Raw genomic sequence first — 56,596 nt, 5'->3', positions numbered from 1 at the left:
CGGAGCCGGTCGTGAAGGTGGTCGTCAGCTGCTTCCAGGAGGTGGAGTCCGGGGTCCAGGTCGACACGTCCGTGGTGCCGGTGCCGGTCGCGCCGAGGTAGGCGTAGCCGCCCTGCACCCACGCGCTCAGCGTGTACGTGGAGTTGGGCTTCACGGCGACCGTCTGGGTGCAGCGCGCGTTGTCCTGCCCGGCCGGTGTCGCCTTCAGCGCGGCCGAGCCGCCGTGCACGGGGGAGGAGACGGTCGTACCGCTGCTCGCGGAACAGGTCCATCCCGACAGGCCGGACTCGAAGCCGGCGTTCTTCGCGTTGTTGATGTCGGCGGCGGAGGCGGGGTGCGCGAACCCCAGGGCGAGGGCCCCCAGGGCGAGGGCCCCCAGGGCGAGCGTCGTGGCGACGGTCGTCGCCCCGCATGCCAGCCGCCGTGTTCTGCTGAGTATGGGCATGACAAGAGAGTTGGTCCAGACCAATCTTCTGTCAAGGAGGGTGACGGCGTTGGATGCGCACCGTGCGTTTCTCCGGCTCACGCACGTGGCAAGTGCGCCCCATCTAGGCAGGAATCGCCCGCTTTTGAACCCGAGGGCTGGCCAGGAAGTCACAGAATCGCTGTTCTCCGGTCACAGAGCCGTGGTTACAGTGCTCAGGTAGTCACGCAGTGAAGTCGACCGGGTGTGCCGGAGTGATCCGTCGGACCCTCGGGCATGGGATACGGGGAGCTGCGCGTGCCAACTGCCATCGCAGTGACCGGAGCCGACATGGCGTTGCCGGCGCAGGACGAGCGGACCCTGCCCGCCGTCGTGCTCGACGGCCTCGACCGGCAGCCGCTGGACCACTCGCTCGCCGCGCTCCAGACACTGATCGACCAGCACGGCCATGTGATCGTCGTGTACTCCCGTGCCGTGCCCCCCGCGGTCGACCAACGGCTGCGAACCGTGCGGTCCCTGCTGGAGAGCGACCGGATCGCCCTGTTCCAGCCGGATCTGCCGCCCCTCGGCATCGCCGTCCTGGCCCGCCAGTTGAGGCAGCTCGCCTCGTGCGACCTCAGCCCCGGCGTCCTCGCCTCGGCGGGCCGGCTGCTCACCCACTACCTCCACGCGGGTGCCCTGCTCGGCTCGGTGGCGAGGCTCGACCGGGTCCCCGTGGGGCTCAAGTCGCACGCCAAGTCATGGGTTCCGGGAAGCCAGTTCGCCGTCCTCGCCCACCCGCAGCCGCAGCTCGTGCGGATCGCCCCGGACGCCACGCTCGCCGGACCGGAGTTCGCCACCTCGATGCTGGTCGCCCGCGGGCAGCTCCAGTCCGACTGGGTCTCCGGGGACCTCGCCACGTCCTGGCGGATCCAGGGGCTGCGGGAGGCCCCGCTGCCCGCCGAGTCCGCCGAGTGGTGGGGCACCTCCAAGCTGATCGAGTTCTGCACCTTCCTGCCCGACCTGTCCGTCCTTTACCAACTGGTCACCTCGGTACGGCAGAACATCTGTCACTGGTGCGGTATCGACGTCATCGGAGACCGCTGCGTCTTCTGCTCGGCCACCGCACCGGTGGCGCCCGTACCCGAACTGCACCAGCAGCGCGCACACCAGCACCAACTGCCCGCCGGGTGAGCCGTACCGGATCGCCCCCGTCCCCGAGTCCGCTCGACCGAGCCCCCCAACGAGGTTGTACGGTTCATGAACTCCCGTCAGCGCCGCGGCGTCATACTCCTGCTCCTGTCGGTCCTGGGCGCCCTCGCGGCCTTCGCCGGCGTGCTGTCCGTCATCAACGACGTGAAGTCCAAGGTCGGCCCCGAGGTCACGGCGTACGAGGTCAAGGACGACATCAAGCCGTACACCCGGCTCACCGCGGCGCAGTTCGAGAAGACGGAGATGCCCAAGCGCTGGCTGTCGCCCAACGCGATCACCGATCTGGCGGGCATCCAGGACAAGATCGCCGTGACGACCCTCAAGGAGGGCTCGCTCCTCCAGAGCGACATGGTCGTCGACCAGCCCGCCCTCCGGCCCGGGCAGCAGGAGGTCGCCATCATGATCGACGCGGCGACCGGCGTCGCCGGCAAGATCACGGCCGACTCCCGGGTCAACGTCTACGCCACCTTCGAGGGCCAGAAGGAGGGCGACCCCGACCAGTCCAAGATCATCGTGACGAACGCCCAGGTCCTCGACGTCGGCCAGATCACCGCGCTCCAGCCGGACGCCGACGAGCGCACCCGCGAGGCGACGAAGGCCGTCCCCATCACCTTCGCGCTCAGCGCGCTCGACGCCCAGCGCCTCACGTACGCCGAGTCCTTCGCCAAGCGCGTCCGGCTCGCGCTGGTCGCCCCCGGGGAGACCGGCACCATCCCGGAGCAGGACCGCACGTACGAACTCACCAAGGACAAGTGAGAGGCCGCCATGCCCACGAGGATCCTCCCGGCAGTCGGCGACACGGACGCGGTCCGCTCCCTCACCACACTGCTCAGCCAACTCCCTGACGCCGAACCGGTCACCCCCGTCACCGACTCCACCCAGCTCATCGACACCCTCGCGCGCCTGGCGTCCGAGTCGATCGACGAGCTGCCCGAAGTGGTCGTCGTCCATGAGCGCATCGGCCCCGTCCCGGCCCTGGAGCTGATCCGCGAGGTCGCCCTGCGCTTCCCGGCCGTCGGCGTCATCCTCGTCACCTCCGACGTCAGCCCCGGCCTCTTCCAGGCCGCCATGGACTACGGCGCCCGCGGCCTCATCGCCCTCCCGCTCGGCTACGAGGAACTCGCCACCCGGGTGCACGCGGTCGCCCAGTGGTCGGTGGGCGTACGACGGCACCTGGGCGCCGCCACCGACGTGTTCACCGGTGTCGGCGGCACCGTCGTCACCGTCAGCGGCGCCAAGGGCGGCGTCGGTGCCACCACCACCGCGATCCAGCTCGCCCTCGCCGCACAGGCCTCCGGGCGCAGCGCCGCCCTGCTCGACCTGGACCTCCAGACCGGCGACATCGCCTCCTACCTGGACGTGCAGTTCCGCCGCTCGGTCGTCGACCTCGCCGCCATCACCGACATCTCCCCGCGCGTCCTCGCCGACGCCGTCTTCCCGCACGACACCGGCCTCGCCCTGCTGCTCGCCCCCGGCGAGGGCGAACGCGGCGAGGAGGTCACCGAGCGCGCCGCCCGCCAGATCGTCTCCGCCCTGCGCTCCCGCTACGAAATCGTCGTCGTCGACTGCGGGGCCCAGCTCAGCGGGGCCGGCGCGGCGGTCGTCGAGATGGCCGACACGGCCCTGCTGGTCACCACCCCGGACGTGGTCGCCGTGCGCGGCGCCAAGCGGGCCGTACGGATGTGGGACCGGCTCCAGGTCCGCAAGGCCGAGGAGACCACCGTCGTCGTCAACCGGCACAGCCGCGGAACGGAGATCCAGCCCCCGCTCATCCAGAAGATCACCGGAACGGGCGTGGCGGCGACCGTGATCCCCGCGAACTTCAAGGAACTCCAGGGCGCGGTGGACGCGGGCCGGGTCCACGAACTCGACGCCAAGGGCACGGTCAAGCAGGCCCTGTGGACCCTCGCCGGCGAACTGGGCCTGGTCAAGGGCACGGAGTCGAACTCCCACCGCAACGGCGGCCGCGACCGCGGCTCCCTGACCTTCCGGCGACGCAAGGAGCTGGGGAGATGAGGGCCCCGGCGCTCCAGCCGTGCCGCCGGAGTGCCCCGGCGCTCCAGCGGTTCCGCCGCGACGAGGGGCAGGTGACGATCGAGTTCCTCGGGATGACCCCGCTGATCCTCGTCACGCTGGTGCTGCTGTGGCAGTTCGTGCTGCTGGGGTACACCTTCACGCTCGCGGGGAATGCCGCGGACAAGGCGGTACGGGCCGCCACGGCGGCGGCGCCGGGGGAGCGGGAGGCCGCGTGCGAACAGGCCGGACGGGACGACCTGCCCGGCGCCTGGAGCGGACAGGTGAGCTGTAGCACCGGCGGCGGCTATGTCACCGCCGATGTCCACCTGAGGGTCCCCGTCCTGTTCCCGGGTGCCCTCGCCTTCCCCTTCCAGGTCGACGGCCACGCGGGCGCGGTGGAGGAGGACCGGGACTGAGATGTCTGAGATGTCGTACTCCCGACGGAGCCCAGGGCGCCGCGACCGCGGTCAGGTGGCCATCGAATACCTCGGCTTCATCCCGATCCTGATCCTCGTCGCCATGGCCGTCGTCCAGCTGGGGCTCATCGCGTACACCGCCCAGCAGGCCGGCACCGCCGCCAGGGCCGGGGCGCGGGCCGCCTCGCTGGACCTGAGCGCGCAGGACGGCTGTGCCAACGCGATCAGCGACTGGCTGTCCGTCAACTGCATCGAGGGCGGCGGCGACGGCTCGGTCACCGTCACCGCCACCGTCCAGATCCCGTCGATCGTCCCCGGATGGAGCTTCGACCCCGCCGTCAAGACCGCCACCATGCCGCTCGACCACTGAACGAGGTACCCCCATGAGCCTGCGGTCCCGCATCAACACCCCCGAGGAGAACGGCAGCCGGGGCGAGGACGGCCACCTGGTCGCCTCCTACCGCGCCAAGCTCCTCGAGGAGATCGACCTCGCGGAGATGAGCTCGCTGGCGGCGGCCGAACGCCGGGCCCGTCTGGAGCGGGTGCTCGGACACATCATCAGCCGCGAGGGCCCGGTCCTGTCGACGGTCGAACGCTCCCAGCTGATCCGGCGGGTGGTCGACGAGGCCCTCGGCCTCGGCATCCTGGAGCCACTCCTCGAAGACGCCTCCATCACCGAGATCATGGTCAACGGACCGGACTCGATCTTCGTCGAACGCGGCGGCCGGGTCGAGCAGTTGCCGCTGCGCTTCCCCTCCCACGACCAGCTGATGCAGACCATCGAGCGCATCGTCTCGACGGTCAACCGGCGCGTGGACGAGACCAACCCGATGGTCGACGCGCGCCTGCCGTCCGGAGAGCGGGTCAACGTCATCATCCCGCCGCTCTCCCTGACCGGCGCGATCCTCACCATCCGCCGCTTCCCCCGCTCGTACACCCTCCAGGAACTGGCCGGCTTCGGCTCCCTCGACGAGCACATGCTGTACCTGCTGGCCGGTCTGGTGCAGGCCCGCTTCAACGTCATCGTGTCGGGCGCGACGGGCACCGGGAAGACCACCCTGCTGAACGCGCTCTCCGGGCTGATCCCCGAGGGCGACCGGATCATCACCATCGAGGACTCGGCCGAACTCCAGCTCCAGCAACGGCACGTGGTCCGCCTGGAGTCCCGCCCGCCCAACGTGGAGGGCCAGGGCCGGGTCACCATCCGCGACCTGGTCCGCAACTCCCTGCGCATGCGCCCCGACCGGATCGTCGTCGGTGAGGTCCGCGGCGGCGAGTCCCTCGACATGCTCCAGGCGATGTCCACCGGCCACGACGGCTCGCTGGCCACCGTGCACGCCAACAGCGCCGAGGACGCGCTGATGCGGCTCAAGACCCTGGCGTCCATGTCGGAGGTGGAGATCCCCTTCGAGGCGCTGCACGACCAGATCAACAGCGCCGTCGACGTGATCATCCAGCTCACCCGGTTCGCCGACGGCGCCCGCCGTATCACCGAGATCGCCCTGCTCGACAGCCACGGCAGCGAGCCGTACCGCCTGGTGACCGTGGCCCGGTTCAACGCCCAGCCGATGGCGGCGGACGGCCGGATCTACGGCCGTTTCGAGTACTTCCCGCTGCCCCGCCGTACCGTCGACCGCCTCTACATGGCGAGTCAGCCCACGCCCCAGGCCTTCGGCGTGGCCGAGTCCGCAAGCCAGTTGGCCATCCGAGAAGCCAGGTAGGACAGGTAGGAACCACCCCATGGACCTCGCGACCCTAGTCGATCTCACCACCGGCATAGCCCTGCTGAGCTGCGTGCTCGCCGTCGTCGGTGTCCACGTCCACGCCAAGGGCCGGGCCCAGCGGGCCGCCCTGGTCGACCGGCTGACGGCGGCCGGGCAGGTGCCGTACACCGGCCGCCGCCGGCACTTCCGCGACCTGGACCGCCGGCTGCGCCGCACCCGGCTCGGCCGACAGCTGGAACTCCGGCTCGCGGCCACGGGGCTGGACGTGACGCCGGGGGAGTTCTTCGCCGCGATGCTCGCCGTGGTGGCGGGACTGTGGCTGATCGGCCAGGAGACGCTGGCCCCCTTCTTCGGCCCGATCCTCGGCCTTCTCGGCATCGGGGCGGCGGTGCAGTTCCTCAACTGGCAGCGCCAGAAACGCATCGAGAAGTTCATCAACCAACTCCCCGAACTGGCCCGCATCCTGGCCAACGCCACCCACGCCGGCCTCGCCCTGCGCACCGCCATCGGCATGGCGGCGGAGGAGCTGGAGGCCCCGGCCGGGGAGGAACTGGGCAAGGTCGCCAACGAGTTGGCCCTCGGGGTGTCGATGGAGGACGCGCTGGACGAGATGGCGAAACGGCTTCCGTCCCGGGAACTGGTGGTCCTGGTGACGACCCTGGTCCTGTCGAACCGGGCCGGCGGCCAGGTGGTCAGCGCCCTGCGCAACCTCACCGAGACGCTGGAGGAGCGCAAGGAGACCCGGCGCGAGGTCCGCACCCAGCTCTCCCAGGTGAACATGACGTCGTACGCCGTCCCCGTCCTCGGCATCGGCTCGCTGTTCCTGATGAACGGCGTCAGGGACGGCGCGCTGGACCGTATGACGGGCTCACCGCTGGGGCAGGCCGCGGTGCTCATCGCGTTCGGCCTGTACGCGGTGGGCTTCATCCTCATCCGCCGCCTGTCCCGCGTCGACGTCTGAGAGGGTGGCCGTGATCGCATTCGGACTGGCCCTGCTGATGGCCCTGAGCGTGTGGGGCGTCTTCGCCGGCATCCGCATGTTCCGCGCGGAGGCGAAACTGCCCGCCGACCTGGTGCTCGCGCTGGAGGTGGGTTCGACCCGCACCGGCGCGGTGGACTCCCTGGTCGACCGCATGGGCATGCGGTACGCCCCCGCGGTCCTGCGCCTGATGGGCCCCAAGCAGGTCGCCAAGTACCGCCGCAAGATCGACCTCGCGGGCAACCCCGGCGGCCTGACCATCAACCGCTACGCGGCCCGCAGGGCGGTCTACGGCTTTCTCGGCGGCCTGGGCTTCCTGGTCTTCCTGCTCCGCGGCCAGATCCTGGTCGCCCTGCTGCTCCTGGCCTTCGGGGCGTTCTGGACGGAGGTCGGCATCTGGTCGGCGATCCGGGTCCGCAAGGACGTCATCGAGCGCACCCTGCCCGACTTCCTGGACGTCCTGGCGGTCGTGGTGAGCGCGGGCCTGGGCTTCCGCCAGGCACTGGACCGGGTGGCCTCCAAGTACGAGGGCCCCTGGGCCGACGAACTGCGCATCACGCTCCGTCAGATGGACCTGGGCGTGAGCCGCCGCCAGGCCTTCGCGGAACTCCGCAGGCGCAACGACTCGGAACAGGTCGCGATGTTCGTGACGGCACTCCAGCAGGGCGAGGAGCTGGGCGCGCCCATCGTGGACACCCTGGTCGCCCTGGCCAAGGACATGCGCCGCACCGACGCGCAGAACGCCCGCCGCAAGGCCGCTCGCGCGGTCCCCAAGGCCACGATGATGATCACCACGTTCATGGTCCCGGCCACGATGCTGCTGCTGGCCGCGGGACTGCTCCTGGGCTCGGGCACGGACTTCGGGTCGATCACGGGGGATTAGGGGGAGTGAGGGAGCAGGGGAGTGGGAGAGCCGGGACGGGAGAGGCGGAGGCGGGGAGGTGACGATGACGCAGGCACGCAGGCCGCACAGGGCCCTGTGGCGCGGGCGCACGGCCGCCGACGGCGCTGAGCCCCCACAGGGGCCACCCGCACCCGACGACGAAAACGGCACGGGCGGTGCGGGTTCGAACAACGCACCCGCACTCGCCCTCCAGGTCAACGCCCTCCAGGCCATGTGCCGCCAGGTCTTCGGCTTCCGCCTGGCGATGATCGCCCTGGCCGCCCCCGCCGCCCTCCTGAACGCCAACCCCGGCCTGGGCGTCCGCCTCGTCGGCGCCGCGGTCGTCGTCACCTTCATGGTCTCGTACGCCCTCTTCCGGGACTGGGAACGCTTCGGCCCCCTCCTCCTGCGCCACCCCACCCTGCTCGCCGCCGACACCCTCTTCGGCAGCCTCCTGCTGATCTCCGCCGGCCCGGACACCACCCTCGCGTACGTCAGCGTCTGCACCCCCCTCCTTGCCGGCATCGCCTACAGCTGGCGCGGCGCCGCGGTCTTCGCCTCCCTCCAGTCCCTGATCCTGCTCCTGGTCCAGACGGCGCTCCCGCACACGCACCGCACCCCCGTGGAGACCCTGCTGCTCCCCGGCTTCTGTGTGATCACCGGAGCGGTCGGCTCCACCCTCCGCGGCCTCCTGCTCCGCTTCGGCACGGCGACCCGGGCACTCACCGCGGTGCGGGCCCGCCTGGCGGTGACGGAGGCGATCAGCGAGGAACGGGCGCGGCTGGCCAGGGAGATGCACGACTCGGTGGCGAAGACCCTGCACGGCGTGGCCCTGGCCGCGGAGGGCCTCGCGATCTCGGCGGCCGCCCCCGCCCCCGACCCGGCCCTGCTCAGGCAGCAGGCACAACTCGTGGCCAGGGCGGCCCGCAGAGCCGCGACGGAATCCCGCGAACTCCTCACCGACCTGCGCCGGGACCAGGACCACGGCATCGACGTACTCGATGAACTGGCATCCCGGGCGGCGGACTTCAGCACCCGCACCGGACTCCCCCTGACCTACCGCCCCCCGGTCGCCCCGCACCCCGAAGTCCCGGTCCCGGCCGCCGCGGCCCGTCAGCTCCTCTCCATCACCGAGGAGGCGATGGAGAACGCCCACCGCCACGCCGAGGCCACCCGCGTGGAGGTGAGCGCGGAGGTCGAGGACGGCCTGCTCCGGATCAGCGTCCGGGACGACGGCCGCGGCCTGCCCGCCGGCACGACTCTCGAAGAGCTGCGCAGGACGGGCCACTTCGGCCTCGTCGGCATGGTGGAACGCGCCGCGTCCGCGGGTGCCCGCCTCCACCTGGGCGACGGCCCGAACGACCGGGGCACCGACGTACTCCTGGAACTCCCCCTGCCCTCCGCGGAGGCGGACCGATGACCCCCCACCCCAGCACGAGAGGAGGCCGCGCCATGCAGAACGACCCCCAGCACGCCGTCACCCCGTTCGCGCTGTTCCCGACGGCCCCGCCGACCCCCGTCGTCCGGATCGTCGTGGCCGACGACAACCCCGTGGTCCGGGCGGGCCTCACCGCCCTCCTCTCGGGCCACGAGGGCATCACCGTCGTGGCCGAGGCGGCGGACGGCAGGGAGGTGTACGAGGCCGCGAGCCGGCACCGCCCCGACGTGATCCTCCTGGACGTCAGGATGCCGGGCGTGGACGGCCTCTCGGTGCTGCCGTACCTCGTGCCGATCGCGCCGGTGCTGATGCTGACGTACAGCGGAGAGCCGGAGACCGTCCGCGAGGCGCTCCGCGGGGGAGCCGACGGCTACCTGGTCCACGGCGAGTTCACGGCGGACCAGCTCGCCACGGCCGTACGGGACACGGCGCAGGGCGTCACCCATCTGACCCCGACGGCGGCGAGCGCCGTGCTGCAAGAACTCCGCGATGCGAATGCACACGCAAAACGGCCCACGCTTCCCCCTTTCTCTCTGACTTCCTCCAAAGTGCTTTCGCAACTGCAACCATCTGTGGGACAGTCGTCCTCGGACCGGTCGCGTTTCCAACTCAGCGCGAGGGAGGCGGAGATCATGAACCTCATCGCATCCGGCATGACCAACCAGCAGATCGCCGCCGCCTGCTTCATCAGCGAGAAGACCGTCAAGAACCACATCAACCGCATCTTCGCCAAGCTCCACAGCACCAGTCGCGCGGAGGCGGCGGCGAAGTGGCTCGGCACCGCCCCGAGTTCGGGCCGAGGGGTGGGATGACCCGTGCCGAACCGAGGTTGGGCCCGGATTTGGGCCCAGGGGCCCTGCGCCGACGAGGATCAGCGGGTCTACGTTCCGGTTGTCGATGGCGGCGACACCGAAGGGTCACACGATGAACAACCGGTTCAAGCGCGACGAGGGTCAGACCGCGGTGGAGTACCTCGGCATCATCGCGGTGGTGGTGGCGATCGTGCTGGCGATCACGGGGACGGACATCGGCCAGGCCATCTACGACGCGATCGTGAACAAGATCGACGAAGTGATCGGCGCCTGAGGCACGTTCGACGGCTCGACGACGCAGGGCAGGCTTTCCCCATCTACATCACGGTGGTGGCGGGTCTGCTCTTTCTCGCGTTCGCCTTCCTGGCGGTCGGTCAGGCCGGAGCCAACCGCAACGGCGCCCAGACCGCGGCCGACGCGGCGGCTCTGGCGGCGGCTCTGGACACCAGGGACCAGCTCACCAAGGAATGGGTGCAGAACGTCCGGGACCCGACCAAGTGGAATGACATCTTCCAGGGCCTCGGGGTGCCGTTCGACGGTTGCGCCCGCGCGGACCAGCTGGCCGCGCAGAACGATGCCACGGTCACCTGTGAACCGCTGCCGGGGCTGCCGCCGGGCTACAAGGTGGAGGCCCTCACCAACAAGACGGTCGGCGATTCCATCGTTCCCGGCACGGAGAACAAGAGGTCCAGGGCGCCGGCCACGGCGGTCATCGAGCGGGCCTGCGTGTTCGAACTCCCCGGGGAGGGGACCGACGGGGACCCGCTGCCCACGCTCACGTGCGACGACGGCACATGGACCCCGGATCCGGCGAAACCCGACGACCTACCAAAGCCTGAGGATCTCTTCGACGTCCATCTGGCCGACTGACAGACGAACGACTAGTGGTGAGGGAAGCGCAGGGATGAACATTCGGTTCACGGCGAAGGCCCGCAGGGGGATGGTCGCGCTGACGATCGCGGCCGGTCTGGCCGTCGGCGTGGCCGGTTGCGGCGGTGGGGGCGGCGACGACAAGAAGCCGGAGGCGTCCGCGTCCGCTTCCAAGAGCGGCGGCTCCGGCGCGAGCACACAAGAGGGCACCGACGAGCCGATCGCCGAACTCAAGGGGGAGAACGGACTGACCCTTGAGATCGACTCCGCGCAACGGGACTCCGGTGGGTTTCTCACGGTGAGCGGCGAGATGAAGAACGACGGTGACAAGCCGGCCCGGGTCTCGGTGCGCACAGCGGGAGACGAGACCGAGATCATCCGGCACGGCTCGTCACTGGGCGGAGCGACCCTCGTCGATTCCAAGTCCAAGAAGCGTTACTACGTCCTGCGCGACACCGACGGTCGCCCCTTGACGACGACGGGAATGCCGAGGATCGACGCGGGTGCCTCCATCCCGGTGTTCATGCAGTTCCCGGCCCCCCCGACCAGCACCACCGACGTCGACTTCCAACTCCCCACATTCGCCTCGGCCACCATCCAGATCTCAGGGTGAGGCCCCCATGACCACCACCCCCCGCCTCCCCCTCGCCGTGACCGCCGCCGCGCTCCTCACGGTCGTGTTCCTCCCCGCCGCGCACGCCGACGGCGGCGGCGGCCCCAGCGTGCCGCCCGGCACCGAACCCTCCGCCACGGCCCCCGTGGAGGTCGACCCCAACGACCCCGACCTCAAGCTGCCGGAAGGCGCCACCCTCGCCGAACCGAAGGTCCTGGACATCAAGCAGGTCGTCGAGGACCAGAGCGGAGACGAACGCCGCGAGGACACCAACGCGGACGTGAAGTTCGCCCTCCAGGCCGAGGTCCTGTTCGGCAAGGACAGCGCGAAGCTGAACGGCGAGGCGAGAGCCCGGATCTCCGCCATCGCCGCGGAGATCAAGAACCAGCACGCCACCCGGATCAGAGTCTTCGGCTTCACCGACAACCTCGGCAGCTACGCCCACGGCCTGACCCTCTCCCGCCAACGGGCCAACGCCGTACAGGACGTCCTCGACCAGGAACTCAACGACTCGTCCGTCACCTACGAGGTCCGCGGCTACTCGGAGGACTACCCGATCGCCTCCAACACCACGGAGGCAGGCCGCAAGAAGAACCGCCGGGTGGAGGTGTCGTTCCCGCGGGGACAGAACTGACGCGGGGCGGCTCCCGGATCAACCACATGTCATTCCGCGACAACCTCCACCCGCACCCCCACCCGCATCCCCCACCCCTCCATCACCCCGGCCCCCGCCTCCACCACATGCCGTGAGCGCAGGCGGGGGAGGCCCAAGCGGCCCGGCCTCATCGTGTGGACGGCGATGACCCGGAGCCGGCGGTCGAGGTAGGCGACGTCGATGGGGAAGCGCATGCGGAAGGTGTGGACGCTGCTCGCGGGGGAGAGGAGCAGCGCTCCCTCCACGGCGTCCCGGCCGAGCAGTCCCTTCGTGCGGGCCCGGTAGGACGTGGCGATCTCCAGGGGGACACGCACCTCGCCGACGACCAGTTCTCCGTGTCCGTCCCGCCAGCGTCCCATGCCGCAGCCACCCCTCTCGGTACCGTGTGGGGCCATCCTCCATCCCAGTTCCGGGGCAGGTGACCGATGCGGAAGATCGTCCTGATGATGTCCGTTTCCCTCGACGGGTACTTCGAGGGTCCCGACCACGACATCAGCTGGCACCTGGTCGACGAAGAACTCCACCAGCACATGAACGACCTCACCAGACGGATGAGCGGTGACCTGTGCGGGCGGGTCACTTTCGAGCTCATGGACGGCTACTGGCCCACGGCCGACACCGCCCCGGACGTCACCCCCGTGGAGGCGGAGTTCGCCCAGCTCTGGCGGGACCTGCCGAAGTACGTGTTCTCGCGCACCCTCGAACACGTCGACGACCCGAACGCCACGATCGTCCGGGAGGTCGTGCCCGAGGAGATCAGGAAGCTGAAGGAGCAGCCGGGCGGCGATCTGGTCGTCGGCGGGGCCGTGCTCGCGACCGAGTTCATGCGCCACGGGCTTGTCGATGAACTCCGTATCTACGTCCATCCCGTCCTCGTCGGGCGGGGCCGGCGCCTCTTCCCGTCCGCCGACACCCTCACCTCGCTCGACCTGGTGGAGACCCACACCTTCCGCAACGGCGTCGTGCTGCTCCGGTACGAGGTGGCGGCGGGCGGCCGTACGAATCCTTAGGAGCCCGTAAAGAAGTTGTCCCCCACCCCCGGCGTGGGTAGGAAGGGGCTCATGACCCGACTCGGCGCCGTGTTCCGTCCCCAGCTTCCCCCCGAGCGGCTGCGGGCCCTCGCCCGGCTCGCGGACGAGGCCGGGCTCGAGGAGCTCTGGCTCTGGGAGGACTGTTTCCTGGAGGGCGGGATCTCCACCGCCGCGGCCGCGCTCGCGTGGACCGAACGGCTCCGTGTCGGTGTCGGGCTGCTTCCCGTTCCGCTGCGCAACGTCGCCATCACCGCGATGGAAGCGGCCTCCCTGCACCGGATGTTCCCGGGGCGGCCGATCCTCGCCGTCGGGCACGGCGTGCAGGACTGGATGGGCCAGGTCGGCGCCCGGGCCGAATCGCCGCTCACCCTGCTCCGTGAGCATCTCGACGCGCTGCGGGCCCTGTTGGGCGGGGAGCGCGTCACCACTCGGGGCCGGTACGTCTCCCTGGACGGCGTCGCCCTCGACTGGCCGCCGGACGGGCCCGTCGACGTCCTCACCGGGGCCACCGGACCGCGCACCCTGCGACTCGCCGGCCGGTCGGCCGACGGCACCGTCCTCACCGCCGGCACCCCGCCCGAGGGTGTCCGCCGGGCCCGCCGGCTCATCGACGAGGGGCGCCAGGAGGCGGGCCGCACCGGACAGCCGCACCAGGTCGTCGTCTACCTCCTCACCGCCACCGGACCCGACGCGGCCGCCCGCCTCCACGCCGAACTCGCGCACGAGGGCCACGCCGACGTTCCCGACCTCGGTGTCGCCGGGGACGCGGGCGCCGTCGCGAAGGCCGTCGAGCGACTCGTCGAGGCGGGCGCCGACACGGTCGTCCTCCAGCCCACGGCCGACGAGCCCGACCCAGAGGGCTTCATCCGCTTCACCGCCCAGGAAGTCCGCCCCCTGGTTCCTTGACCGCCGGTCCACCCAACCCCGACCCCCACCCCGCCCCAGAAATTGGACAGCGCCCGCCCCCGCCCAGCTGCCACGATCGACACCATGACCACCCAGGACACTCACACCTTCGAAGACCTCGTAGCCGAGGGAGCCGCCGTCCCCACCGACGGGTGGGACTTCTCGTGGTTCGAGGGGCGGGCCACCGAGGCGCGGCCGTCGTGGGGATACGCCCGTTCCCTGGCTGTACGGCTCACCCGGGCCACCGCCTCGCTCGACCTCCAGACCGGCGGCGGCGAGGTCCTGGCCTTCGCCCTCGATCAGGGAACCTCAGCCCCCGATCAACAACCCCCCTCTCCCCAGGCCCACGCAAGGCCGCCCCAGACCCCCCTTCTCGCCGCAGCCACCGAAGGCTGGCCCCCCAACCTCGCCAGAGCCACCGCCCTGCTCCGCCCCCACGGCATCGTGGTCGTCGCCACCCCCGAGGACGCCCCGCTCCCCTTCGCCGACGCCACCTTCGATCTGGTCAGCAGCCGGCACCCGGTCAACCCCCAGTGGGCGGAGATCGCCCGGGTGCTCCAGCCCGGCGGCACCTACTTCGGCCAGCACGTCGGCCCGCGCAGCGTGTTCGAACTCGTCGAGCACTTCCTCGGACCGCAGCCGCCGGAACAGAGCTCCGACCGGCATCCAGAGCGCGAACGCGCGGCCGCCGAAGCGGCCGGACTGGAGATCGTGGACCTGCGTGCCGAGCGGTTGCGGATGGAGTTCCACGACATCGCCGCCGTCGTCCACTTCCTGCGCAAAGTGGTGTGGATGGTCCCGGGCTTCACCGTGGAGCAGTACGAGCCCCAACTTCGGTCCCTGCACGAGCGGATGGAGTCCGAGGGCCCCTTCGTCGCGCACAGCAGCCGACACCTCGTCGAGGCGCGCAAGCCGAAGAAGCTCAGCTAACCGCAAAAGTGAAGAAAGGGTGCATATGGCTGCGTAACGTAGCGCACCCCGCCCATCTACCCCAGATTTCCATGGTCTTCACGGGGTTTCCACATCGTTATCCCAGGCAGCTCGCATCTCGGTCACTTCTGACGTAAATTCAACACGAGGCAATTCGCGCCAGCAAAGCTGCGCGGTGGCACCGCGCAGAGGAGGGGGCTGCGCGGTGCCGCGCCCACTTGCCGGCGTCAAAGAAACGTTCCGACCCGGATTCACCCACGCGGGCGATGCCGTACGCCCCCATGATTCCGCCGCGTTTCGGCCACGAAACCCCCATGAACTGGGCTTCGACCCCCCACCATGCCGTCGCCGAGTGACTGCGGAGAGTAGTTGTGGCACGCCGATGCACGCAGCATCACTTACGAAGGGTTATGGTGGAAACCCCCCCTCGGGCCGGTCCGTCTCCCCCCCACGGACCGGCCCGTTTTTTGTGCGCCCAGAACACATCCAGGGCACATCCAGGGCACATCCAGGGCACATCCAACGCGCACCCGGGGCGCGACCGGGACGCATCCGGAACCCGTCAGCGCGCATCCGGACCGCGTCCGGAACCCGTCAGTACGCCTCCGGACCGCATCCGGCACGCATGAGGACAGCCCCCCGGGACACCCGCCAAGAGACCCGACGACCCCGCACCCGCCCAAGCACCCACCGCGCCCCGCACCTTGGGCGCCCGGTACCCTCAGTCCGCGGGGACCGCATCCGCACGGAGGGGCGACAATCACGTGAACCTGCGCGACAAGCTGCGCGGCCTGCTCGTCAGGCTCTACGCACGCCGGGTGGAGGGCCACCTGGACCACGCCCAGGTGCCCAAGCACATCGGTGTCATCGTGGACGGCAGCCGGCGCTGGGCGAAGGCCGCCGGTTCCAGCCCCGTCGACGGCCACCGCGCCGGTGCCGAGAAGATCGAGGAGTTCCTCGGCTGGTGCTCAGAGACGGACGTCGAGGTCGTCACCCTCTGGCTGCTGTCGACGGACAACTTCAACCGCCCGCCGGAGGAGCTCGGCCCCCTCCTCGGCATCATCGAGGACGTCGTCCGCACCCTCGCCGGCGACGGCCGCTGGCGCGTCCACCACGTCGGCACCCCCGACCTGCTGCCCTCCCCGATGCAGACGGCGCTGAAGGAGGCGGAGGAGTCCACCGCCCACATCGACGGAATACTCGTCAACGTCGCCATCGGCTACGGCGGCCGCCAGGAGATCGCCGACGCCGTACGGGCGATGCTGCTGGACGCGCAGGACAAGGGCACCTCGATGGAGGAGCTCGCGGAGGCCGTCGACATCGACATGATCGGCCGCCACCTCTACACCGGCGACCAGCCCGACCCCGACCTGGTGATCCGGACCAGCGGCGAACAGCGCCTGTCCGGATTCATGCTGTGGCAGACGGCCCACTCGGAGTACTACTTCTGTGAGGTCTTCTGGCCGGCCTTCCGCAAGGTCGACTTCCTGCGCGCCCTGCGCGACTACGCCGCCCGCCACCGGCGTTACGGCGGATGACCGGGCGCTCACAGGCAGCGCCCGTATACCCCGTCTGAGGCGGAAGTAACGAGGAGTTCACCAGCGCGCCGTCATGCGCACTGGCATGGTGGCGCATGTTCGAGGGCATAAGCCAAGCAGGTCGATGCCCGAACCACGGGTGTCGGATCTCAGCGGGCGGCACGGGGCCGTCCGCCCGGGAGGCCCTTTGCACCAGCCTTACCGTGCGGTTACGGCACGGAAGAAGCAGTGGAGGGCCGGTTCCCGGCCCGTGCAAACGGGCCGTCGACCGGTCCAGCTCCACTCCGTCGCTCCCCGACCTCATCCGAGGGGGTACGTCCTTCCGTGGTGACCAGCACAAAGCGCCGTCTTCCTGACCGGCGCACTTATGTTCTCGACACCAGCGTCCTGCTGGCCGACCCGAACGCCCTGAGCCGCTTCGACGAGCACGAAGTAGTGCTCCCCATCGTCGTGGTCACGGAGCTGGAGGCGAAGAGGCACCATCCCGAACTCGGCTACTTCGCCCGGCAGGCCCTGCGCCTGCTCGACGAGTTCCGGGTGAGGTTCGGCCGTCTCGACGCCCCCATCCCGATCGGGGAGCTGGGCGGGACCGTCCGTGTCGAGCTCAATCACTCGGACCCCAGTGTGCTGCCCAGCGGCTACCGCCTGGGGGACAACGACTCCCGCATCCTCGCGGTCGCCCGCAATCTGCAGGCCGAGGGGTTCGACGTCACCGTGGTGTCGAAGGACCTCCCGCTCCGGATCAAGGCGTCCTCGGTCGGACTCCTGGCCGAGGAGTACCGCGCCGAGCTCGCCATCACGGGCTCCTCCGGCTGGACCGGGATGTCCGAACTGACGCTGCCCGGCGAGCAGGTGGACATCCTCTTCGAGGAGGGGCACGTCTATGTGCCCGAGGCATCGGAGCTGCCGGTGCACACCGGCCTGACGATCCACTCGGAGCGCGGCAAGGCGCTGGGGCGGGTCTCGCCGGACGGCAACGTCCGCCTGGTGCGCGGCGACCGGGAGGCCTTCGGCATCAAGGGCCGCAGCGCGGAGCAGCGGATCGCGCTGGACATCCTCCTCGACCCGGACATCGGGATCGTGTCGATGGGCGGCCGGGCCGGCACCGGAAAGTCGGCGCTCGCGCTGTGCGCGGGCCTGGAGGCGGTCCTGGAGCGCCGCCAGCACCAGAAGGTCATGGTCTTCCGTCCGCTGTACGCGGTCGGCGGCCAGGAACTGGGCTATCTGCCGGGCTCCGAGTCGGAGAAGATGAGCCCTTGGGCGCAGGCGGTCTTCGACACGCTGTCCGCGGTCGCCGGCCGTGAGGTCATCGAGGAGGTCACCGCGCGCGGGATGCTCGAGGTCCTGCCCCTCACTCACATCCGCGGTCGTTCGCTGCACGACGCGTTCGTGATCGTGGACGAGGCGCAGTCGCTGGAGCGGAACGTCCTGCTGACCGTTCTGTCCCGAATCGGCGCCAATTCGCGGGTCGTTCTGACCCATGACGTGGCACAGAGGGACAATCTTCGCGTCGGTCGCTACGACGGTGTCGTCGCCGTGGTGGAGAAGCTGAAGGGGCACCCGCTCTTCGCGCATGTGACGCTGACGAGGTCCGAGAGGTCCCAGATCGCGGCCCTTGTGACCGAAATGCTCGAGGACGGCCAAGTCTGAGGTAGAACCAGCCCGTTGGCGCCGTTCGGAAGGGCCAAGAGCCTAGCCGGGCGGCGCCTTCGTGTGTCGGCGTTTCATGAAATCCCTGGGGTCAAACGGGATGTGAGCTTTCACACGCAACTCAGAATTGCCACCCGGCGTCCGGTTACGGCAGAGTCTCGGTTCTGTCAGGCCCCGCATACGGCACACCTGTACCCCCAGCGGTACGGCACCACAACAGCACCACGCTCAACTCCATATCGTCCGCCGTATGCCGCCCGCGCACCACGCGGCGCTCCCCGCAAGGGAGTTGCCCACCGGGCCCGTGCCTCCCGTGACCCCGTTAGTTGGGAGGCCAGTGTCCAGGGGCACGATTGCGTCCGCCAGGGTCACCGAAGCGGGCGATGCTGGAAGGAAACCGTGTGAGCCCGATTTCGGTCCGGGGATTCGCAGTGGCCTCCGCCACCGCGGTCACCGCTGTAGGTAGCGTTGTCGGAGTCGCCTCCGGCAGTGTCGCGCAGCCGAACGACGCCGAGGCGACGGCAGCCGACACGACGACGCTCCTGGCGGACATCCCCGCGGGTGAGCAGGCTCAGGTGCAGACCGCGTCCCTCACGCAGCAGGCCGACTACCAGGCCATCGCCGCGGACGCCGGCGCCAAGAAGATCGCCGAGGAGTCGGCCCGCAAGGCCGCCGCCAAGTCCGCGATCGAGAAGAAGGAAGCCGCCGAGCAGGCGGCCAAGGAAGCCAAGGAGCGCGCCGAGGCCAAGGAGAAGGCCAGCCGCAGCGCCTCCAGCTTCCCGGTGCAGAGCTCGTACACCGTCGCGCAGATCCAGTCGATGGCTGCCTCGATGGTGCCGAGCGGCCAGTTCCAGTGCTTCAGCAACATCGTGGACCACGAGTCCAGCTGGAACTACCGGGCCGTCAACGCCTCCTCCGGCGCCTACGGTCTCTTCCAGGCCCTGCCGGGCTCCAAGATGTCGTCGGTCGGTGCCGACTGGCAGACCAACCCGGCCACCCAGATCAAGTGGGGCCTCAACTACATGGACAGCCGGTACGGCAGCCCCTGCGAGGCCTGGTCGTTCTGGCAGGCCAACCACTGGTACTAGGCCCCAGCCGTGAGCCGGAACTCCGCGCGTGGATTCGCCGTGGTCTCGGCCACGGCGGTCACCACTGTCGGTGCCGTCATGGGCGTCGCCCAGGCCGGCACCGCACACCCCACCGACGACGCGCAGGCGTTGGCCGGTGACGCGACCCTGCTCGCGGACATACCCGTAGGCGAACAGGCCCCGGTCCAGGCGGCCCCGCTGGCCCGGCAGGCCGAGACCCAGGCCGTCGCCGCGGACGCCGTCGCCAGGAAGTCGGCGGAGGAGTCCGCCCGCGAGCAGGCGGCGAAGGACGCTCGGGCCAAGCGCGTGGCCGCCGAGGAGAAGGCGAAGAAGGAGCGGGAAGCCAAGGGCATCTTCCCCCAGCAGTCCTCGTACACCGTCGCCGAGGTCCAGGCCATAGCCCGCCAGATCGTGCCCAGCGGGCAGTTCCAGTGCTTCAGCAACATCGTGAACCACGAGTCCACCTGGAACTACCTGGCCGTCAACGCCGCCTCCGGGGCCTACGGCCTCGTCCAGTCCCTGCCCGGCAACAAGATGGCCTCCGCCGGCGCCGACTGGCGGACCAACCCGGCCACCCAGATCAAGTGGGGCCTCGGCTACATGAACGGCCGGTACGGCAGCCCCTGCGGCGCCTGGTCGTACTGGCAGGCCCACGGCAACTACTGATCGCGGGCCTCGCCCGCCGCTCAACCCCGTGCAGCCCCTCCCCGTCCTAGGGGGAGGGGCTGCCGCCCTGTACGGTCGGACCGGAGGACTCCTGGGGGGAGTGGTGGGGAGAGACGGGGGAAGAGGACGGATCATGTCGCGAGTGCCAGGGTGGATCGGCCGGCTCGGTGCCCGGTTGACCGATGTGGGTGAGCGGTTGGACGAGCGCCGCGCCGAGGTCGCCCGGGAGGAGGCCGAGGACGGCTCGGCCGTGCCGCCCGTGCGCAAGCCGAAGCGGCCCGTGGGTGCCGCGTCCCGCGAGCCCGTCGTGCTGGTCCCGCGCCCCGATCCCGCGCAGGCCGTGCCGTGGGGTGTCCGGGTCGCCGCGGAGGCCGGCTGGCGGCTCCTGATCCTCGCGGGCACCGTGTGGGTGCTGATGCGGATCATCAGCTCCGTCCAGCTCGTCGTGTTCGCCTTCGTGGTGGCCCTGCTCATCACCGCGCTGCTCCAGCCGACGGTGGCCCGGCTCAGGCGCCACGGCGTACCGCGCGGCCCGGCCACCGCGCTCACCGCGATCCTCGGGTTCGTCGTCATAGGGCTTTTGGGCTGGTTCGTGACCTGGCAGGTCATGGAGAACATCGACAACCTCTCCGAGCAGATCCAGAGCGGCATCGACGACCTGCGCAACTGGCTGCTGAAGAGCCCCTTCCACGTCACCGACAAGCAGATCAACCAGATCGCCAAGAACCTGCGGGATGCGGTCGGCGCCAACACCGACCAGATCACCTCCGCGGGCCTCGAAGGCGTCCAGGTCGTCGTCGAGGCGCTCACCGGCATCCTGCTGACCTTCTTCTCCACCCTCTTCCTGCTCTACGACGGGCGCCGCATCTGGGAGTGGACGCTGAAGCTGGTCCCCGCGGCCGCCCGTCCCGCCGTGGCCGGCGCCGGTCCGCGCGCCTGGCGCACGCTGACCGCCTACGTCCGCGGCACGGTCCTGGTGGCGCTCATCGACGCCGTCTTCATCGGCATCGGCATCTACTTCCTCAAGGTGCCCATGGCGGTGCCGCTGGCCGTCTTCATCTTCCTGTTCTCCTTCATCCCGCTGGTCGGCGCGGTCGCCTCCGGCGCGCTGGCGGTGCTCGTCGCGCTGGTCACCCAGGGCGTGTTCACCGCGGTGATGACGCTCGCGGTGGTCCTCGCCGTCCAGCAGATCGAGGGCCACATCCTCCAGCCGTTCATCCTCGGCCGCGCGGTCCGCGTGCACCCCCTCGCGGTCGTCCTCACGGTCGCGACGGGCGGCATGGTGGCCGGCATCGGCGGCGCGGTGGTGGCCGTACCGCTGGTGGCGGTGACGAACACGGTGGTGAGCTACCTCAAGGCGTACGCCGAGGACCAGTCGCTGCCGCCGGACGACCCGGACGACCCGGACTCCCCGGACGCCGAGGACGAGGACGGTCGGGCGATCGGGCACGAGGACAAGGGCGGGCGCCGTGACGACGGCGAGCCCGCTGCCGTAGCAGACGGGGAGGGGCCGGTGGACCCGCCTCCGGGTCCCGAAAAACCTCCTTCGGATTCGGTCAAATGAGCGCCGAACGTGCTGCTTTGAACACCCCGCCGAACTCAACTTCCGTCAACTAAAGGCAGCTCGGAAAACTCGCGTCCGGAATATGCGCCCGGACTGATACACATTCCCTCCTCAGCGCTACGCGTCAGGCGTATGTGCGAGGCGGCGGGGGGTGTGATGTCGGGCCACGAACACCTGGCTCAGGCCCTGGCCGAGTGCGGCCGCGACGGCTACACCGGAGAGCTGCGGGTCCACGGCACACCCGGCGGCACCTTCCACTTCGGGGATGGCCGCGTGGTCGCCGTGGAGACCCCCGGCGCCCCGGGCCCCGAGGCACTGCTGCTGCGCTCCGGCCGGGTCAGCGGCGAGCAGTGGGCCGAACTGGTGCGGGAGTCGGGGGGCTCACGCTGGCCGGCGACCGCGCTCATCGCGCACGGCTATGCCGGCGCCGCACAGCTCAGGGTGGTGTGCGCGCTGGCGCTGCACGACGCCGCCTTCGCGATGGCCGCGGGCCGGGTGGACAGCTGCGAACGCGTCGCCTCCGCCGAGCTGTTCGCGCAGGTCCCGCTGGGTGAGCCACCCCTGCGACTGCTCCAGGACGCGACCCGCAGGCTCAGCGCCCTGGCCGGTCTGCCGCACCCCGTGCACCCCGACCGGGAACGGCCCGTGCCCTCGGGCACCGGGCCCGGGTCCACCGGGCTCCAGCGCGAGCTGCTCACCCACGCCGACGGCCGCTGCACGGCCCGCGATCTCGCCTTCCGGGTCGGGCGCGGGGTCTACACCGTCACGGTCGAGGTCGCCCGGATGCTCGACGAAGGGCTCCTGGTGTGCACCGCGGCACCTGTGCCCCTTCCGGTCCGCACGCTGCCCGACGGCCATGCGCTTCAGCCCCGCAAGCCCTCGCAGGCAGAGCCGCCCCCGCCACCGGCGTACGGCGATCTGCCCCGCCGTAAACCAGGAAGCTTTTTCCGACTCCGGAATGGAACAGCGAAATGAAACTGCCGATCAGATGTGAACAGAATCAGGGGAGCTGAGTCAATGGATCACCAAGCCCTGGCGCTCGAAATGCGCGGTCTGCGCGAACAGGTCACCGGGATCACCGACACCGCGGTCGCCGCCGCGGACGGGCTGCTCATCGCCGCCGACACCGCCGACTCGATCGACCCGGAGGGCCTCGCCGCACTCGCCGCGGCCGGGCTCGGCCTCGCCCGGCGCACCGCCGGGGCGACCGACCGCGGCGCGCTGCGCCGGACGGTGACCTACGGCAGCCACGGCTGTGCCGCCTTCTACGCCGTCGGCGACACCGCCCTGATGGTCGTGCTCGGCGACGAGGGGATGGACCTGGAGCAGCTGCACCGGGCGACCCAGCCGACCCTCCACCGGATCGGCTCGATCCTCACCGGCACGGCGAGCGACAAAGCATCAGAAGGAGTCTGAAGGGATGGGGACGAAGCGTATGACCTCAGGTTTCTCCGACCAGGTGATGGGCCTGGTCAAGTCCCTGCGCACGGACGCCCCCGATTGCGTCGCGTCCGGCGTGGTCGACATGTCCACCGGCATGCTGCTGTCGTACGAGACCGTCGAGAACCACCCGCCGGAGGTCCTCGACCTCCTGGCGGGGGCGACTCTCGACCTGTTCCAGGGCCGTACGGTCGTGATGATCGAGGACGTCTTCAAGGAGCGTCGGGGGATCAGCAGCGACAACCACTTCTTCCAGGAGATCCTGGTCAACAGCGAGAACCTCACGCACCTGTTCGTGCGGCTGGTCGAACAGCAGGACGTCGTGGCCGTCGTGGTGTGCCGCAAGTCGGTCAACGTCGGCATGCTGTTCGCCCAGGTCCGGCGGGTGGTGAAGGAGTACAGCCTCTGACCGGGACACCCGGCTGCGGGCGGTTACTCCGTCCGCAGCCCGTCCGGCCGCATCAGCCTGAGCAGCGGCGGCAGGCTCAGCAGGGTCACCACGACGACCACCGCGGCCCCCGCGCCGGTCATCGCCAGCACGCTCGGCCAGTCCACCCGCACCGCGGTGCTCGTCATCTTCAGCAGGACCACGCCCAGCGTCAGCCCCACCGCAGAGGCCAGCAGCAGACCGAGCCCGACCGGGATGGCCGTCTGCCACAGCACCGACAGGCTCAGGGTGCGCCGCTTGGTGCCGAAGGCGATCAGCGCCGACAGCAGCTTCTTGCGCTCGCGCAGCTGCTCCAGCTGGGAGACCAGCAGGCTGGCCCCGATCAGTGCGAGGACACAGACGGCGCCCACGAACAGGCCGGTGCGGATGGAGGCGTACTCGTTGTTGCGCTTGGCGGACACCCAGGTCATGGGCTCCTCGTGCGGGTCGATCCGGGCGGCCGTGTTGCGGACGTACTCGCGCGCGTCCGGCATCGAGTCGTCCAGCCGCAGGTAGATCTCTCCGCGCACACCGGCCGCGGCCGTCGCCGGGAAGGCGGACGGGGTGACCAGGATGCCGCCGCGCCGGTAGCCCGTCGGGTCGTCGATGGCCTCCGCCTGCTTGACGCCCTTCGGAACCTTCCAGGTCACCGAGGTGGGGTTCTCATCGTCCTCGGACGTGTCGAACCAGAGCTTCCGGCCGGGCCGGGCCGCCACGGTCGACTCGTCGTCGGCGTTCTCGCTCGCGGAGGCGCTGTCGCCCCGCCTCGGGGCGACATGGGAGGCGAAGACGTCGCCGTCGCGGCAGGAGGGCAGCTTGGCCACCTGACGCAGGGACGCGCAGTCGGCCACGGTCACCCGGGCCCAGTTCGCGTTCTCGCCCGGTCCGTCGTTGGCGAAGCCCTCGTTGAACGCGTACGCGTGCCGGACTCCCTTGGTCTCGGCCAGTTCCTTCGCGGTCGCCGCGAGCGACTTCCCCTTCGGGACGCTCACCTGCATCTGCGCCCGCGAGAGGTCGTACGCGGTGTCCTTGGTGTAGTCGCTCGACGTGCCCGCGAAGAGCATCTGGAGCGCGATCGCCCCGGCCACCGCCACCGCGATGCCGTTGACCATCCGGGCCGCCGTGCCGCTGCTCAACTGGAGCCTGCGCACGGCCAGTTGCCAGGACACCGCGCCCGCGCCCAGCCGGGCCACGACCGCCTCGACGATCCACGGCAGCAGCGCGGTCACGCCCACCAGGAGCGAGATCACCCCGCCGGTGACGAGGTACTGGTTGAAGTCGCCGCCGTCGCGGCCCTGTCCGACCATCGGGTAGAGCATCCCGAGCCCGGCCAGCGGCAGCAGCAGCCGCCACCACAGCCGGCGCCGCGCGGGCTTCGCCGTACGCACCACACCGAGCGGCTCGATCACCACGCCCCGCAGGGCGAGCAGCGTCACCAGCACGGCCGCAGCGGGCACCGCGAACGCGACCAGCAGGGCCAGCAGCGGCGAGGGGTTGAGGTAGCTCGGGAACACGCTCTGCCCGAACACCTCGATGGATCCGGCCACTTCACGGCCGATCAGGAAGAACACCGTGCCGAGGACCAGGCCGAGCACCGCGCCCGCCAGCGCCTCGCCGGCGGCGATCCGCCGGGTCGAACGGCCGTCGGCGCCCACCAGACGCAGGGCCGCGAGCCGTCGGTCGCGCCGTTCGCCGCCGAAGCGGACGGCCGCGGTGATGAACACGGCGACCGGCGTCAGCAGCACCACGAAGACGACCAGGACCAGCAGCACCAGCACCGGGTCGGAGCCCGAGTCGCTCGGGTACGGGGTGCCGTACCGGTCGATCCGGGTGATTCCGGCGTTGGTGAGGCCGTGCGCTCCGATCCCCTCGGCCCCGCGGTAGAAGGCGAGTTCGTGGGAACCGATCAGCCCGCTCTCGGCGATCGTCCCGGCGATCGGGTTCGGCAGCCGCTCCCGCAGGAGCTTGCCGTCGGGGGACTCCAGCAGCTTCTTCAGCGCGGGGGAGACGACCATCTCGCCGACCGCGGGGAACTTGTCGACCCCCGGCGGCAGGGGCGCCTTCGGTCCCTCGGGCTCCAGGTCCCGGCCGCGGACGTCGGTGTCCCGGAAGGTGGTCGACGCGTTCGCCGACAGCAGGGTGTTGTCGGCCTTCTTCAGCTCCTTCTGCCCGTAGTTGGTGTCCGCGCGGGCGTCGCCCCGCTCGTGCCGGACCGTCAGGGCGTTCGGCAGTGCGGTGGTCAGCAGCAGCAGCGCCACCCCCAGTCCGACGCCGACCGCGGTCAGCAGCGCCCGGACCCATCCCTCGCGTCCGCCGGCGAAGGCGAACCGAACCCCCATGGCGAGGTCTCGCCACCACTGCCCGAGATTCATACGACCCGCTCCATGTCCCGGGACTTCCCGTCCCGTACGACGATCTCGCGGTCGGAGTAGGCGGCGACCCGTGCCTCGTGCGTGACGAGGACGACGGCCGCGTTGGTGGACCGCGCGGCCTCGGTGAGCAGCTCCATGACCCGCTCTCCGTTGAGGGAGTCCAGCGCGCCGGTCGGCTCGTCCGCGAACAGCACCCGCGGGTTGGTCACCAGGGACCGGGCCACGGCGACCCGCTGCCCCTGACCGCCGGACACCTCACCGGGTCGCTTCTTGCGGAGGCCGTCGACCTCCAGGCGCTCCATCCAGCCGAGCGCGGCCTTCTCGGCGTCCTTGCGGGAGATGCCGTTCAGCCGCAGCGGCAGCGCCACGTTCTCCACACAGGTCAGTTCGGGCACCAGCTGCCCGAACTGGAAGACGAAGCCGAACTCGGAGCGCCGGAGCGCACTGCGCTCGGCGTCGTTCATGGTGGCCATCTCGCGGCCGTTGTAGAGGATCGAGCCCGAGTCGGGGGTGACGATCCCGGCCAGACAGTGCAGCAGGGTCGACTTGCCGGACCCGGAGGGGCCCATGACGGCGACGACCTCGCCGGGGTGGATGGAGAACTCGGCGCCGTCGAGCGCGACGGTCGGGCCGTACGCCTTGTGCAGTGCGTCGGCGACGAGCAGGGAACCGGCCGGGGTCACTTGACCACCACCTCCGCGAGCTTCTCGAGACGCGCGGCGGTCAGCTCCAGCCAGCGCAGGTCGGCTTCCAGATGGAACAGGGCGTGGTCGCAGATCAGCTGGTCCGCGAGGTCGCCCCTGCGCTTGCGGTCCGTGAGGATGCGCATCATCCGCAGATGCTCGGCGCGCTGGCTGTCGAGGATGTCGGCCGCGTCGCGATGGGTGAGCAGCGCAAGGACGATCTTGGTGTACAGCGTGGACTGGAGGTACGGCTCCGGCTTCTCGGGCGTCGCCAGCCACGTCTGTACGTCGGTGATCCCGGCGTCCGTGATGGCGTAACGCTTGCGCTCGGGGCCGCCGCCGGGCTCGATGCCGTCGACTTCGACGAGCCCGTTCTTCAGCAGGCGGGACATCGTCGAGTAGACCTGGCCGTAGTGCAGCGGCCGGTCGTGACCGAACTTCTCGTCGAAGGCCCGCTTGAGGTCGTAACCGTGGCGGGGGCCCGACTCCAGGAGCCCTAGAAGGGTGTGACCGATGGACATGGGGAGGACTGTACATGCGGTGTATACCCCGCATGTATACGCGGAGTGTGTAGAGGGGTTTCAGGGGGTGAGCAGCCGCAGGTGGGGGCCGATTGTCACGGTTCTGCTACGCGCCTCTAGCTGTCCCGGGCGTCCCTGGGGTCCTGAGCGGTCCCGGTGTTCCCGGCGCCCTTGGGGTCCTGAGCGGTATCGCTGTTCCCGGCGTCCTTGGGTGGCCGTCCCCGGCGCGGCAGCGGTCCGGTGTCACCGGGCAGCCGGCCGGCCTCCTTCAGGGCCCTGCGCAACAGGAACTCGATCTGCGCGTTCGCCGACCGCAGCTCGTCCCCGGCCCACCGCGCCAGTGCCTCGTACACCAGCGGGTCCAGCCTCAGCAGCACCTGCTTGCGCTGCTGAGGCCGCCGCTCGGGGGAGCCCCCCTCGGAAGGTGCCGTCACTGGTAGAGCGTCCCGGTGTTGAGGACGGGCTGCGGGGCCCGGTCGCCGCACAGCACCACCATCAGGTTGGACACCATCGCCGCCTTGCGCTCCTCGTCCAGCTCGACGATGTCCCGCTCGGTGATCCGGGCGAGCGCTTCCTCGACCATGCCGACCGCGCCCTCCACGATCTGGCGCCGGGCCGCGACGACCGCCCCGGCCTGCTGCCGCTGGAGCATCGCCGAGGCGATCTCGGGCGCGTAGGCGAGGTGTGTGAAGCGGGACTCGATGATCTGGACGCCCGCCGTCTCCACGCGCGCGTGCAGCTCGGTGGCGAGTTTCTGGGTGATCTCGTCGGCGTTGCCGCGCAGCGAGAGCCCTTCCTCGTCGTGGGCGTCGTAGGGGTACTCGATCGCGATGTGCCGTACGGCTGTCTCGGTCTGGGTGGCGACGAACTTCACGAAGTTGTCCACCTCGAAGGTGGCCTGCGCGGTGTCCTCGACCTTCCACACCACGACGGCGGCCAGCTCGATCGGGTTGCCGTAGGCGTCGTTGACCTTGAGGACGGCGGTCTCGTGGTTGCGGACCCGGGTGGAGACCTTGGTGCGGGAGGTGAAGGGGTTCACCCAGCGCAGACCGTCCTGGCGGATCGTGCCCTTGTACCGGCCGAAGAGCTGGACGACCCGGGCCTCACCCGGCGCGACCGTGTTCAGCCCGCGCAGCGAGATCAGCGCGGCGACCAGGACGAGCGCCCCGCCGACCGCGAAGCCGGGGCTCTCCCCGCTCGCGGCGAACAGGAAGACGGCGATCAGCAGCCCGAGCAGACCCAGCAGCAGCGCGAGCGCGCCGCCGATGCTGTGCGCGGCGACCTCCCGCACGCGCGGGGCGGGCATCTCGGGTGCGTCCGCGGCGGGCGCGGAATCGTGTGCGGACATGGATGGTCCCCCGTTTCGTGGACTAGCTCACTGCTTACTAAGTGATATCACATTACCCCTTCCCGGCAACCTTGAAGCCCCTTCGGAGGTCTGGTTCCGAGGGGGCGGGTGCTGATTCTCACGCCCCTCCGAGACCGGATCGAATGCGCTGTGTCATATAGACCGGTGTTAGCTTTCTGAGCTGACCTGAGCCACGAACCTGTGTGGCCGCCGATGAGGAAGCGGAGCGAGTCGACCCATGGGACGAGCGGAAGAGAGAAGAGCACGTCAGCGCGGTGGCCGCCGCGCGGCGCCGCCCACGCGCTCGTCCGGGACGCCGAGCGAGGGCATCGCGACCGGCGGCAGGGCCGCGGCCCGCAAGGCGGCCGCCCGCGGTAAGAAGGGCGCTAAGAACGGTAAGAGCGGCATACGCAGGCTCTTCACCTGGAAGAAGATGCTCGGCGCGTTCTTCGCCGTCTGTCTGCTCGGCATCGGCGCCTTCGTCGTGATGTACCTCATGATCGACATTCCCAAGGGCAACCCGAAGGCCCTGGAGCAGAGCAACATCTACAAGTACAGCAACGGCGCGGTCATGGCCCGCGAGGGCGACACCAACCGGGAGAACGTGGACCTCTCCGAGGTGCCCAAGCCGGTCCAGCACACCTTCGTGGCGGCCGAGAACAAGACCTTCTACACGGACGCGGGAGTCGACTTCAAGGGCATCGCCCGCGGGTTGTTCAACACCCTCTCCGGCAAGGGCAAGCAGGGTGGCTCCACGATCACCCAGCAGTACGTCAAGAACTACTACCTCGACCAGGACCAGACCGTCACGCGCAAGCTGAAGGAACTGGTCATCTCGCTGAAGGTGGACCGCGAGACGCCCAAGGACGACATCCTCGCGGGCTACATCAACACCAGCTACTACGGTCGCGGCGCCTACGGCATCCAGGCCGCCGCCCAGGACTACTACCGCGTCGACGCCAGCAAGCTCAACGTCGCGCAGGGCGCGTACCTCGCCGCGCTGCTCCAGGCTCCGAGCCAGTACGACTGGGCGGTCGCCACTCCCACCGGCAAGAAGCTCGTGCAGGCACGCTGGAACTACGTGCTGAACAACATGGTCGGACAGGGCTGGCTGAGCCAGAGCGAGCGCGCGAAGATGACGTTCCCGGTGCCCAAGGAGCCCAAGGCCGATCCCGGTCTCGAAGGGCAGAAGGGCTACTTCGTCAAGCTCGCCAAGCAGCAGCTCGAGAAGCAGCTGATGGCGAAGGAGAACATCACCCAGGACGAGGCGGAGGCCCGCGTCGAGAACGCCGGGTGGACCTTCACCCTGAACATCGACAAGAAGAAGCAGGCCCAGCTGGAGAAGGCGGTCAAGGACCAGCTGACCAAGCAACTGGACCCGAAGAAGCGCAAGGTCGACCTGAACGTCCAGGCAGGTGCGGCCTCCGTCGACCCGAAGACGGGGAAGATCGTCGCCCTGTACGGCGGCACCGACTACACCAAGCACTTCTACAACAACGCCAACCGCACCGACTACCAGCCCGCCTCGACCTTCAAGCCGGTGATCCTCGCCGCCGCCCTGGAGAACAACTCCCAGACGCAGAGCGGCAAGACCATCGGCGCCAACACGGTCTACGACGGCACCAGCAAGCGCCAGGTCGTGGACGGCAACGGCGACAAGGTCGGATTCGCCCCCGAGAACGAGGACGACCACGACTACGGCAAGCAGGTCACCGTCCAGACGGCGATGAACCAGTCCATCAACTCCGTCTTCGCGCAGATGGGCGTCGACGTCGGCATGGACAAGGTGCTGGAGACGGCCACCAAGCTCGGCATGGACACCGGCAAGCTCAAGCCGCTGCCCGCCTACACCCTGGGCACCATGGGCGCGAGCCCGATCCAGATGGCCGGCGTCTACGCCACCCTCGACAACCACGGCAAGCAGGTCACGCCGACCATCATCAAGTCGGCCGAGCAGGGCGGCACCGAGTTCCAGATGCCCGACCCGATCGGCGAGCAGGTCATCAGCCGGGAGGCCGCCGACACGGTCACCTCGGTGCTGACCGGCGTGGTCAACGACGGTACGGCTCAGCAGTCCGTGCAGCAGAACCCGGCCCGCGACGGCCGCAAGGTCGCCGGCAAGACCGGAACCTCCGACGACAACAAGTCGGCCTGGTTCACCGGCTACACCCCGGACCTCGTCACCTCGGTCGGCCTGTTCGGCGAGGACTACAAGACCAGGGCACAGGCCAAGATGTACGGCGTGGGTGGCAAGGCACGCGTCAACGGCGGTGGTTTCCCGGCCGAGATCTGGGCCGATTACACCTTCGGCGTCGCCGGCAAGAACACCAAGTTCGACCTGGACACCGACCAGGGCGCCGCCGTCCAGCCCACCTGGACGCCGAGTCCGTCGGCCACCCCGTCCAGCACCCCGTCGTCGACGCCGACCACGCAGAAGCCGTCTCAGACCCCGTCTCAGACGCCGACGACGACCCCGCCGACCACTCCGCAGGCCACCCCGCCGACGACCCCGCCGGTCTCGGTACCGCCGTCGACACCGCAGAACAGCACCACGCCACCGGCGAACCCGTTCGACCCGAACGCCGGCCAGTAGCGACCGACACGAAGAGGGGGCGCCCGGCACAGGCCGGGCGCCCCCTCTTGTCGTTTCCGTTCCCGGGGCTAGCCCCGGTTGAGCTCGAACCAGACCACCTTGCCGGTGCTCAGCCGGGTGGCGCCCCAGCGCCGGGCGAGCCGGTTCACCAGGTAGAGACCCCGGCCGCCCTCGTCCGTCGCCCGGGCCTGCCGCAGCCGGGGCAGCTGGGGCACGTCGTCGCCGACCTCGCAGCGCAGCACGTCGGTCCGCAGCAGCCGGAGCGTCACCGGACGGGTCGCGTACCGCACCGCGTTGGTGACGACCTCACTCACCAGCAGTTCCACGGAGTCGGTGAGGTCCTCCATGCCCCAGCGGGACAGCGCCCGCCGCGCGAGCCGCCGGGCCCGACCGGGAGCCGCGTCCTCCGGCTCCAGGAACCAGTACGCCACATCGCTCGGCGCGATCCCGTCGAAGCGGGCCGCGAGCAGCGCGATGTCGTCGTCCCGGTCGCCGGGACCGAGCATGTCCAGCACCTCGTCGCACAGCGCCTCCAGCGGCGGCGGATGGTCCGGCCCGGTCAGCTGCGCGGTCGCGGCCAGCTTCTCCCGCAGCTGCTCTATGCCGGTCCACACGTCCCGCAGGCGCGACTCCACGAGCCCGTCGGTGTACAGCAGCAGCGTGGCCCCGGCGGGCGCGTCCAGCTCCACGGCCTCGAAGTCGACGCCCCCGACACCGATCGGCGCGCCCGGCGGCACCCGGAGCACCTCCGCGCGGCCGCCCAGATGCAGCAGCACCGGCGGCGGATGACCGGCGTTGGCGATGGTGATCCGGTGCGAGACCGGGTCGTAGACGGCGTAGAGGCAGGTCGCCATGCGGTCCGTACCGAGCCGCTGGGCCTGTTCGTCGAGGTGGTGCAGCACCTCCTGCGGGGGCAGGTCGAGCCCGGCCAGCGTCTGCGCGGTGGTCCGCAGCTGGCCCATGATCGCCGCCGACGTCATGGAGTGCCCCATGACGTCCCCCACGACCAGCGCGACCCGGCTGCCCGGCAGCGGGATCGCGTCGTACCAGTCGCCGCCCACCCGGGCCGTCTCGGCGGCCGGCAGATAACGCGAGGCCAGCCGCACGCCCGTCGGGCGCGGGAGCGTCTCCGGGAGCATGGTGCGCTGGAGCTCGTCGGCGATGTACGCCTCACGGCCGTACAGCACCGCCTTGTCGATGCCCAGCGCACTGTGCGTGGCGAGCTGGGCGGCGACCAGGAGGTCGTCCGGGTCGAAGGGGATGCGGTCCGGACGGCGCAGGAACATCGCGGCACCGATGACCCGGCGCCGGCCGCGCAGCGGCGCGAGGATCGCGCGGCGGCCCGACGGCACGGCGAACTCGCAGCCCTCGCCGAGCAGTTCCGGCAGCGCGGCATGGGCCGCCGGGGTGTCCGTGAAGACCGGACGCACCCCGCGCAGCACCTCGGCGAGCGCGCTGCCCGGCTGGACCTCGCACAGCTCGGTGCCGAGCGCGTCCAGTTCGGACGGGTTCTCCGGCACCGGCACCGGGAGGATGCCGTCCTCCAGGTCCCGCTCCTGCTGCGGGATCCGGTCGCTGCGCCGCAGCCGGAGCACGAGAGGACCCGTGGGCCGCTCGTCGCCCACCGGCAGCGGATCGCGCAGATAGACGAGGATCGCGTCCGAGAAGGTCGGCACGGTCGCCCGGCACAGCCCCATCACGATCTCGTCCAGGTCGATGCCCCGGGCGATCCGGCGCGTGGCCGCGCCCACGAAGCGCAGCCGGTCGCCGTCCCGCCGCATCGGAGTGGGCCGGCCCGGGGGCAGCCCCTGTCCGGTACGGCGTTCGTCGCCGCTGAGCGTCCGGTCGTCCTCGCCGCCCGGCTGGACCGGGACGGACTCGGAGACGGGCCGCGGGCGGTGCGTGTCCTGCTCGGCGGTGGCCGGCTGGGAGTGCTCGGGGCCGGTACCGGCCGGGTTCATGCCCTTGTCCTTGTGGTTGCCGGTCGTGCCGGTCCTGCTGTTGCTGCCCTGGAGGACGGGGGCCGCGTCCGGGGCGGGGTCACCGGAGCGGGCCTGGACGGGTAAAGCGGGCGGGGCCTCGACGCCCGGGGCGGGAGAGGACACCGGGGAACGCAGCAGCGCCCCACCGGGGTCCGTGGGGTCGACGCCCGGCTGGGGGCGTTCGAAGGAGGTCGGGTGGTCCGTCACGCGTGTCGAATCCGTCCGTCCGGGGCTGCGCGCCGTACACGCAGTGGGTCCCGCCGAAATCCGGATACCCGGAATACCTGTCCCGGGAACGGGATTTCCGCGTGGTCAGGAGCTGTTCCCGCCGTGGCGGCGAACCGTCGGCCTGTACCGGTGTTGCCCTCGTACCCCACGCTCACGTCCTGCCGCCCCTCGGTGACGATCGGTCAAGCCCAGTGCCCGCCCCGGTAGTTGCCGCCGTGCTTTCTTGCGGAGGACGATCCTACGTTTGCGGCCCGGGGGCGCATCAAGGGTCTCATGAGGACAAGTGCGCGGGCGTACGGTCCCAGTCTTCCGGAAGGAGCGGGACACTCCAGGAGGGATCGGGCCGCCAGTCGGGCCAGCCACCGGAGAACGGCGGGCCCCAGGCGCGGATCACCTCCACCGCGGAACGCCCCGCGTCCCGCACCCGTTCGGCCAGCTCAGGGGCCATCAGACCGTCCTGCTGGGCCTGCGCGAACTCGTCCTCGTCCCGCCACTGCCAACTGCCGTCAGGATCCACGGTGATGTCCAGGAAGTGGTCCTCGGAGTCCACACCCCCGGACCAACGGACCAGCGGCTCCTCGAGGTTCACGTACCAGTTCTTGAACCGCCAGCCCGGCTCCCAGAACAGCCACACCGACCACGGCAGCCCGGGGCGGGCCAGCTTCAGCACCCCGGTGCCGAACCAGCGGTCCCGCTGCACGGTCCGCGGCTTGGTGTAACGGGACTCCAGCGGCTCGGCGTGCACGGAGGTGCCGTCGGCCAGCACCGGCTTCACGCACTCGGTGCCCGGTGCCAGCCACACGGCGAGCAGCTCCGCGTCGTCGCGTACGACGGTGACGGGACGGGCGATGTGGAAGTGCGCGCCCGCGTTCTCCCGGTAGCGCCACAGGATCTGACTCCCGGGCTCCCAGAAGTGCGCCGACGTACCCGCTTCCACCGCTCTCACCGCTCCACCGTCTGCCATGAACAGATATTAGGTGCCATAGGCATACGACGCTGCGGTACGCGTCACGGTTCACGCCGGGGTGGGGAAAGGTTACGGACGTGTCATCCGCAGGACATCCAGCGCCTCGTCGAGCTGCTGCTCCGTCAGGTCGCCGCGCTCCACGTACCCGCTCTCCAGCACGACCTGCCGGATCGTCTTCCGTTCCGCCAGGGCCTTCTTGGCGACCTTCGCGGCCTCCTCGTACCCGATGTACTTGTTGAGCGGGGTGACCACGGAGGGCGAGGACTCGGCGTACTCCCGGGCGCGTTCGCGGTGGGCGACGATGCCGTCGACCGTGCGGTCGGCGAGCAGGCGGGAGACGTTGGCGAGCAGCCGGACCGACTCCAGGACGTTCTTCGCGATGACCGGAAGCATCACGTTGAGCTCGAAGTTGCCGGCCGCGCCCGCGGTCGCGACGGTCGCGTCGTTGCCGATCACCTGGGCCGCGACCATGAGCACGGCCTCCGGGATCACCGGGTTGACCTTGCCGGGCATGATCGAGGAACCGGGCTGGAGGTCGGGGAGCGAGATCTCGGCGAGCCCCGTCCTGGGCCCGGAGGACATCCACCGCAGGTCGTTCGCGATCTTCGTCAGACCGACCGCAATGGTCCTGAGCTGCCCGCTGGTCTCGACGATCCCGTCCCGGGCGCCCTGCGCCTCGAAGTGGTCCCGCGCCTCGGTGAGGGGCAGCCCGGTGGTGCGGGCGACCTCCTCGATGACGGCGGCGGAGAAACCGGGCGGGGTGTTGATGCCGGTGCCGACGGCGGTGCCGCCCAGGGGGAGTTCGGCGAGCCGGGGGAGGGAGGCGGTGAGGCGCTCGACGCCGTACCTGATCTGGGCGGCGTAGCCCCCGAACTCCTGGCCGAGCGTCACCGGGGTGGCGTCCATCAGATGGGTCCGCCCCGACTTCACGACGTCGGCGAACTCCTCGGACTTGCGGGTCAGGGCCGCGGCGAGGTGCTCGAGCGCCGGGATCAGGTCCTGGGTGACGGCGGCGGTGGTGGCGATGTGGATGGAGGACGGGAAGACGTCGTTGGACGACTGGGAGGCGTTCACGTGGTCGTTGGGATGCACGCTCCGGCCCTCGCCGAGCCGCTCGGTCGCCAGGGTCGCGATGACCTCGTTGGTGTTCATGTTCGACGAGGTGCCGGAGCCGGTCTGGAAGACGTCGATCGGGAAGTGCTCGTCCCACTTGCCCTCGGCGACCTCCTCGGCGGCCTCCTGGATGGCCTCCGCGATGTCCTTGTCGAGCACCCCAAGCCGTGCGTTCACCTTCGCGGCGGCGCCCTTGATCCGGGCGAGCGCCTCGATGTGCGCCCGCTCGATCCGCTGCCCGGAGATCGGGAAGTTCTCCACGGCCCGCTGCGTCTGGGCCCGCCACTTGGCGTCCACGGGAACCTGGACCTCGCCCATGGAGTCGTGCTCGATGCGGTATTCGCTCATACCGGGTACAGCGAACGGGACGGGCGGGTTGTTCCGAGCCGTGGGCTGCTCGGGTGCATTCGGGCCCTGTGAGCCGCGACGCCCGCCCCTGCCGTAGTCAAGGGCAGGCGTCTGTCGGAGGGTCAGCCGAGTCCCGGGCCCCGCACCGGAATGGACGTGAACGTCGGTGCCGGCGCCGGGTCCTGGAAGAAGTCGTTGCCCTTGTCGTCGACGACGATGAACGCGGGGAAGTCCTCGACCTCGATCTTCCAGACGGCCTCCATGCCGAGCTCCTCGTACTCGACGACCTCGACCTTCTTGATGCAGTCCTGGGCGAGCCGGGCGGCCGGGCCGCCGATGGAGCCGAGGTAGAAGCCGCCGTGGGTGTCGCAGGCCTTGGTGACCTGGGCGGACCGGTTGCCCTTCGCCAGCATCACCTTGGAGCCGCCCGCCGCCTGGAACTGCTCGACGTAGGAGTCCATGCGGCCGGCCGTGGTCGGACCGAAGGAACCGGACGCGTAGCCCTCGGGGGTCTTCGCCGGGCCCGCGTAGTACACCGGGTGGTCCTTCAGGTACTGCGGCATCTCCTCGCCCGCGTCAAGGCGTTCCTTGATCTTGGCGTGCGCGATGTCCCGGGCCACGACCAGCGGGCCGGTGAGCGACAGCCGCGTCTTCACCGGGTACTTGGTGAGCTCGGCGAGGATCGACTCCATCGGCTGGTTCAGGTCGATCCGCACGACGTCGGACTCGTCCAGGTGCTCGTCCGTCGTCTCCGGCAGGAACCGCGCCGGGTCCGTCTCCAGCTGCTCCAGGAAGACGCCCTCGGCCGTGATCTTCGCGACCGCCTGACGGTCGGCGGAGCAGGAGACGGCGATGGCGACCGGGCAGGACGCGCCGTGCCGGGGGAGGCGGACCACCCGCACGTCGTGGCAGAAGTACTTGCCGCCGAACTGCGCTCCGATCCCGATCTTCTGCGTCAGCTCGAAGACCTTCTCCTCCAGCTCCTTGTCCCGGAAGCCGTGCCCGAGCTCCGAGCCCTCGGCCGGGATCTCGTCCAGGTAGTGCGCGGAGGCGTACTTGGCGGTCTTCAGCGCGTACTCGGCGCTGGTGCCGCCCACGACGATCGCCAGGTGGTACGGCGGACAGGCGGCCGTACCGAGCGAACGGATCTTCTCCTCCAGGAACTTCATCATGGAGGCCTCGTTCAGGACGGCCTTCGTCTCCTGGTAGAGGAACGACTTGTTGGCCGAGCCGCCGCCCTTCGCCATGAACAGGAACTTGTACGCGCCGCCGTCGGTGGCGTACAGCTCGATCTGCGCGGGGAGGTTGGAGCCGGTGTTCTTCTCGTCCCACATGGTCAGCGGGGCCATCTGGGAGTAGCGCAGGTTGAGGTTCAGGTACGCGTCGTAGATGCCCTTAGACAGCGCGGCCTCGTCACCGCCCTCGGTCAGCACGTTCTGTCCGCGCTTGCCCATGACGATCGCCGTACCGGTGTCCTGGCACATCGGGAGCACGCCGGCGGCCGCGATGTTCGCGTTCTTCAGCAGGTCCAGCGCCACGAACTTGTCGTTGGCCGACGCCTCGGGGTCGTCGATGATCCGCCGCAACTGGGCGAGGTGGGCCGGGCGCAGGTAGTGCTGGATGTCGTGGATGGCCTCCTCGGCGAGCTTGCGCAGCGCCTCCGGCTCCACCTTGAGGAAGGTCCGCCCGTCGGCCTCGAAGGTGGAGACACCCTCGGAGGTCACCAGCCGGTAGGGGGTGGTGTCCTCTCCCATGGGGAGCAGATCGGTGTACGCGAACTCAGGCATCTCAGCCCATTCCTCACTCGAAAGACGGCGGCCGGCCTCCGTTGGCAGGCGCACCCAGCCTAGAACCTGTCCAAGCACGGGAGCTTGTGAGGTAAGGCTCAGTTGCTTCCCCAAGACTTGTCCACAGGCCTAGTCGCGATCTATCGCGTTTGGGTACGCTGCTGCCGTGGACCTTCAGAAGCCCGACCTTCAGAAGCACGCGGGCCCCGCACCGGCGGTGGCCGACCTGCGCGCCTCGGACGCCGACCGTGACCGCATCGCCGACATCCTCCGCGAGGCCCTCGCCGAGGGCCGGCTGACCTCCGACGAGCACGCCGAGCGGGTCGAGGGGGTGCTGAGCGCCAAGACGGTCGGTGAGCTGGAGATCTTCATCCGGGATCTGCCCGCCGCCCATGAGCGCCGGGCCGCCCCGGCCTGGACCCCGGCCGCCAACCGCCCCACCGACGCGATCCCGCACGACCCGGACGACAACGTGGTGGCGGTCTTCAGCTCCGCCGTCCGCAAGGGCCGCTGGCGCGCGGGCCGCCGCATCCACGCCTATGCGATCTTCGGCAGCGTCGAGATAGACCTGAGCGAGGCGGTCTTCGAGTACCGCCAGGTCGTCATCAAGGCGTTCTCGGTCTTCGGGAACGTCGAGGTGCGCGTCCCGGAGAACGTCTCGCTGCGCGGCACCGGCGGTGGCGTCCTCGGCAACTTCGAGGTGGACACCCTGGACTCGCCCGACGCCGACGCCCCGGTGGTCTACATCGACGGCTGGGCGATCCTCGGCAACATCGAGGGGCGGCCCAAGCGCGGCAGGCTCGTGGCGGACATCCTCGACCGGGTCCACCACAAGGTCGACAGGAGTTTGCGCAAGCATCTGGGCCATTAACGGCTGTGAACGCGCCGGGTTTCGGAGCGAATCGGTCCCGCCTCGACCGAGTCCCCGAAGGGCGTACGAGCACGCGGAATCCGGCGGTCGGGAACTCAGTGCATAGGCGCGCGCACAGCGGGTAGGGCTTGCTGCATCGTCTCTCGCTCGCGAAGCCGTCGTCAGGAGTAGACCGTGCTGCAACCGCCGCATTCGTCCCTGCAGGTAGCTCCCGTGCCGGCCCAGCGGGGGCCAGTGCGGGACAGGGACCAAGACGCTCCATGGCACACCGAGGCGGTGTGCCGGCGCGACGAGGCCGGCCTGTTCTTCGCCCCGTCCAAGGAACCCACCGCCGCGAGGCTCTCCCGCGAGGAGGCCGCGAAGCGCGTCTGTGCCCGCTGCCCGGTCATGGTCGAGTGCCGCGAACACGCCCTGCTCCAACCCGAGCCCTACGGCGTCTGGGGCGGCCTGACCGCGGCGGAACGCCGAGTGGTCCTGGCCCGCCGCAGGCGCCGCGACCTGGAACTCACCAAGGCGGCGAGGGCGGCCCGCATAGCCCAGGCGGGCTGACCGCAAGGCCGAAGAAGGGCGCCCCCTCCGCACCGGGGGCGCCCACCTGCCCAGGGGCGCGGGGAACTGCGCGAGAAGCCCCACACAGCCGCACCCGCCAACGCTCCAGAACCCCCGAGCTGTCAGGCGCTACTTGGCCCGGTCGAAATCGATCGCACTGTAGGCCCGCAGCTTGCTGAGCCGATGCTCCGAGTCGATCCGCCGCACCGTCCCCGACTTCGACCGCATCACGATCGAGTCGGTCGTAGCCGTCTCCGACCGGTACCGCACACCCCGCAGCAGCTCCCCGTCGGTGATCCCGGTCGCCACGAAGAACACGTTCTCCCCGGACACCAGGTCGTCGGTGGTCAGCACCCGGTCCAGATCGTGCCCGGCGTCGATCGCCCGCGCCCGCTCCTCGTCGTCCTTCGGCCACAGCTTGCCCTGGATCGTGCCCCCGAGGCACTTCACGGCGCAGGCGGAGATGATCCCCTCCGGCGTACCGCCGATGCCCAGCAGCATGTCGACGCCGGTGCCCTCGCGCAGCGCGTAGATCGAGCCCGCCACGTCGCCGTCGGAGATCAGCTTGATCCGCGCGCCCGCCTCCCGGATCTCCTTGATGATCCCTTCGTGCCGGGGCCGGTCGAGGATGACCACGGTCACGTCCTCCGGGGTGACCCGCTTCGCCTTGGCGACCCGCCGGATGTTCACCGACACCGGCGCGTCGATGTCGACGAAGTCCGCGGCCTCGGGCCCGGTGACCAGCTTGTCCATGTAGAACACGGCGGACGGGTCGAACATGGACCCGCGGTCCGCGGCGGCCAGCACCGCGATCGCGTTCGGCATGCCCTTGGCGTTGAGCGTGGTCCCGTCGATCGGGTCAACGGCGATGTCGCACTCGGGTCCGGTGCCGTCGCCGACGCGCTCGCCGTTGAAGAGCATCGGCGCCTCGTCCTTCTCGCCCTCGCCGATGACGACCACGCCGTTCATCGACACGGTGGAGACAAGGGTCCGCATGGCGCGCACCGCGGCACCGTCGGCGCCGTTCTTGTCGCCCCGACCGACCCAGCGGCCCGCGGCCATCGCGGCGGCTTCGGTCACCCGGACGAGTTCCAGGGCGAGGTTGCGGTCGGGGGCCTCGGAGGGGACCTCGAGTTCGGACGGCAGATGATGATGCTCGGTCATCGGAGCGCACCTTTCTGATACGACGACGGCCGGATGAGGGTTCGACCGTCGACTCTATCGTCAGTCCGACAAAATGAGCAGGGGGCCCCACGGATGAGCGGACCGGGCACCTGCGACGATAGGGGGCGTGGCAGGTTCGAACGGCAAGCAGAAGACGGTCCGGGACATGATTCTCTCCCTGGGCCTGATCGGGATCGCGGCAGCGGTCATCTACGTGTTCATCCCGCACGACGACTCCGCTCCGGACATCAAGACGGTCGACTACCGCGTCGAGCTGCTGACGGCCCGCCGCGCGGCCTCCTACCCGGTGGCTGCTCCCGAGGGGCTGCCGGCGGGCTGGAAGGCGACCTCGGTGCGCTTCCAGGCCGACGAGTCCGACGCCTGGCACCTGGGCTTCCAGGCCCCCGGTGGTGAGTACGTGCAGATCGAGCAGTCCGCTCAGAAGCCGTCGGAGTTCATCGACGAGGCGAGCCAGGGCGGCGAGGCGACCCAGCAGACCGAGGAGATCGCGGGCCGCACCTGGACCCGGTACACCGGCGGCCGCTACGACGCCCTCGTGTACCAGGGCGACGGGGCGACGACGGTGGTCGCGGGCACGGGTTCGCGGGCCCAGCTGACGGAGATGGCGAAGTCGCTGAAGATGGCGTGACCAGCGAGAACCCGACGGCATGAGGAAGGGCCCCCGCGGCAGCGCGGGGGCCCTTCCTCATGGCTGATGCCTCAGACGGTGGTGACGACCTCGTCGTAGGCCAGTCGCGGGGAGCGCGGGAACCAGGCGTCGTCGCCCGGCTTGCCGATGTTGACGACCATCAGCGGGGTGTGGTCGTCGTCCAGGAACTCCTTGCGGACACCCTCGAAGTCCAGGCCGGTCATCGGGCCGGCGGCCAGACCCGCGGCGCGCACGCCGATGATGAAGTACGCGGCCTGGAGGGCAGCGTTCAGACCGGCGGCACCCTCACGGGCGGGGCGCTCGGCGAAGAAGAGGTCCTTGGCCTGGGGGAAGTGCGGGAAGAGCTGCGGCAGCTCCTCGTGGAACTCGTTGTCCGCGGAGAGGATCGCGACCAGCGGAGCGGTGGCGGTCTTCGGCTGGTTGCCCTCGGCCATGTGCTGGACCAGGCGCTCGCGGGCCTCGGCGGAGCGGACCAGGGTGATGCGCAGCGGGCTCTGGTTGAAGGCGGTGGGGCCGTACTTGACCAGGTCGTAGATCGCCTGGACCTGCTCGTCGGTCACCGGCTCGTCGGTGAAGGTGTTCGCGGTGCGGGCCTCGCGGAACAGCAGGTCCTGGGCGGCGGGGTCAAGAACGAGAGACATGAGGGGAACCTTCTCGAGCGGTGCGTGGATGTGCGGGGCACCCGGAAACGGACCGGGGACCGTTTGACGTTCTCGACCGTACGCGATTGAAGTTCAATGTTCAACGAAAGGCGGGGCGTGGTGATCCGCTTCACAGGTCTCCCGGCCTGGCGCCCGGCCTTTCCCGCTACTCCGAGTCGTCCCCGGCCCCGGTCTCGTCCTCCTCGGCCAGCGCCGCGTCCAGCCGCGCCCGCGCACCGTCCAGCCAGCGCCGGCACACCTTGGCCAGCTCCTCGCCCCGCTCCCAGAGCGCGAGGGACTCCTCCAGAGTCGTGCCGCCCGCCTCCAGGCGCCGTACGACCTCGATCAGCTCGTCCCGCGCCTGCTCGTACCCGAGCGCCTCTTCCGCCACCTTGCTGGTCATCCGCCCACCCTATGCATCGACTCGGACAACGAACTCCCCCTCGGCGACCCGCGCCCGCAGGGTCTCCTCGGCCGCCACCTCGTCCGGCGCCCGCACCACGTGCCCGTCCGCCTTCTGGAGCACGGCGTACCCGCGCTGGAGGGTCGCTGCGGGGGAGAGGGCCACCACGCGCGCGTGCGTGTGCGTCAGCTCGGAGTCGGCGCGGTCGAGGAGATGACCGAGCGTGCGACGGGCGCGGTCGGCCAGAGAGGCCACATGGTCGGCGCGCTCGTCGATCATCCGGTGCGGGTCCTCTATCGACGGCCGCGCCAATGCGTGCGCGAGCCCCCGCTCCTCCCGCTGGAGGAACGACTCGACACACCGCCGCGCGCGGTCCCTGAGCGCCCGCACCCGCTCGTACTCCTCGCCCACGTCCGGGACGACCTTCTTCGCCGCGTCCGTCGGCGTCGAGGCCCGCAGGTCGGCGACGTAGTCCAGCAGCGGGGTGTCCGGCTCGTGCCCGATCGCGGAGACGACCGGGGTCCGGCAGGCCCCCACCGCCCGCACCAACTGCTCGTCGGAGAACGGCAGCAGATCCTCCACGCTGCCGCCGCCGCGCGCCACGATGATCACGTCCACGTCGTCGAGCGCGTCCAGTTCCTTGACCGCCTGCACGACCTGCGGGACCGCGTGCACGCCCTGCACCGGGACATTGCGCACCTCGAAGCGGACCGCGGGCCAGCGGTGCCGGGCGTTCTCCAGGACGTCCCGCTCGGCCGCCGACGCGCGCCCGCACACCAGCCCGATCAGCTGCGGCAGGAACGGCAGCGGCCTCTTGCGCTCCGCCGCGAACAGCCCCTCGGCGGCCAGGGATTTCTTCAACTGCTCCAGCCGCGCGAGCAGCTCACCGACCCCGACCGGCCTTATCTCGGTGGCCCGCAGCGACAGCTGGCCCCGCGGCGCATACCACTCCGGCTTCGCCAGGACGACGACCCGGGCGCCCTCGCTGACGACCTCGGCGACGTCGTCGTAGACCTGGCGGAAGCAGGTCACGCTCACCGAGATGTCGTACGACGGATCGCGCAGCGTGAGGAACACCACACCAGCGCCCGGGCGCCGGGACAGTTGGGTGATCTGCCCCTCGACCCACACGGCGCCGAGACGGTCGATCCACCCGCCGATGAGCCGCGACACCTCACCGACGGGCAAGGGCGTTTCGGGAGTCGAGTTCACAGCCATGCCGCGAGCGTAACGGCCGACTCCGACAACGGGCCGTCAGCGAGGGGGTCCTGTCGGCCGGGCTGTCCGAAGAGCATGCCGCGCCGGCGAACAGGGGGCCGAGACCGGGCACGAGCACATCCCGCCCACCGCCACCCTGGTTGACCGCTTGCCCTCCTTCCCGGTCAGGTCAGCGGCGCGTCGCCTCGTCGGTGGGGGAACGCCGGGCGCGTTGAACCGCCAGTGCCGCGAGGCCCGCCACGAGCCAGAGCGCGCCGACCACCTGCGCGGCCCTCGACGCCTCCACGATCACCGCCACCGTGATCGCCGCCCCGGCCACCGGTGCCAGCACGTGCCGCCACCAGATCACCGGGCCGCCGCGCCGCCTGACCGCGAACCAGCCGACCACGCTCGCGTGCAGCAGCGTGAACGCGGTCAGGGCACCGATGTCGACCACGGAGACCAGGTGGTCCATGCCGTCGTCCCGGCGGGCCGCCCACACCGCGGCGACCAGGGTGATGCCGGCCGCGCACAGCAGGGCCACGCGCGGGACGCCGGAATCCGTCCGGGCAAGCACTCGCGGCAGGCGCCGGTCGCGGCCCATCGCGAACAGCAGCCGCCCGGCCGCCGCCTGCCCGGCCAGCGCCGCGAAGGCCGCGCCGATCGCCTTGCTCACGGCCACCAGATCGTGCAGCCAGGTACCGGCCGCGGAGTCGACCGCGTCGTAGAAGGCCGAACCCTGCCGGCCCGGGTCCTGCGCGTACTGCGCCGACGTCGTCGGGTCCAGAAGCGCCACCAGGTACGTCTGCGCCACGAACAGCACGCCCGCCAGCGCCAGGCAGAACAGCACCGCGCGCGCGACCTTCGCCGAGCCGCCGGTGACCTCCTCCGCGAAGGAGGCGATCGCGTCGAAGCCCAGGTACGACAGGACCGCGACCGAGACCGCGCCGATCACCGCCGACAGCGCGAACGCCCCCTGGGTGCCGTCCCCGGACAGCGGCGACAGCCAGCCCCGTTCGGCACCGTCCCGCGCGAGGACCACGACCGCCGAGACCGCGAAGACCAGCAGGACCACGATCTCCATCGCCAGCACGAGAAAGCCCACCCGGGCCGCCGTCCGCACGCCCCACAGGTTCAGCAGGGTCGTCACGACCACCGCGAGCACCGTCCACACCCAGCGGGAGACCTCCGGGACCAGGGAGTTCATGGCGATACCGGAGAACAGGTACGCCACCGCGGGGATGAGGAGATAGTCCAGCATCGCCATCCAGCCCGCGACGAACCCGGCCTCCTTGCCGAGCCCCGCGCGCGCGTAGGCGAACACCGACCCCGCCTGGGGGACGACCCGCACCATCTGCGCGTAACTGAACGCGGTGAACGCCATCGCCACCGTGGCGATGGCATAGACGAGGGCGACCGCCCCGTGCGACTTCGCGTCCAGGGCGCCGTAGACGCCGACGGGCGCCATCGGAGCGATGAACAGCAGCCCGTAGACCACGAGGTCCCGGAAGCCCAGGCTGCGGCGCAGGTCGCCGTGTTCCTCCTCGGCCGTACGAGCCGCCGTACCGGTACCGGACATCGTGCCTCCGCCTGGTGCTGGTCCGCCCCGCTCCTCACTCTCCCGGTCAGTTTCCCCGGGAAGGTCGAGGGCACGCGATCTTTGACCGGCCGAACGCGGCCTTACGATGGGACGCATGACCGCTTCGCCTGGCCGCCGTGTCCTGCTCGCCGCCCCCCGTGGCTACTGCGCGGGGGTGGACCGCGCCGTGATCGCCGTGGAGAAAGCCCTGGAGCAGTACGGCGCTCCGGTGTACGTCCGGCACGAGATCGTCCACAACAAGTACGTCGTGCAGACCCTGGAGAAGAAGGGCGCCATCTTCGTCGAGCGGACGGAAGAGGTCCCGCCGGGCAACATCGTCATGTTCTCGGCGCACGGCGTCGCCCCCGTCGTCCACGAGGAGGCCGCCCGCGGCAGGCTCGCCACCATCGACGCGACCTGCCCGCTGGTCACCAAGGTCCACAAGGAAGCCGTCCGGTTCGCCAACGAGGACTACGACATCCTCCTGATCGGGCACGAGGGCCACGAGGAGGTCATCGGCACCTCCGGCGAGGCGCCCGACCACATCCAGCTCGTCGACGGTCCGGCCGATGTCGCCAAGGTCGAGGTCCGGGACCCGTCGAAGATCGTCTGGCTCTCCCAGACCACCCTCAGCGTGGACGAGACCATGGAGACCGTCGACGCCCTCAAGGAGAAGTTCCCGCAGCTCATCTCCCCGCCCAGCGACGACATCTGCTACGCCACGCAGAACCGTCAGCTCGCGGTGAAGCAGATGGGCGCCGAGGCCGAACTGGTCATCGTGGTCGGCTCCCGCAACTCCTCCAACTCCAAGCGGCTCGTCGAGGTCGCCAAGCTGGCCGGCTCCCGCGAGGCCTACCTCGTGGACTTCGCGAGCGAGATCGACGAGGCCTGGCTGGAGGGCGTGACGACGGTGGGTGTCACCTCCGGCGCCTCCGTCCCCGAGGTCCTCGTCGAGGAGGTCCTGGAGTGGCTGGCCGAGCGCGGCTACGGCGACGTGGAGCTGGTGAAGGCGGCCGAGGAGTCCATCACCTTCTCGCTGCCCAAGGAGCTTCGCCGCGATCTGCGCGAGGAGGCGGCCGCGCTGGTCGCCGAGCGCAAGGGCGCTGCCGGGGCCACGGGCAGCACCGGCGCTACGGGGACCTCCGGGGCGTGACTGTCCGTCCTCCGTCGTAACGTAGGGCCATGCAGATCTTCGGCTTGGACATCGGTGGATCCGGGATCAAGGGCGCCCCGGTGGACCTGGACAAGGGCGACCTCGCCCAGGAGCGCCACAAAGTGCTCACCCCGCAGCCGGCGACGCCCGACGGCGTCGCCGACGGGGTGAAGCAGGTCGTGGACCACTTCGGCTGGACCGGCCCGGTCGGACTGACCTTCCCGGGCGTGGTCACCGGCGGCTCCCACATCCGTACGGCGGCCAATGTCGACAAGAGCTGGATCGACACCGACGCGCGCGCCCTGTTCGGCGAGCGGCTCGGCGGGCTCCCGGTGACCGTGGTCAACGACGCGGACGCGGCCGGCGTCGCCGAGATGAACTTCGGCGCGGGCAAGGACCGCAAGGGCACCGTCATCCTGCTCACCTTCGGCACCGGTATCGGCAGCGCGGTCTTCGTCGACGGCGTCCTCGTCCCCAACACCGAGCTGGGCCACCTGGAACTGCACGGCCACGACGCGGAGAAGAAGGCGTCCAGCAAGGCCCGGGAGGACGAGGAGCTCAGCTGGGAGCACTGGGCCCGCCGCGTGCAGAAGTACCTCGCCCATGTCGAGATGCTCTTCTCGCCCGAGCTGTTCATCATCGGCGGTGGCGTCAGCCGCAAGTCCGAGAAGTTCCTGCCGCACATCGAGGGCATCAAGGCGGAGATCGTCCCGGCGCAGTTGCAGAACAACGCGGGGATCGTGGGAGCGGCGATGCACGCGGCCCACGAGTAGGCCCCGGGCCGACGAGCCCGGGGTGTCTGAGGAGCCCTGTTCCGGCCCTCGCCTCGGGGCGTCAGCGTGAGCGGCTTCGTACCAGCAGGATCCTGCGGATCAGGGCGACCAGGCCGGCGGCCAGGGTGCCGGCGTAGAGCCAGCCGGCCTGCGTCGCCAGCGCGGTGAACAGGCCCATCAGCCGGCCCGAGGCACCGCCGCCGCTGTCGGCGACGGCGACGAGGCCGGTGGCGAAGGCGATCGGCGCGATGATCGGGGCGGTCAGCAGATCGCCCCGGCGCAGCCAGACCGCCGTCAGCACGCACACCGGCAGGAACAGCACGCCGTACGCCGTCAGCGACGAGCCGAACAGCAGCGCGTCGAGACAGCCGAGCAGGAACATCAGCGCCATGCAGAACAGGCCGCCGCCCAGCCCGGTGAGCCGGGGGTTCGGCAGCCGCCGCAGCGTCCGGACCACCGGTGGCGGCGGGCGGCGGGCCACCGGCGGCCGGCGCTCGCCGCGCGCCTGCGCGGGCAGCGGCGCTCCCGGAGTCGCGCGTCGCGTTCCGTTGTGCGGGGGGCGGGTCCTGTAGTGCTCCACTGGACCAACCTAGGTCTGCTTATGTGCCCAATCGCCCTTCAGACACGCCGAGGGAAAGACCTTGGCCATGCGTTCGAGAGGCCCGCCGGGGCGGCGTGCGGCACGCCGTAGACTGGTGGATCGGCCCCCTGGCCGCCCAGTCTCCTCACGTCTCCTCTCACGTACGGGAAGTCGCAACGTGTCGCTCACGATCGGAATCGTCGGCCTGCCGAATGTCGGCAAGTCGACCCTGTTCAACGCCCTGACCAAGAACGACGTGCTGGCGGCCAACTACCCGTTCGCCACGATCGAGCCCAATGTCGGCGTGGTCGGCGTCCCGGACCCGCGACTGACGAAACTGGCCGAGATCTTCTCCTCCCAGAAGATCCTCCCGGCGACCGTCGACTTCGTGGACATCGCGGGCATCGTGAAGGGCGCCTCCGAGGGCGAGGGCCTGGGCAACAAGTTCCTCGCGAACATCCGTGAGTCGGACGCGATCTGCCAGGTCATCCGCGCCTTCAAGGACGAGAACGTCGTGCACGTCGACGGCAAGGTCTCGCCGAAGGACGACATCGAGACGATCAACACCGAGCTGATCCTGGCCGACCTCCAGACCATCGAGAAGGTCCTGCCCCGCCTCCAGAAGGAGTCGCGGATCAAGAAGGACGTCGCGCCGAAGGTCGCGGCCGTCGAGGCGGCGAAGGAGATCCTGGAGAGGGGCGACACGCTGTTCTCGGCGGGCATCGTCCAGGGCTCCGGCAACGAGGAACTCCTGCACGACCTGCACCTGCTCACCACCAAGCCCTTCCTCTACGTCTTCAACGTCGACGAGGACGAACTGGTCGACGACGACTTCAAGAACGAGCAGCGCGCCCTGGTCGCCCCGGCCGAGGCGATCTTCCTGAACGCCAAGCTGGAGGCGGACCTCGCCGAGCTCGACGAGGAGGACGCCCTGGAGCTCCTGGAGTCGGTCGGCGCGGAAGAGCCGGGCCTGACGACGCTGGCGAGGGTCGGCTTCAACACCCTCGGCCTCCAGACCTACCTCACGGCGGGCCCCAAGGAGTCCCGCGCCTGGACGATCAAGAAGGGCGCCACGGCTCCCGAGGCGGCCGGCGTGATCCACACGGACTTCCAGAAGGGCTTCATCAAGGCGGAGGTCATCTCCTTCGACGACCTGGTGGAGACCGGTTCGGTCGCCGAAGCCCGCGCGAAGGGGAAGGCGCGGATGGAGGGCAAGGAGTACGTCATGCAGGACGGGGACGTGGTGGAGTTCCGCTTCAATGTGTAGCGGCTGACATATCGCCACGTCACCGATCTGGCAAACGTGCAGGTCAGAAGGGGTCCGACTCTCCGGGGTCGGGCCCTTGGTCTGCCGTTCGGTGGATCGCTGATTTCGGTGACCGGCGATCCACCGCAAAGGGGCGGGCCAAGGCTCAGGAGGAGCTGCCTTGTTGGCCGAGGGCCTTATGGGCCACCCGTTCGGAGGCCGGTCAGTTGCTGAAAGCGAGGTCGCTGACGTCGACGGCTCCCCGGGCCCCGTCGAACACCAGGCTGACCGAGCGGACATCCTGGAGGCCGATGTCGAAAGCCGAGAGCGGGACACGTATCTGCTTCAGCAACAGCCTTCGCACCGGGAGATCGTGACCTGCGCCGCCGTTGGCGACAGTCAGCAGGTCGGGAGACGTCAACTGCCGGCCATGGTCCGACACGCTCACCGACGCCTTCTGGCCTTCGCCGTCGGTCAGCACCACATGCATGGGCACGTCGGCCGTGTCGGCGTCGTGTGCGTCGGAGAAGTCGAGCACGGCGCGGAAGGTGATCTCCCGGTAGGAGCCGATACGCCGTGCCGGCCCTGGCAGTTCGTTGTTGAGCGAGGCGCCGGCACGGCTCCATCGAAGCTGCACCATGCCTAGTCCCGGCGTCGTGCTGCTGCCGAATGTGGTGTAGCCGTGCGGCTCCAGTTTCTTTCCGGCGAAGACTCCGCTGAGGCATGCCTCCGTCTGCCCGCTGCCGCCGCAGAGTCCGGACGGTTCGAAGCCGGCGAGCTCGACCCCGCCGCCGAGCGCGTTCTTGGTCAGGTCACCGCCGGCGGCCAGGTGATTCAGGTCCAGCCGCTCGCCCGGCAGTGCGGGAGCGAGGTAGGACGTGGAGACCTTGGCGAAGGAGGCCGACGGCGGCGGGGCCAGGCTGCCCCGCCACAGCCCGGAGAACTGGCGCTCGCCGCCGAGTTCCATCCGGAAGAAGCTGGTGATGTAGGCCGACCCGACCGCCTGCTGCTGTTCCTCGGTGAGGCGTTGCCCACTGTCCGGAGCGCATGCCCCGCCCGTCCCACCGGCCCGGGTGATCTTGTCCCAGTCGTCCATCGCGCCGGGCAGACCGCTGCTCGGAGACCAGACCGTGTTGTAGAAGTAATGGTTCGCCCCGGCCACCACCACCTGGTACTTGGGGTGAGGGTCGGTCCGGCCGGCCGACAGGGAGTCGTCGTAGTAATGGGCTCCTTCCAGATCGAACTGGTCACCGTCGCAGGCGGACAGCAGTGTCGCGGATGCCACACCCGTGGGGATCTGGCGAAGGAAGTCGGTCGGTGCGATGCCGAGGATCGCCTTGATGCCGTAGTGCCGTCCCGAAGCAGCGTTGATCTTCAGTTCGCTGACGATGCCTTCCCCGCCGCGGGAGTGGCCCACCAGCCCGATCCGGCTGAAGTCGATCGCTCCCTTGAACTCATCGCCGAAGGGCCCGTCGCCTGTGCTCGACCACTCCTTCCACAGATCCAGGTGTTTCTGGATGAGTTCACCACGGGCCGTCTGGCCGTAGGTGGCGTCGGAATTGTCAGCCGCGCTGATGCCGTTGGCGGATATCGAGACCACGACATATCCGTGACTGGCCAGGAGTCTGCCCACGGCGTCGTAGCCGCGATAACTCGGGATCGGGGTAAAGGGGGACTGGCACGGCCAATGCGAGTCCACCGCCCCGTCGGGGGCGCCACAGACCTGGTGCCTGCCGTGCAGGAAGACCACGAGTGGAAGCTTCTTGCCCCGGGAGTTGCGGGGAGCATGCACCACACCGGCCAGCTCCACCTTGCCGGGAAAGCCCGCCGGTTGGAAGGCCGTGTCACCCAGGTCGTACGTCTGGGAGCGCACGGCATAGGGACCGGGGCGCGAGGTCTCCGGCGCGCCGACGAGGTACGCCGGGGCGGCTGTGGCCGTACCGGGAATCGCCAGTACCGCCCATACCAGTGTCATCGCGAAGAAGAGGCCTGCATGCCACCAAGTTCTACGGGAATTGAACATGACGCGTCCGACTTCATTTCTCTAAGTGAATTGCTCTCAGGGCGCTGCGCCAGCTCTGCAACCTTGTTGTTCCGGCCTATATCCGGCCCATACCGCCACACTGGGAGTCCGCCCTCGCGACTCGCCGCCCGCAAGGTGAAGCAGGCACCACCCCCAACTCGGAAGTGCGGGCTACTGTTTCCGCTCCTTGCCCAGGACATCCTCGATGTGTGCCCAGAAGTGAGTGGATGCGTGAGCACATCGGAGTGGAGAGGGAGTCGGCCGTCATGTCCTGTAGCGTCGCCCCGCGGTGGGCCGCCGCCGTACTGCTCGGGCTCGGGCTGGCGATGATCCCGTGGATGGTCTACCTCCACACCAGCCTGCCCGGATCCGCCCACGCCCCGAACTGGGCCTGGACCTGGACCGGGCTCGATATGCTCGAAGCGCTCATGCTGGCCTCCACAGGGGTGCTGCTGCGCCGCCGGGACATCCGGGCCTCCCTCACCGCGATGGCGGCCTCGGCACTGCTCGTCGTCGACGCCTGGTTCGACACGATGACCGCCGCGCCCGGGGCGGACCGGGTTTCGGCCGTCGCCATGGCCGCGGGCGCGGAGATTCCGCTCGCGGTGGTGTGCGCGGTGCTCGCCTGGCGCGGTGTGGCCCGGCTGGGAGCGCGGTAGGCGGTGCGGGAGGGAAGCGTCCGACGGCGGCTGCACTCAGGGCAGGCGTACCACCTGTGCCGCCCAGCTCAAGCCCGCGCCGAAGCCTGCCAGCAGGGCCAGGCCACCCGGTGGTACGGCGCCGGTCTCGCGGAGGCGGTCGATGGCGAGCGGGATCGAGGCAGCCGACGTGTTACCCGTGTGGGTGATGTCCCGGGCCACGGCGACGTGCGGCGGCAGGGCGAGGCGGCCGGCCATCGCGTTCGTGATGCGGAGGTTGGCCTGGTGGGGGACGAACGCGCAGAGGTCGGCGGCGGTTGCCCCGGCTGCCCGGAGGGCCTGTTCGGCGATCGCGGGGATCTCCCCCACCGCCCAGCGGAACACCTCCGTGCCCCGCATCTTCATCGTCGGCCATGGCATGTCCGGGGCGTCACGGAGTTCCCGCCACGTCGCCGAGTGCGCGATCAGATGGCGCAGGCCACCGTCCGCGCCCCAGATCACCGGGCCGATGCCCTCGTCCGCCGTCGGCCCGACCACCATCGCGCCGGCGCCGTCGGCGAAGAGGAACGCGGCGGAGGTGTCGTACGGGTCGACCAGGTCGCTCATCTTGTCCGAGCCGATGACCAGCACATGTCCTGCCGTACCGCTGCGTACCAGACCATCGGCCACGCCGAGTGCGTAACAGAAGCCGGCGCAGGCCGCGTTGAGGTCGAGGGCGGCCGAACCGGTGCCGAGGCGGTGGGCCACCTCCGGGGCGCCGCCGGGGGACTGTCGCAGGTTGGACATGCTGCTCAGCAGCACCAGGTCCACGCGGTCGGGCGTGACGCCCGCATCCGCGAGCGCCTTACGGGCCGCCTCTACGGCCATGTCCATCACGGTCTCGCCGGGCTCCGCGAAGCGGCGTTCGACGATACCCGTACGCCGTCGGATCCAGTCGTCGGAGCGGCCTGTGGGCGCCTCCAACTCGTCGTTTCCCACGATCCGTCGCGGCCTGTAGGCCCCGATGCCAAGGATGCGCGCGCCACTGCCGGGCCGTTGCGTCTTCATGTCGTCGGAGTGTGGGCTCCGCGGCTATTGCGCTGCTATACGGCCCAGCACGCAGGCAGAGCCGGCGGGCGGGAGGGCGCGACAGCAGGGCGGCCCCTTCTCCATGCGCCGGAGAAGGGGCCGCCCGTCGTGCGGGGTCTGTCAGACGAGCACCGGGCCGTTGTCCTCTCGGTGCGCGCGGCTGCGGCGGTTGTCGAGGTGGACGAATGTGCGGTGCAGCCAGCGGTCGCGGCCGTCGTAGCGGGGCTCGAAGGAGGTACGGCCGTGCACCGAGAGCCGGTTGTCGATGAACGCCAGCTCGCCCGGTTGCAGGACCAGCATCGCCGCCGCGTCCAGGAGGGCCCGGCGCAGGACCTCCATGGCATCGGCGGCCTCCTCGTCGAGGGCGCTGGTGGCGCTGAAGTCCACCCGGATGTCCGGGTCGGTACGGTCGCCCTCCAGCACCGGGTGCCGGGGTGCCGAGTCACCGGCGTGGAAGGACGGCGGCGGCTGGGTGACGAAACGGTCCGACAGCAGTACCTCCGCCACGTCGTCCGGTATCAGGGGGAGGGCGTTGCGGATCGAGGACACCAGCGTTCCCGCCGTACCCGAGTGGTCGTTGCGGAGGCAGAACAGGCCCACGTAGTCCGGGCGGTGGGAGTGGAAGGCGTTCTCGACGTGCAGTTCGAGCAGGGTGGAACCGGCGTTGCTCTGGGACTCCTCGCGGCCCGGCACCGGGACGACGTTCTGCACCAGCGCGCCGGACTTCTCCTCGCGGTAGGCGACGACCTCCCCGAGGTACTGGCTGATCAGCGCGGTGACCGCGGCAGGTGCCGTGGCGCGGCGCTCCACCGACTCCGGCACGGTCGGCGTCCGGGGCAGCAGCGCGTCGTCCACCGGCAGGTTCCGCAGAATGAGGAGCCCGTCGGAGCCCGGGTCGTGACGGTAGCCGCGCAGCGCCTCCTGGAGGCGCAGCGGCAGCCGGCAGGCGAGTCGGCGGGCCGCGTCCATCCAGCTCCGCTCGTCGATCAACTGGGGTGGGAACTGGGCGAGTTCTGCCGCCAGTCTCGCGGTCTGCTCGCGTTCGGCATCGGTCAGCGTCAGGCCGATCTTCGTGCTGATCGGCGCCGGCAGGGCGGTGGTCATGGTGGATCCCTTTCAGGTTCTCGTCCGCTGGGTGCGGATTGGTTCGAGCGGCGGCCGTCCGGGCGTCGTCCTTGTGGGGCGTACGGCCCGGAGGCCCGCCAGAAGGTGGTCCTGGACGCGGCGGAGCAGCTCGGACTCGAGCGGCTCGAGGTAGAAGTGGTCACCGGGGAACACGTGCGCCTCGAAGCCGGACGTGGTCCGCTCCGACCAGGCATGCACCGCGTCGAGTCGGCAGGCCGGGTCCCTGTCCCCCACGAAGGCGACGATCGGGGTCCCGAGGCGGGTGCCGGCGTGGGACGGTTCCGGCCGGTAGGCGGCCAGCAGCCGGAAGTCCGCCCGGATGCTCGGCAGTACCAGGTCCCGGAGCGCGGGGATCTCCAGAGCCTTTGCCGCCGAGCTGCCCAGCCCCCGTACGACAGTCAGAAGCGTGTCGTCGTCCGCGGCCAGCAGGTGGGAGTGGTCGAAACGGCCCGGCGCCTCACAGCCCGACACGAACACCCGCAGAGGAAGCGGAGTTTCGTGCGGGGGCGTGCCGCTTCGGGCTTCGAGGCGCAGCGCCACCTGGTACGCCACCACGGCCCCCATGCTGTGACCGAACAGGGCGAGCGGCACGTCCCGCAGGGGCTGGGCGGCCGCTGTGATCTGCGTGGCGAGATCGTCCAGCGAGGCCGGGAACGGATCGCCCAGCCGGTCCTGACGGCCCGGGTAGCAGACCGCCAGCACCTCCACGTCGTCGGGGAGATGACGGTGCCAGGTACGGAACGCGGTCGGGCTGCCGCCCGCGTGCGGGAAGCAGAGCAGACGGGCGCGGGGACGGGCGACGCGGCGGTGGCGGAGGAACCAGAGGTCCACGGGTGCCACCGCCGTGCTCGGCGTGTTCATGCGATCGCTCGCCGTTCGCGGTCCGTCGCCTCGTCGATCGCCTCGCGCCACAGGTGGGCGAGGTGCTGCTGGCCCGACCAGACGGTGGCGAGCAGGTGCCGGACGAGCTCCCGGCCGGCGGCCGAGTTGCTGAGCAGCACGGCGCCCGTGCCGGACTGCACGCGCAGTCCCGTCATCGCCTGGTACCCGGTCGCCTGACCGCCGTGCCCGAACTCCAGGTCCCCGCCGGTGTCGTCGAGGATGGTGCTCCAGCCGTAGTTGCGGCCCGCCTGCGGGGTGAGCATCAGCCGTACCAGCTCGGTGTCGACCAGAGCGCCCGGGCGGCCCAGGTAGCAGCGGCGGATCTGTACGGCGAGCCTGGCGAGGTCGCCGGCGGTCGTCCACAGGCCGCCGGCCGCCGTCTCCGGATGCACCACGAACCCGTCCGGGACCTGCGTGCCGTCCGCCCGGTGGCCCCGGGCGAAAGGCCGCCCCGAGGTGTCCGGGAACACCGGGTCGAAGGCGCCGCCCGTCATACCGAGCGGCTCGAAGACCAGCCGGCGAACGAGATCGGCGTACGGCTCACCCGTCACGTCGGTCATGGCCTGCTGGAGTACCGAGAAGTTCAGCGGGCTCAGCTTGAACACCTCGCCCGGCTCGTCCCGACGCCGTACCGGCGGCGTCTTGGCCGGGGGACGGCCGTGCAGCACGTCGAGCACGGTCGGCACCGGCTCGCACCGGTAGTAGTAGTCGTCGCGGGCCGGATGCGGCTCCAGCCCGGCCTGGTTGGCGAGCAGCGAGCGCGCAGTGACCGGGGCGCCGCCGGGCGGCACCTGCCAGGCACGCAGGTAGTCGTTGATGTCCCGGTCGAGATCGACGAGCCCGTCCGACACGAGCCGCAGGAACGCGAACGTGGTCACGTGCTTGCTGATCGACCCGGCGGCGAAGAGGGTGTCGTCGGTGACCGGGGTCGGATCGTCCACACCGAGCGTGCCGTAGCTGCGGACCGAGGCGACCTCACCGTCCCGGATCAGCGCGATGCTCGCGCCGGGAATGCCGTGGCGGGACATCAGTTCGGCGACCGGGTCGACGGCGGGGGCGACGGGGCGCGGCAGCACGAGCGCGGGGCGAGCCGGGTGCCGGCCAAGGGAGGCGGCTTGCTGCTCCGGCGCTGCCTCCAACTCCTCGACCAGGGCGGTCAGTTCGTCCAGCTGTCGGTCCGCGAGCCTCTGGACCGTGGCACGGTCGTGCACGGACTCGCCGTACGTCCACCGCAGATACAGCCGGCCGTCCTGCACCCGCGCGTCCAACTCCAGGAGATGGGTGCGCGGGGCGTCCGTCGCGGAGGCAGGGACGATGTGCCGAGGAATGAAGACGAGCGGGTCGGTGATGGCGGAGGCGTGGTGCTCCGTAGCCTCCGGGACGAACCGGAAACAGACCTGCGAGTCCGGCAACTCCGCGAGTTCCGCAGCGAGTTCGACGTCGGGCGCCAGATGGCGCAGCAGCCCGTACGCCTGCGTGAACGACGGCACCGAACGCAGCTGCCGCCCGAGCGAACGCAGCGTCCCTGGCAGGCCCCGGTCCTTCGGCAGCCGTAGGAAGACGGGGTGGCTGTCGGTGAGCGGTCCGACCGTACGGGCGAGCGTGGCGCCGATGGCCGGGTCCTGCCGGGGGTCGGACAGGACGTCGATCTGTATGCGATCCCGCTCGGCCCACTCGGCCAGCACCCGTCCGAACGTGGCGAGCAGCAGACGCGCGAGCTCCTCGGGACCGGTCCCGGCCAGGAGTACGGCCGTACGCTCGGCCGGAAGCACGGTGGTGACGGTGCCGGCCGCCCCGTGGGTGTTGAGCTGGAGCCCGTCGGGACGGTCCAGCGGCAACGGGTCCGCCGCCGGACGGCCGAGCCAGTACTCGGCCTGGTCGGGCAGGGACTCCGACAGGGCCCGCTCGGCCAGCTGCCGTGCCCAGGACCCCCAAGTCGTGGCGACCGGTGCGAGTGCCGCCGCAGGCTCGCCTGAAGTCAGCCCGAAATAGAAGGAGTTGAGGTCTTCGATGACGATCCGCCAGGACTCCTCGTCGGCGGCCAGCGCGTGCAGGCTGAGCCACAGCTCGTCCGGCTTGTCGTCGTCGACACGGACCAGGGTGCCTCGGACGAGGGCTCCGCCCGGCCCGGCATCGAGCGCAGTGCGCGCATCGGCGACCGCCCGCTCGATGGCGGCCTGGCGTCGGCCGGCCGGTACGGCTCGCAGGTCCAGCATGTCGACCAGCTGCGGGCCGTCGTCGTCGGCCTCGTACGGACGGCACTGCCCGGCTTCGGTCAGGACGAGGCGGAGCGCTTCGTGCCGGTTCACCACCGCGCGCAAGGCACTGTCGAGCACGACGGCATCCGGGCGGCCGCTCAGGGCGAGGCGTACGGTACGGGCGCGGCCGCCGGCCGGTGCACCCGTGTCGACCAGTCTGCGCTGGCTCGGCGTCAACGGGATGTCGTCGCCCGGTGAGTGCTGGTCGTCGTCGGAGGCGTCGACGGGGACCATCGCGGCCAGCTCGCCGAGCGTTCTGGCCTGGAGAACCATCCACACCGCCAGCCGTAGCCCGGCCTTACGGCAGGCGGCGAGCACCTGGACCGCGCGGATGGAGTCGCCGCCGAGGTCGAAGAAGCTGTCTTCGACGCCGACTTGTTCGGCACCGAGGATCTCCGACCAGATGGTCGCCAGCTTCTCCTCGGCGGGGGTACGGGGAGCGACGTACTGCTTGGTGGGGGTGCCGGCTGAGGAGTCGGGGGTGGGGAGGGCTCGGTGGTCGATCTTGCCGTTGGTGGTGAGGGGGATGCGGTCGATGGCCACGAACGCGGCCGGGAGCATGTAGTCGGGGAG

At 70.3% G+C, this 56,596-nt stretch carries 55 protein-coding genes (1 of these 55 cut by a window edge); 33 read left to right on the top strand and 22 right to left on the bottom strand.

What is annotated here, in order from left to right:
* On the bottom strand, positions 1–445 hold the 5' end (the start) of the coding sequence (locus IF54_RS0135950; protein ID WP_030326621.1) for a chitinase. Its footprint begins 1,274 nt before the window's first position; only the first 445 of its 1,719 coding nucleotides appear in the window; its start codon is at positions 443–445; the stop codon falls past the left edge of the window.
* A gap of 255 nt (positions 446–700) precedes the next feature.
* On the opposite strand from IF54_RS0135950, the gene IF54_RS0135945 reads away from it, so the two are divergent.
* The 14 genes from IF54_RS0135945 (at position 701) to IF54_RS0135880 (ending at position 12,000) form a co-directional block, all read left to right on the top strand.
* Positions 701–1,597, top strand: coding sequence for a hypothetical protein (locus IF54_RS0135945; protein WP_030326620.1), 897 nt, complete (start codon positions 701–703; stop codon positions 1,595–1,597).
* A 66-nt stretch (positions 1,598–1,663) separates the two neighbouring features.
* Positions 1,664–2,371: a Flp pilus assembly protein CpaB gene (gene cpaB / locus IF54_RS0135940; protein ID WP_030326616.1), complete on the top strand. Its 708-nt coding sequence runs from the start codon at positions 1,664–1,666 to the stop codon at positions 2,369–2,371.
* 9 nt (positions 2,372–2,380) lie between these two features.
* The gene (locus tag IF54_RS0135935; RefSeq protein ID WP_030326614.1) at positions 2,381–3,631 is read left to right on the top strand and encodes an AAA family ATPase; all 1,251 of its coding nucleotides are present in this window, start codon (positions 2,381–2,383) and stop codon (positions 3,629–3,631) included.
* Positions 3,628–4,047, top strand: a complete 420-nt coding sequence (locus IF54_RS0135930) for a TadE/TadG family type IV pilus assembly protein (RefSeq protein ID WP_030326612.1) — start codon at positions 3,628–3,630, stop codon at positions 4,045–4,047. Before IF54_RS0135935 ends, IF54_RS0135930 begins: the two co-directional genes overlap by 4 nt.
* Before the next feature lie 10 nt (positions 4,048–4,057).
* Positions 4,058–4,417, top strand: coding sequence for a TadE family protein (locus IF54_RS0135925; RefSeq protein WP_030326609.1), 360 nt, complete (start codon positions 4,058–4,060; stop codon positions 4,415–4,417).
* Between the two features lie 13 nt (positions 4,418–4,430).
* Entirely contained in the window at positions 4,431–5,768 is a 1,338-nt protein-coding gene (locus IF54_RS0135920) for a CpaF family protein (RefSeq protein WP_030326608.1), read from the top strand.
* A gap of 19 nt (positions 5,769–5,787) precedes the next feature.
* Positions 5,788–6,732 (top strand): type II secretion system F family protein, encoded by a 945-nt coding sequence (locus IF54_RS0135915; protein WP_030326604.1) that lies wholly within the window; start codon positions 5,788–5,790, stop codon positions 6,730–6,732.
* Between the two features lie 13 nt (positions 6,733–6,745).
* Positions 6,746–7,633: a DUF5936 domain-containing protein gene (locus tag IF54_RS0135910; protein WP_107047940.1), complete on the top strand. Its 888-nt coding sequence runs from the start codon at positions 6,746–6,748 to the stop codon at positions 7,631–7,633.
* A gap of 64 nt (positions 7,634–7,697) precedes the next feature.
* Positions 7,698–9,053, top strand: coding sequence for a sensor histidine kinase (locus tag IF54_RS0135905; RefSeq protein WP_234439145.1), 1,356 nt, complete (start codon positions 7,698–7,700; stop codon positions 9,051–9,053).
* Between the two features lie 32 nt (positions 9,054–9,085).
* Positions 9,086–9,883 carry a response regulator gene (locus IF54_RS0135900; RefSeq protein ID WP_030326599.1) on the top strand — a complete coding sequence of 266 codons (798 nt, stop codon included), beginning with the start codon at positions 9,086–9,088 and terminating at the stop codon, positions 9,881–9,883.
* A gap of 85 nt (positions 9,884–9,968) precedes the next feature.
* Positions 9,969–10,157, top strand: a complete 189-nt coding sequence (locus IF54_RS0135895) for a Flp family type IVb pilin (RefSeq protein WP_030326596.1) — start codon at positions 9,969–9,971, stop codon at positions 10,155–10,157.
* A complete protein-coding gene (locus tag IF54_RS0135890; RefSeq protein ID WP_078852233.1) occupies positions 10,154–10,753 on the top strand; it encodes a pilus assembly protein TadG-related protein in 600 nt (199 codons plus the stop codon). Before IF54_RS0135895 ends, IF54_RS0135890 begins: the two co-directional genes overlap by 4 nt.
* Positions 10,754–10,787: 34 nt before the next feature.
* Positions 10,788–11,366, top strand: coding sequence for a hypothetical protein (locus IF54_RS0135885; protein ID WP_030326588.1), 579 nt, complete (start codon positions 10,788–10,790; stop codon positions 11,364–11,366).
* 7 nt (positions 11,367–11,373) lie between these two features.
* Positions 11,374–12,000 (top strand): OmpA family protein, encoded by a 627-nt coding sequence (locus tag IF54_RS0135880; RefSeq protein ID WP_030326587.1) that lies wholly within the window; start codon positions 11,374–11,376, stop codon positions 11,998–12,000.
* 29 nt (positions 12,001–12,029) lie between these two features.
* On the opposite strand, the gene IF54_RS0135875 is transcribed toward IF54_RS0135880, so the two are convergent.
* Entirely contained in the window at positions 12,030–12,380 is a 351-nt protein-coding gene (locus IF54_RS0135875; protein WP_030326586.1) for a DUF192 domain-containing protein, read from the bottom strand.
* A gap of 66 nt (positions 12,381–12,446) precedes the next feature.
* Here IF54_RS0135875 and IF54_RS0135870 point away from each other — a divergent pair, with 66 nt between their 5' ends.
* The 11 genes from IF54_RS0135870 to IF54_RS0135820 all read left to right on the top strand — a co-directional run bounded on the left by IF54_RS0135870 (position 12,447) and on the right by IF54_RS0135820 (position 23,243).
* Positions 12,447–13,031 (top strand): dihydrofolate reductase family protein, encoded by a 585-nt coding sequence (locus tag IF54_RS0135870; protein WP_030326585.1) that lies wholly within the window; start codon positions 12,447–12,449, stop codon positions 13,029–13,031.
* A 51-nt stretch (positions 13,032–13,082) separates the two neighbouring features.
* Positions 13,083–13,958 (top strand): LLM class flavin-dependent oxidoreductase, encoded by an 876-nt coding sequence (locus IF54_RS0135865; protein ID WP_030326584.1) that lies wholly within the window; start codon positions 13,083–13,085, stop codon positions 13,956–13,958.
* Positions 13,959–14,042: 84 nt separating this feature from the next.
* Complete coding sequence (locus IF54_RS0135860) at positions 14,043–14,888, top strand: methyltransferase domain-containing protein (RefSeq protein ID WP_030326583.1); 846 nt, start codon at positions 14,043–14,045, stop codon at positions 14,886–14,888.
* Between the two features lie 764 nt (positions 14,889–15,652).
* Complete coding sequence (locus IF54_RS0135855) at positions 15,653–16,426, top strand: isoprenyl transferase (RefSeq protein ID WP_030326582.1); 774 nt, start codon at positions 15,653–15,655, stop codon at positions 16,424–16,426.
* A gap of 324 nt (positions 16,427–16,750) precedes the next feature.
* A complete protein-coding gene (locus tag IF54_RS0135850; protein ID WP_030326580.1) occupies positions 16,751–18,076 on the top strand; it encodes a PhoH family protein in 1,326 nt (441 codons plus the stop codon).
* 401 nt (positions 18,077–18,477) lie between these two features.
* Positions 18,478–19,164 (top strand): transglycosylase SLT domain-containing protein, encoded by a 687-nt coding sequence (locus tag IF54_RS0135845; protein ID WP_028809501.1) that lies wholly within the window; start codon positions 18,478–18,480, stop codon positions 19,162–19,164.
* A gap of 9 nt (positions 19,165–19,173) precedes the next feature.
* Positions 19,174–19,830: a transglycosylase SLT domain-containing protein gene (locus IF54_RS0135840; RefSeq protein WP_030326577.1), complete on the top strand. Its 657-nt coding sequence runs from the start codon at positions 19,174–19,176 to the stop codon at positions 19,828–19,830.
* Positions 19,831–19,963: 133 nt separating this feature from the next.
* Complete coding sequence (locus IF54_RS0135835; protein WP_078852228.1) at positions 19,964–21,394, top strand: AI-2E family transporter; 1,431 nt, start codon at positions 19,964–19,966, stop codon at positions 21,392–21,394.
* Between the two features lie 156 nt (positions 21,395–21,550).
* Positions 21,551–22,369 carry a hypothetical protein gene (locus tag IF54_RS0135830; protein WP_037821071.1) on the top strand — a complete coding sequence of 273 codons (819 nt, stop codon included), beginning with the start codon at positions 21,551–21,553 and terminating at the stop codon, positions 22,367–22,369.
* Between the two features lie 42 nt (positions 22,370–22,411).
* Entirely contained in the window at positions 22,412–22,810 is a 399-nt protein-coding gene (locus tag IF54_RS0135825) for a roadblock/LC7 domain-containing protein (protein WP_030326570.1), read from the top strand.
* Between the two features lie 4 nt (positions 22,811–22,814).
* The gene (locus IF54_RS0135820; RefSeq protein WP_028809499.1) at positions 22,815–23,243 is read left to right on the top strand and encodes a hypothetical protein; all 429 of its coding nucleotides are present in this window, start codon (positions 22,815–22,817) and stop codon (positions 23,241–23,243) included.
* A gap of 23 nt (positions 23,244–23,266) precedes the next feature.
* On the opposite strand, the gene IF54_RS0135815 is transcribed toward IF54_RS0135820, so the two are convergent.
* The 5 genes from IF54_RS0135815 to IF54_RS0135795 all read right to left on the bottom strand — a co-directional run bounded on the left by IF54_RS0135815 (position 23,267) and on the right by IF54_RS0135795 (position 28,185).
* A complete protein-coding gene (locus IF54_RS0135815; protein ID WP_030326569.1) occupies positions 23,267–25,633 on the bottom strand; it encodes an ABC transporter permease in 2,367 nt (788 codons plus the stop codon).
* The gene (locus IF54_RS0135810; protein ID WP_030326568.1) at positions 25,630–26,316 is read right to left on the bottom strand and encodes an ABC transporter ATP-binding protein; all 687 of its coding nucleotides are present in this window, start codon (positions 26,314–26,316) and stop codon (positions 25,630–25,632) included. Before IF54_RS0135810 ends, IF54_RS0135815 begins: the two co-directional genes overlap by 4 nt.
* Entirely contained in the window at positions 26,313–26,837 is a 525-nt protein-coding gene (locus IF54_RS0135805; RefSeq protein ID WP_030326566.1) for a PadR family transcriptional regulator, read from the bottom strand. The genes IF54_RS0135810 and IF54_RS0135805 overlap by 4 nt, the downstream gene beginning before the upstream one ends.
* A gap of 116 nt (positions 26,838–26,953) precedes the next feature.
* The gene (locus tag IF54_RS0135800; protein ID WP_234439143.1) at positions 26,954–27,322 is read right to left on the bottom strand and encodes a hypothetical protein; all 369 of its coding nucleotides are present in this window, start codon (positions 27,320–27,322) and stop codon (positions 26,954–26,956) included.
* Complete coding sequence (locus IF54_RS0135795) at positions 27,268–28,185, bottom strand: SPFH domain-containing protein (RefSeq protein ID WP_030326562.1); 918 nt, start codon at positions 28,183–28,185, stop codon at positions 27,268–27,270. Before IF54_RS0135795 ends, IF54_RS0135800 begins: the two co-directional genes overlap by 55 nt.
* 238 nt (positions 28,186–28,423) lie before the next feature.
* On the opposite strand from IF54_RS0135795, the gene IF54_RS0135790 reads away from it, so the two are divergent.
* Positions 28,424–30,778 carry a transglycosylase domain-containing protein gene (locus IF54_RS0135790; RefSeq protein WP_030326560.1) on the top strand — a complete coding sequence of 785 codons (2,355 nt, stop codon included), beginning with the start codon at positions 28,424–28,426 and terminating at the stop codon, positions 30,776–30,778.
* A gap of 68 nt (positions 30,779–30,846) precedes the next feature.
* Here the strand turns inward: IF54_RS0135790 and IF54_RS0135785 are convergent, their stop codons facing one another.
* From IF54_RS0135785 to IF54_RS0135770, 4 genes are all read right to left on the bottom strand, one after another.
* Positions 30,847–32,967 carry a SpoIIE family protein phosphatase gene (locus IF54_RS0135785; protein WP_030326558.1) on the bottom strand — a complete coding sequence of 707 codons (2,121 nt, stop codon included), beginning with the start codon at positions 32,965–32,967 and terminating at the stop codon, positions 30,847–30,849.
* A 292-nt stretch (positions 32,968–33,259) separates the two neighbouring features.
* Positions 33,260–33,952: a DUF402 domain-containing protein gene (locus IF54_RS0135780; protein WP_199821289.1), complete on the bottom strand. Its 693-nt coding sequence runs from the start codon at positions 33,950–33,952 to the stop codon at positions 33,260–33,262.
* Between the two features lie 72 nt (positions 33,953–34,024).
* Positions 34,025–35,416 (bottom strand): class II fumarate hydratase, encoded by a 1,392-nt coding sequence (locus IF54_RS0135775; RefSeq protein WP_030326554.1) that lies wholly within the window; start codon positions 35,414–35,416, stop codon positions 34,025–34,027.
* A gap of 122 nt (positions 35,417–35,538) precedes the next feature.
* Entirely contained in the window at positions 35,539–37,203 is a 1,665-nt protein-coding gene (locus IF54_RS0135770) for a fumarate hydratase (RefSeq protein WP_030326552.1), read from the bottom strand.
* Positions 37,204–37,369: 166 nt separating this feature from the next.
* Here IF54_RS0135770 and IF54_RS0135765 point away from each other — a divergent pair, with 166 nt between their 5' ends.
* Entirely contained in the window at positions 37,370–38,074 is a 705-nt protein-coding gene (locus tag IF54_RS0135765) for a DUF1707 SHOCT-like domain-containing protein (RefSeq protein WP_020136828.1), read from the top strand.
* A gap of 174 nt (positions 38,075–38,248) precedes the next feature.
* Entirely contained in the window at positions 38,249–38,623 is a 375-nt protein-coding gene (locus IF54_RS0135760) for a WhiB family transcriptional regulator (protein WP_078616681.1), read from the top strand.
* Between the two features lie 129 nt (positions 38,624–38,752).
* On the opposite strand, the gene glpX is transcribed toward IF54_RS0135760, so the two are convergent.
* Positions 38,753–39,787 carry a class II fructose-bisphosphatase gene (gene glpX / locus IF54_RS0135755; protein ID WP_030326548.1) on the bottom strand — a complete coding sequence of 345 codons (1,035 nt, stop codon included), beginning with the start codon at positions 39,785–39,787 and terminating at the stop codon, positions 38,753–38,755.
* Positions 39,788–39,914: 127 nt separating this feature from the next.
* On the opposite strand from glpX, the gene IF54_RS0135750 reads away from it, so the two are divergent.
* The gene (locus IF54_RS0135750; protein WP_030326545.1) at positions 39,915–40,436 is read left to right on the top strand and encodes a DUF4245 domain-containing protein; all 522 of its coding nucleotides are present in this window, start codon (positions 39,915–39,917) and stop codon (positions 40,434–40,436) included.
* 71 nt (positions 40,437–40,507) lie between these two features.
* On the opposite strand, the gene IF54_RS0135745 is transcribed toward IF54_RS0135750, so the two are convergent.
* The 4 genes from IF54_RS0135745 to IF54_RS0135730 form a co-directional block, all read right to left on the bottom strand.
* Positions 40,508–41,098, bottom strand: coding sequence for a malonic semialdehyde reductase (locus IF54_RS0135745; RefSeq protein ID WP_030326543.1), 591 nt, complete (start codon positions 41,096–41,098; stop codon positions 40,508–40,510).
* Positions 41,099–41,264: 166 nt separating this feature from the next.
* Positions 41,265–41,501: an exodeoxyribonuclease VII small subunit gene (locus IF54_RS0135740; protein ID WP_030326541.1), complete on the bottom strand. Its 237-nt coding sequence runs from the start codon at positions 41,499–41,501 to the stop codon at positions 41,265–41,267.
* A 9-nt stretch (positions 41,502–41,510) separates the two neighbouring features.
* Entirely contained in the window at positions 41,511–42,719 is a 1,209-nt protein-coding gene (gene xseA / locus IF54_RS0135735) for an exodeoxyribonuclease VII large subunit (protein ID WP_030326539.1), read from the bottom strand.
* Between the two features lie 169 nt (positions 42,720–42,888).
* The gene (locus tag IF54_RS0135730; RefSeq protein ID WP_030326538.1) at positions 42,889–44,277 is read right to left on the bottom strand and encodes an APC family permease; all 1,389 of its coding nucleotides are present in this window, start codon (positions 44,275–44,277) and stop codon (positions 42,889–42,891) included.
* Positions 44,278–44,383: 106 nt separating this feature from the next.
* On the opposite strand from IF54_RS0135730, the gene IF54_RS0135725 reads away from it, so the two are divergent.
* On the top strand, positions 44,384–45,430 hold the full coding sequence (locus IF54_RS0135725; RefSeq protein ID WP_199821288.1) for a 4-hydroxy-3-methylbut-2-enyl diphosphate reductase: 1,047 nt from the start codon (positions 44,384–44,386) through the stop codon (positions 45,428–45,430).
* Between the two features lie 29 nt (positions 45,431–45,459).
* Positions 45,460–46,203 carry a polyphosphate--glucose phosphotransferase gene (gene ppgK, locus IF54_RS0135720; RefSeq protein ID WP_030326536.1) on the top strand — a complete coding sequence of 248 codons (744 nt, stop codon included), beginning with the start codon at positions 45,460–45,462 and terminating at the stop codon, positions 46,201–46,203.
* A gap of 61 nt (positions 46,204–46,264) precedes the next feature.
* Here the strand turns inward: ppgK and IF54_RS0135715 are convergent, their stop codons facing one another.
* Positions 46,265–46,783, bottom strand: coding sequence for a DUF6542 domain-containing protein (locus IF54_RS0135715; RefSeq protein ID WP_107047937.1), 519 nt, complete (start codon positions 46,781–46,783; stop codon positions 46,265–46,267).
* Between the two features lie 178 nt (positions 46,784–46,961).
* Between IF54_RS0135715 and ychF the strand changes: the two genes are divergently transcribed.
* Positions 46,962–48,050 (top strand): redox-regulated ATPase YchF, encoded by a 1,089-nt coding sequence (gene ychF / locus IF54_RS0135710; protein WP_030326533.1) that lies wholly within the window; start codon positions 46,962–46,964, stop codon positions 48,048–48,050.
* Between the two features lie 202 nt (positions 48,051–48,252).
* Here ychF and IF54_RS40620 read toward each other — a convergent pair whose 3' ends face one another.
* A complete protein-coding gene (locus IF54_RS40620) occupies positions 48,253–50,004 on the bottom strand; it encodes an alpha/beta hydrolase (RefSeq protein WP_051735669.1) in 1,752 nt (583 codons plus the stop codon).
* Positions 50,005–50,318: 314 nt separating this feature from the next.
* Between IF54_RS40620 and IF54_RS0135700 the strand changes: the two genes are divergently transcribed.
* Complete coding sequence (locus tag IF54_RS0135700; protein WP_159002273.1) at positions 50,319–50,711, top strand: hypothetical protein; 393 nt, start codon at positions 50,319–50,321, stop codon at positions 50,709–50,711.
* 36 nt (positions 50,712–50,747) lie between these two features.
* Here the strand turns inward: IF54_RS0135700 and IF54_RS0135695 are convergent, their stop codons facing one another.
* The 4 genes from IF54_RS0135695 to IF54_RS0135680 form a co-directional block, all read right to left on the bottom strand.
* Positions 50,748–51,737 carry a beta-ketoacyl-ACP synthase III gene (locus tag IF54_RS0135695; protein ID WP_030326527.1) on the bottom strand — a complete coding sequence of 330 codons (990 nt, stop codon included), beginning with the start codon at positions 51,735–51,737 and terminating at the stop codon, positions 50,748–50,750.
* Positions 51,738–51,878: 141 nt separating this feature from the next.
* Positions 51,879–52,862, bottom strand: coding sequence for a TauD/TfdA family dioxygenase (locus IF54_RS0135690; protein WP_030326524.1), 984 nt, complete (start codon positions 52,860–52,862; stop codon positions 51,879–51,881).
* A gap of 12 nt (positions 52,863–52,874) precedes the next feature.
* Entirely contained in the window at positions 52,875–53,744 is an 870-nt protein-coding gene (locus IF54_RS0135685) for a thioesterase II family protein (protein WP_051735667.1), read from the bottom strand.
* Positions 53,741–56,596: serine hydrolase domain-containing protein (locus IF54_RS0135680; protein WP_030326519.1), on the bottom strand; the 2,856-nt coding region annotated here is incomplete at its 5' end. The genes IF54_RS0135680 and IF54_RS0135685, both read right to left, overlap by 4 nt.

Source organism: Streptomyces sp. NRRL B-3229, assembly GCF_000719505.1.
GTDB classification, from domain to species: Bacteria; Actinomycetota; Actinomycetes; order Streptomycetales; family Streptomycetaceae; genus Streptomyces; species Streptomyces griseorubiginosus.
Note: the sequence above shows the minus strand (reverse complement) of the source record. Positions and strands in the feature narration are given on the sequence as shown.

What these genes read in the sequence shown, in the direction of transcription:
- IF54_RS0135730 (WP_030326538.1), bottom strand. Translation starts at nt 44,277, where the DNA reads ATGTCCGGTACCGGTACGGCGGCTCGTACGGCCGAGGAGGAACACGGC.
- IF54_RS40620 (WP_051735669.1), bottom strand. Translation starts at nt 50,004, where the DNA reads ATGACACTGGTATGGGCGGTACTGGCGATTCCCGGTACGGCCACAGCC.
- IF54_RS0135875 (WP_030326586.1), bottom strand. Translation starts at nt 12,380, where the DNA reads ATGGGACGCTGGCGGGACGGACACGGAGAACTGGTCGTCGGCGAGGTG.
- IF54_RS0135795 (WP_030326562.1), bottom strand. Translation starts at nt 28,185, where the DNA reads ATGTCCGCACACGATTCCGCGCCCGCCGCGGACGCACCCGAGATGCCC.
- IF54_RS0135895 (WP_030326596.1), top strand. Translation starts at nt 9,969, where the DNA reads ATGGCGGCGACACCGAAGGGTCACACGATGAACAACCGGTTCAAGCGC.
- IF54_RS0135780 (WP_199821289.1), bottom strand. Translation starts at nt 33,952, where the DNA reads ATGGCAGACGGTGGAGCGGTGAGAGCGGTGGAAGCGGGTACGTCGGCG.
- IF54_RS0135825 (WP_030326570.1), top strand. Translation starts at nt 22,412, where the DNA reads ATGGATCACCAAGCCCTGGCGCTCGAAATGCGCGGTCTGCGCGAACAG.
- IF54_RS0135830 (WP_037821071.1), top strand. Translation starts at nt 21,551, where the DNA reads ATGTCGGGCCACGAACACCTGGCTCAGGCCCTGGCCGAGTGCGGCCGC.
- IF54_RS0135695 (WP_030326527.1), bottom strand. Translation starts at nt 51,737, where the DNA reads ATGAAGACGCAACGGCCCGGCAGTGGCGCGCGCATCCTTGGCATCGGG.
- IF54_RS0135920 (WP_030326608.1), top strand. Translation starts at nt 4,431, where the DNA reads ATGAGCCTGCGGTCCCGCATCAACACCCCCGAGGAGAACGGCAGCCGG.
- IF54_RS0135745 (WP_030326543.1), bottom strand. Translation starts at nt 41,098, where the DNA reads ATGTCTCTCGTTCTTGACCCCGCCGCCCAGGACCTGCTGTTCCGCGAG.
- IF54_RS0135690 (WP_030326524.1), bottom strand. Translation starts at nt 52,862, where the DNA reads ATGACCACCGCCCTGCCGGCGCCGATCAGCACGAAGATCGGCCTGACG.
- IF54_RS0135740 (WP_030326541.1), bottom strand. Translation starts at nt 41,501, where the DNA reads ATGACCAGCAAGGTGGCGGAAGAGGCGCTCGGGTACGAGCAGGCGCGG.
- IF54_RS0135775 (WP_030326554.1), bottom strand. Translation starts at nt 35,416, where the DNA reads ATGAGCGAATACCGCATCGAGCACGACTCCATGGGCGAGGTCCAGGTT.
- IF54_RS0135885 (WP_030326588.1), top strand. Translation starts at nt 10,788, where the DNA reads ATGAACATTCGGTTCACGGCGAAGGCCCGCAGGGGGATGGTCGCGCTG.
- IF54_RS0135935 (WP_030326614.1), top strand. Translation starts at nt 2,381, where the DNA reads ATGCCCACGAGGATCCTCCCGGCAGTCGGCGACACGGACGCGGTCCGC.
- IF54_RS0135930 (WP_030326612.1), top strand. Translation starts at nt 3,628, where the DNA reads ATGAGGGCCCCGGCGCTCCAGCCGTGCCGCCGGAGTGCCCCGGCGCTC.
- cpaB (WP_030326616.1), top strand. Translation starts at nt 1,664, where the DNA reads ATGAACTCCCGTCAGCGCCGCGGCGTCATACTCCTGCTCCTGTCGGTC.
- xseA (WP_030326539.1), bottom strand. Translation starts at nt 42,719, where the DNA reads ATGGCTGTGAACTCGACTCCCGAAACGCCCTTGCCCGTCGGTGAGGTG.
- IF54_RS0135865 (WP_030326584.1), top strand. Translation starts at nt 13,083, where the DNA reads ATGACCCGACTCGGCGCCGTGTTCCGTCCCCAGCTTCCCCCCGAGCGG.
- IF54_RS0135945 (WP_030326620.1), top strand. Translation starts at nt 701, where the DNA reads ATGGGATACGGGGAGCTGCGCGTGCCAACTGCCATCGCAGTGACCGGA.
- IF54_RS0135685 (WP_051735667.1), bottom strand. Translation starts at nt 53,744, where the DNA reads ATGAACACGCCGAGCACGGCGGTGGCACCCGTGGACCTCTGGTTCCTC.
- IF54_RS0135815 (WP_030326569.1), bottom strand. Translation starts at nt 25,633, where the DNA reads ATGAATCTCGGGCAGTGGTGGCGAGACCTCGCCATGGGGGTTCGGTTC.
- IF54_RS0135805 (WP_030326566.1), bottom strand. Translation starts at nt 26,837, where the DNA reads ATGTCCATCGGTCACACCCTTCTAGGGCTCCTGGAGTCGGGCCCCCGC.
- IF54_RS0135880 (WP_030326587.1), top strand. Translation starts at nt 11,374, where the DNA reads ATGACCACCACCCCCCGCCTCCCCCTCGCCGTGACCGCCGCCGCGCTC.
- IF54_RS0135820 (WP_028809499.1), top strand. Translation starts at nt 22,815, where the DNA reads ATGGGGACGAAGCGTATGACCTCAGGTTTCTCCGACCAGGTGATGGGC.
- IF54_RS0135915 (WP_030326604.1), top strand. Translation starts at nt 5,788, where the DNA reads ATGGACCTCGCGACCCTAGTCGATCTCACCACCGGCATAGCCCTGCTG.
- IF54_RS0135860 (WP_030326583.1), top strand. Translation starts at nt 14,043, where the DNA reads ATGACCACCCAGGACACTCACACCTTCGAAGACCTCGTAGCCGAGGGA.
- ppgK (WP_030326536.1), top strand. Translation starts at nt 45,460, where the DNA reads ATGCAGATCTTCGGCTTGGACATCGGTGGATCCGGGATCAAGGGCGCC.
- IF54_RS0135835 (WP_078852228.1), top strand. Translation starts at nt 19,964, where the DNA reads ATGTCGCGAGTGCCAGGGTGGATCGGCCGGCTCGGTGCCCGGTTGACC.
- IF54_RS0135905 (WP_234439145.1), top strand. Translation starts at nt 7,698, where the DNA reads ATGACGCAGGCACGCAGGCCGCACAGGGCCCTGTGGCGCGGGCGCACG.
- glpX (WP_030326548.1), bottom strand. Translation starts at nt 39,787, where the DNA reads ATGACCGAGCATCATCATCTGCCGTCCGAACTCGAGGTCCCCTCCGAG.
- IF54_RS0135870 (WP_030326585.1), top strand. Translation starts at nt 12,447, where the DNA reads ATGCGGAAGATCGTCCTGATGATGTCCGTTTCCCTCGACGGGTACTTC.
- IF54_RS0135725 (WP_199821288.1), top strand. Translation starts at nt 44,384, where the DNA reads ATGGGACGCATGACCGCTTCGCCTGGCCGCCGTGTCCTGCTCGCCGCC.
- IF54_RS0135770 (WP_030326552.1), bottom strand. Translation starts at nt 37,203, where the DNA reads ATGCCTGAGTTCGCGTACACCGATCTGCTCCCCATGGGAGAGGACACC.
- IF54_RS0135925 (WP_030326609.1), top strand. Translation starts at nt 4,058, where the DNA reads ATGTCGTACTCCCGACGGAGCCCAGGGCGCCGCGACCGCGGTCAGGTG.
- IF54_RS0135700 (WP_159002273.1), top strand. Translation starts at nt 50,319, where the DNA reads ATGTCCTGTAGCGTCGCCCCGCGGTGGGCCGCCGCCGTACTGCTCGGG.
- IF54_RS0135900 (WP_030326599.1), top strand. Translation starts at nt 9,086, where the DNA reads ATGCAGAACGACCCCCAGCACGCCGTCACCCCGTTCGCGCTGTTCCCG.
- IF54_RS0135790 (WP_030326560.1), top strand. Translation starts at nt 28,424, where the DNA reads ATGGGACGAGCGGAAGAGAGAAGAGCACGTCAGCGCGGTGGCCGCCGC.